We start from the raw sequence: 57671 nt of genomic DNA on the forward strand, positions 1-57671 counted from the left end.
GATACGTTGATCGGAGAAGGGACCACCTTTGAAGGCCGCATTAAATCTGAAGCCAGTATTCGCATTGAAGGCGGCATCACAGGGGACATCGATTGTGCAGGGGACGTCATCATCGGGGAACGCGGCGTGGTGAAATCCAATATTTCCGCCAGAGATGTCATTCTTGCAGGAAATGTCCATGGCAACATCACCACGAAGGGCAAGCTAACCATTACGTCAACAGGCTCGCTGCAGGGCAATATTAGCGCAGCTTCCTTTATCATCGAAGAAGGCGGACTCTTCCAAGGGAACAGCAAAATGGAGACAGCTTCCGTTCCTGCAGCACCTCAACCAAAAGGCGATTTGGACAGCGGCAATCAGCCTGTACCCGCGGCAAACAGTCCATATAAAGGAAATACCATTGCGATGTAAGAATGGCAGCATGAAGACTGCCCTAGGAGATGCGATAGGGGCATGGTATAATAGTTGGAAATTCAATTCATTTCTAACTGATGCAGGAGACATAACCTATGAAAGAACAATCCATCCTATTTGATCTAGATGATACATTAGTGCATTGCAACAAATATTTTGACGTTGTCATTGACCAGTTCGTCGATCTCATGCTCACCTGGTTTGCCGGACATGGGCTTAACGCGCAGGATATTAAACAAAAGCAGCTCCAAATCGATCTCGCCGGGATTCATATTCACGGCTTTATGCCGGACCGTTTTCCCAAGTCGTTCGTTGAAACGTATCAATGGTTCAGCGGGCATTTCAACCGGAAAATGAGCGCCAAAGAAGAATCGTGGCTAATGCAACTAGGCCACACGGTGTATGAGTACACCGTCGAGCCTTATCCGCTAATGAACGAAACGCTGGATCAGCTTCAGCAAGCTGGGCATCGGCTCTTTCTGTACACGGGCGGCGATGCTTCGATTCAAATGAAAAAGGTGAAGGATTTGAGCCTTGACACCTATTTTCATGACCGAATCTTTGTAACGGTGCATAAGACTAGGGAATTCATGGAAACGATTATGCATGAGCAAGGCTTTGATCGCAAACATACCTGGATGATCGGCAATTCGGTCAAAACGGATGTGCTGCCTGCTCTTCATGCGGGCATCCACTCCATTCACATTCCAGTCGAGCAGGACTGGGCGTACAATACAGGAACAATCGATATTGCGCCTCAAGGTGCATTTTATCAACTGGGGTCTTTGCAGGAAGTTCCTTCTACCATTCAGTCCTATATTATGAAATAAATGCGGGCAGACACAAAAAAGACGATTCCAAGGACAACTAACCTTAAGAATCGTCTTTTTTGTATTTGGAGCCTATGCGGCAACGTCGCGTCTGCGGAATATTTCCCAGGAAAGGAGATTGAACAGCAAGAAGTAGATGACGAGCACAGTAATCGAGAAGCCAAGGGTCATTCCTTCTGCAATCGGCTGCCCTTCCAAGTAGGGTGTAAGGTCCGTATTGGCGAACAAGAAATATTTGCCCCAGCTGTATCTCAAAAGCAGCATGGTGATGATCTGCCCCGCAAACATAATGAAGATACTGATACCGATGGCCAAGGAGGAACTGCGGAATACCGTTGAGATCATAAAGGCGAGCGTCACAATCATGACCAGTTCGATCAGCTTCAGTCCATATGTCGCGAACGTATAAACCAGCATGCTCCCTTCATGTACTTGCCCTGCCGCATCCGCGGTCAGGTGCGGCAGGTTGATGCTTTGAAAGCCATACAGGAACCCATTCACAATAATCGACGTGATAAACATCAAGATTAACAAAGTCGCAGCAAACAGGAGCGTTGTGACATATTTGGCAAAAAGAATTTTGGCGCGACTGGCAGGGCGAATCAGCAGCAGCTTAATCGTCCCCCAAGTGAACTCCCCGGCCACCATATCACCGGCAATGATGACGGTAAACAGGGTCACTAGGATAATTAAGCCGGATGCTCGCAGTGCTCCGCCCCAGAGGGTATTCTCGGCAGGCGGGTAATTATGGTCCAGCATATACTGCTGAATCACCATGTCTTCCTTCAGCTTCTGTTTAAATTTATCCGGTAATCCGGGATTTTCCAACTCTTTCTTGTTATGCTCGATCGTGTCGGCTGCCCGAGCCTTCCAGTTATCGTTGGCACCCGTTCCCGGACGTGACACCAGCGCAGCCATGACAACAATAACGATCAACAACAGTGCCATTATCCACGTCCGCAGCCTGCGATAAATTTTCATCTGTTCATTTTGGATTAAATTAAGCAATCGGGTCACTTCCCGTCATCTCTAAGAATTGATCCTCCAGCGACTTGGTGGCCGCCCGTATCCCGTAAACCGCAATCCCAGCCTCTACAAATCGTTTGTTCCATAAGGCGGTTTCTTCCCTGTCCAGCAGCAGGATGAGTTCCTGATTAACGACTTCCGCCCCAATGGAATGAGCTGCCGCCAAAGCCAATGCTTGATCCAGCGACGCCACTTCAAAAGCAACATGGAGCTTGCCGTCTGCCCCGGCATACTCTTTGATCAGCCTGACGTCTACCAGCTTCCCGTTCTGAATAATGGCGACCCGGTCGCACATGAGCTCCATTTCTGAAAGCAAATGGCTGGATACGATGACCGAGATGCCGTCTTCACGCGTCAGCTTGCGCAGATGATCGCGCAGCTCGCGAATGCCGGCCGGATCCAATCCGTTCGTAGGTTCGTCCAGAATGAGCACATCAGGCTTATGCAGCAAAGCTTGGGCAATTCCCAGCCGTTGACGCATGCCCAAAGAGTACGTTTTCACCTTGTCATGAATGCGGTTTTCCATGCCTACAAGCGCAATAACCTCATCGATGCGGGTCTTTCCTATTCCCGGAAACATCCTGGCGTAATGAACCAAATTGTGGTACCCGCTTAGAAATTTATACATTTCCGGATTCTCGACAATGGCCCCGACATGACGAATCGCTTGCTCAAAATGGGTCCGAATCGAGTACCCGCCAATCCGGATATCCCCTTCCGTAATGGACATGAGTCCGACCATCATGCGAATCGTTGTTGTTTTGCCTGCCCCGTTCGGGCCCAGAAAACCAAAAACTTCCCCTCGCGGAACATCGAAGGATAATTGATCAATAATCGTTTTCGCACCGATCCGCTTCGTAATTTTCTCGATTTGAACAATTGGCAATTGTTCTTTCGCTGCTGCCATTCTCTCACTCCTCTTCGTCAGTCATAACAGTCATATCCCGGCCCTCTGACAATATGACTGCGCTCACTATAGTTTTTACCAAATCTTTTGTACAATGTTCTCATACGAACTTGTAAAAGGAGTCCGCCTATGATTCAAAGAAGACCGTGGCATGGCGTGGAGTGGTCCTTATTTATCGTTTTGACCGGCTCTGTACTGCTTGGCCTGCTCTACGCGCTGCTCCATATGAATGAGAAAGAGCATGGCAACATCCTTTTGACTATATTAGCCCTGCTTCTTTCCTATGGTGTTCCGTTCTTATTCTGGAGACCTAACTATATCAATACGACATGCTATCCGATTTCCGTTCTGCTCACAGGCATTCCTCTACAAATCTATCTATCCTGGATGCAGGAGGATGCGTACCTTACTATTAATTGCCCATTAATGGTCATTGGATTCCTCACCGATCGAAAAAATGCTTGGTGGGCCGTTCCCATCTCGTTGGTTGCGATGCCTGTTGCCTACTTCTTAATCCTTCACCTGGGAATGGGCGTTGGCGAGCTGTTTAGCATCATCCTAAATGGCGTACTGTTCTTCGCCATCGGCCTCAGCTTGCAGCGGGTTGTCACTTCCAATGAGAAGACGGAAAAGCTGCTGGCGGAGAATCAACGTCAATACCATTTAATCCATGAGCAAAATAACGCGTTAGAACAGTACGCCAACCAAATCGAACAGTTGACGCTGCTGGAAGAACGCAACCGGATGGCACGTGAGCTGCACGATACCGTGGGGCACACGTTTACTTCCGTCATCATGGGCATGGACGCCGTTTCTTATCTGATTGAATCCGCACCTGACAAAGCCAAAGAAAAGCTAGACGTCCTGCGGGGAGTAACCCGGAACGGACTAGAAGAAGTACGGCGCAGCATTCATCAAATGGTGCCCAATGAAGGCGATATGCTGCTCTCGCAACAATTAACGAGGCTTGCTAACGAATTCGCCCTGCACACCGGTACCCAGATACGGTTCACGACCGTGGGGGAGGATTTTGATATACCGAAGCAAACCAAGCTCTCCCTCATTCGCTGCCTGCAAGAGTCGCTGACGAATGCCAAGCGGCATGGCCGTGCCGCCTCCGTCGATATCACGCTAAGCTACGCCGCTGAGGGGGTAGGCATCCGCATCGAGGATGATGGCATCGGGACCGAACAGCTCAAGGTCGGCTTCGGCATTAATGCGATGCAGGAGCGGATCTTTGCCCTGCAAGGAACCTTGCAGGTAAGCTCAGCCGCCGGTCAAGGGACCGTCGTAGAGTGCTTCATTCCCGCTCGGCAACTGCCAGCGCTCTAAAGCTGCCTTTCGCGCAGTAAGCTGCGAGTGGTACAATGACAATATCGTATACACCATATTAGCAAGCAACGATTAGGAGGAATCCCGCATGAACCCAACTCCGCTGAAACTGCTCCTGGTCGATGATCAGGATTTAATAAGAGAAAGCCTCCATATTGTCCTGGGAATGGACCCCGACATTGAAGTCGTCGGACTGGCCGAAAACGGCCGCATCGCGATTGAGCAGTGCGAAGAGCACCGTCCTGATGTCGTCTTGATGGATATTCACATGCCCGTCATGGACGGGGTCGAAGCGACGCGCAAAATCAAAGCGGCATGGCCGCAAATACGCGTCATCATCCTGACCACCTTCCAGGAAATCACTTATGTCGTTGATGCCTTAGGGGCTGGGGCCGAGGGCTATTTGCTCAAGGCCATCCATCCAAAGGATTTGGCCGCCGGCATCAAATGGGTGCACCAAGGCGGCACCCTCATCCCGCAGGACATCGCGAGAATGCTCGTCCAGCAAGCCAGAGGCGCTGCCGATCCTGCCATTCGCGACTCCGATGCGGCAAAGTCGGCTGGCGAGGAGTCTGCCCGCACCGACGCTTACGGACTGAGCGAGCGCGAAGTGCAGGTGCTGCACTGCATCGCCGACGGATTGAACAACAGGGAAATCGCTGAAAAGCTGTTTCTGTCCGAAGGCACCGTGAAAAATTACATTTCCAGCATTTACTCCAAAATGGACGTCCGGGATCGTGTTCAAGCGTCCAAGAAAGCCCATGAGGAAGGGATGCTTTGAGTAAAGGGCAGTACAAAGCAGCGATACAAGCTATTCTTGTGCCGCTGTTTTTTTGACCCTGTGATCCTCAAACACCCTGCGTGCCGAATCCCCGCCTGCCTGCGCTGCGTTTTGGTCCCTGAAGGAACTACAGGGCGTTATTTTGGAAAAATCGTCCAAATTCGTGTTCCAAGGGGAACTACAGGGCCTTATTTGCCCTCGGATCGCTGTTTCTCAGCCAATATGGTGGAATAGCGGACCATAGTTCCCCCTCATCTGCCAAATGGCTGCGTTCGGGATAAATAGCGGACCGTAGAGTTCCTCTACCGCAAGCCGCGCAGCTTTGGACTAATCGAAAAGCCTCTCGATGAAGCCTTTTTTTCTTTTGCGGATTTTCCGGTAACTGTTCACCCGGGAATACGTGGGCTGCTCCTCCGGCAGTGAGTGTTCGTCCGAAAGCAGTGTCAATGCTGTCGATGAAGGCTCCAAATTGTCCTTCTGCTCGATCCGTTCTTCATCCGCCGAAGGGGTTTGACCTCCCACCATCCGATTGATGATCTGCTCGTAGAGCTTATGTTCCATCTGATGGTTCATTTGCCGGAGCAACTGCTCCTGCTGTTTGTTATGGAGTTCAACATGCTCATGAAGCTGCGATTGAAGCTCCGTCACCTGTCGGGAGAGGAATATGACGGCTTTTTGCAGAGATATCAGATGCTGTGCCCCTATAGGCTCATCCTCGTCTAACTGCGGAGCATCCTCGCCAATCTCGGCTAGCAGTACATTCAGCTCTGCCGGCGTCATGAGATCCTCTTTCTTCATGTGCTCCCTCCATTTCCGGTTCATGTTGCAGCGAGAGTCCCACTGCGTATCCACCTTATTGTACATGAAGATTCGGAAATGTTCACCTTTTTGATTACAAACAACTTGCTCACCTTTTTATTCTAATCCAATGAAGCAAACCAACTAACCGGTTTACTTGTTATCAATCTTCTGTGGCCCTTATAGTCATCATAAATACTCAACTGATATTTACCTGAGAAGCTAACATGTGTTATGAATTCTTCATCGCGTGTCTGCACGGTATATTTCCCATTTCCCAATTTTATCAAATGATTTGAATCCTGAGTTGTTGTTGAATCCATATTTTCCAATTCGATATGATCGGAGAAACTAACGTCTGTTTTTTCATCTTTAATCTCAACATATAAAGAATGACCTTTTGTGCTCGTTTCAATAAATGCATCTTTACTTAACTCTGTATGGAAACTAACGCTGAGATCCCCTGTCAACAAATTTGCACGTGTAGTAAACGCAGACAGGCTCAACTGATAAGGGAATAGATCAATTTTCTTTAAAATATGTTGTGCTTCTCTCTCTGTCTGAGGAACCTCTAAAGCAACGACATCATAGAAAGCATCAGCCTGTTCTCCAATAGAAGCTACTTTGTCCCCCTTTACTGATTGTCCGATTAGCAATTGCAGTCCTTTTTTGCTCATACCTTTCGGGACTGTCGCTTCAACGGATAATAACGCTTTGCCTCCAGGAATGATCCTTTTAGATGGTACTGATATACTTGTGGAAAATATAGTACCGCTTGAATCCCTCAAAAACGCTGTTAAATTAGGTGCATTTACATATCTCTCTTCCTTATTCTCCATTTCTACATTGGAGATAAACAATTCCGATGTTTCACTCGTATACGTGCTCACATCTTTAATAGAATACTCAGCACGTCGCCCTATCTGATCTATGCTCAGAACATACTGTTTTGTAAAATTCGAAATACCAGAAGAGGCTGCTTCACGAGTAAACTCAGCCAAGTCATTAATCGCCTTATCCTCATCCAGCTCTTGCAATACAAATTTTAATTTTGTTATGGACGATTGGTAAGCTACTTTACCTATTGCTTGAAAATGAATGTCAGAGTTTCCGGCAACACTCGACAAATCGTCACTTTGAACAATGACCGTTTCAATCTTCACCTTATCATCAAGCATGAAATAACCTGTCAATTTAGGAATGGGTAGCGACCTTGATCCATTATTACGAATGGACAAGTCAACGGATATTAAATCCTTATCCTCCCACGGAAGCCTTTGAATCGTATGCAAACCTGCAGTATAAATACCGTCACGTGTTGAAAAATCCACAGGTGCACGTTCGGTTTCATCACCCTTAGTCTTTGGTACTAGCCCAAAAGCCGCGATAGGAACGATATTGGCTTCCGATACTTGCTGACCAGTCACGGGAATAGATTGCGCAAAAAACAATTCCCCTCCCGTACTTATATCGTACTCCGCGGGAATCGTTGCGGTTAATTGTATTTCTTTGAATTCACCTGGGTGGATTGGCGCCTGTTTTCCCGATTTACCCAATTCCGCAGGGTATAAAGGCCCCTCTGCAGTGCGTATATAATATCGGAAACTCGGAATATCAAAGGATATACTTCCTTTATTGAACAATTTTGCATATACCGTTACAAGCGTATTTTTGTCATTGTTATTTAAAAGAACTCTACTTACCAATGCCTCGGCTGCGACGCCTGAAATTTGAAACAACTTCTTATCTCCGTAAGGTGCTGCTGCCGAATAACCGGAATCTGCCGCGTGCATATCCCCAAGAACACGCTCGTAGTTCTCCTGACTAAAATCCCATTTAAACACGCGGATAATGAGATTGTTCGCTTTTAACGTGCTGCTGACCTGGCTATAAAAAGTAAAAGTTCGATTCGTTCCTGCTCCTATCCGGGTATTATTCTTGTCCTGAGGAAGCATTTGAACCATATAGGAAGAGCCTGAGTCCGTTAACAAACGCACCCAATATTCGTTAAAATCGATCTCATCCGACCCTCCGTTATGGACCGTCAATGTAAAGCTGACACTGGCATTTGCCGCATTGGAAGGAAAAATGTACATATCCGATGCTCCTACAAAGCTTACTTGATCTAAGTAAATAGTGCCAAAAGCTGTTGTTCCCACCTCGTCCTCAGCAAACACTTTTGATCCGGTATTGCCCCCTCCTGCAGCTGCCACCAACGAAAAAAGAAGCAGCGCCATCAGACACCGCTTTTGCCACACCGCAAATAACACACGCTTCACATCCCTTATTCTTTTAAATCTATTTTTTCAAGCAAATAGTATAGTATTTTTTTGCTGCTTGTAACGACATTCGCTTCAGCCATCATCCCCGGTTTAATGCTGGCGGCCTCTCCTTTGCTGTTAAACAATGGCTTATTTGTAATAGCCGCCTCTATGGAATAGAAACTGCTTCCGTTCTCTGCATTGACGATAGCATCCGCTCCTATAGAACGAATCGTTCCGACTAATTCGCCATATTCCTTATATGGAAGCGCTAGGAAGTGATACTTGATAGGATCTCCAGGCTTAATTTTCGCAATATCTTTATTGGATAATGCAACCTGTACAACATATTCGGTATTATTTTCTGGAACAATTGTAACAAACTCCGTTCCTGCCGCAAGCAGTTCACCCTCTTTTAAATCAATCAAAACATTGACAATCCCATCCGATGGAGATCTAATAACACGATCATCTATATTCAATTTGGATACAGCAAGCTGCTCATTCAGCTTTTTAATTTTATCTTGATCGATTTGAATCAAATTGTTCAACTCTACATAATTTTTGTCAGAATCCAGCTTATTCGTATCAAGCTTTCGCTTCGTCTCCTCAATAGAAGAACGCAAATTTAATTGAAATTTATTGGTGTAGTTATCCAAATCCAACTTGGAATCTTCCAACTGCTTTTGTGCTGCTTTCATATCCTCAATAACCGCTGTTTTTGTAACAATCGTATAGGCATTTTCCTGCTGCCTGACTGTGTTTTCCAGCTTCCTCTTCTCAAGGGTATAGTCCGTATATTTATTTTCGTACTCGGACCCGCTTCCTTGAAATAAGTTCCGCGCTGATCGTATGGATTCCTCAAGAAGTGTCAAATCTGCAAGCGATCGTTCCAGCTGCACAAAACTATTTCTATTCCTGTTCACCTCAAGTATCAGGTTCTGCAAGGAAACTTGATCCGATTTCAAGTCTATTTGTTGATACTCACCGGTCTGATCACGTCTTGGCAACATACTTTCTTTGAATTGGAGCAAGCTGGTTAATTCCTTCTGTATCTTGTCGTAATCCATTTGCAGAGAGCTTGTCTGAACTTCGAGATCGCCGCTTTCTAGAACAAGCAGGATATCCCCTTTTTTTATCTTTTTTCCAGCTGAATAATGTACTTCGCTTATTTTTCCATTTACCTTGCTTTTAATCGAACTTACCTTCTCATTGGGCCTGACGACGCCATTTCCTTTTACGACAATATCTATCTCGCCAAAATAAGACCATATAAGAGCAACCGCAATTAGTGTTACAAGTATGTACAAAAAAATCGAAATAACAGGATGCGCCTTGGCTTCATACAACTCGCGGCTGTCTGTCATGTCTTTCATATTTCTAAGAATTACACTCATAGCGCTTCCACCCATTTGTTCGATTCATTGGCAATTGCAAAGCCCGGCAGTTGATCTTTCCAAAGCTCATAATACTTCGCTCGCCGCTGCATAAGTTCCTGATGAGAACCCGTCTCGATGATCTCGCCTTTATCCATGACAAAGATTCGATCGCAACGCATAATGGTGCTTAGCCTGTGAGCAATGATAATCGTCGTAATTCCCTCAAAATCATTAATCGTGTCGGAGATTGCCTTCTCGGTCGTAGAATCGAGATTACTCGTTGCTTCGTCCATAATCAAAATATCGGGGTTTTTCAGAATCGCTCTCGCGATGGCTAGGCGCTGCTTCTGCCCGCCTGAAAGATTGGATGCATTTTCTTCCAACATTGTGTTATACCGCAGCGGCAATTCATTGATAAAATCATGCGCTTTGGCGATTTTGCATGCCCCTACGATATGCTCTAGTTCGGTTTGATCATCTATGCCCAGACAAAGGTTATCGCGGATGGTTCCGCTGAAGAAGAAATTGTCCTGCGGAAGATAGGCAATTTTGGCCCGTAGATCGCCTATATGAATATCCTTGATGTTGTTGCCGTTAAAAAGAACTTCTCCTTTTTCGGCGGTATAGAAGTTCATAAGCAATTTGATCAACGTTGTTTTGCCCGAACCGCTCTCGCCGACAAAGGCTACTTTTTCACCCGAGGCGATGGAAAGATTCAAATTTTTAAGTGTCAGTTGTCTGGTACCGTAACGGAAATCTACCTGGTTGATGGTAATCTCGCCTTTGAGTGTTGATGGGTGGATCTTTCTGTCTTCATCGACCGATCTCTCGGGGGCAAGGTCCAGAATTTCACCCAATCGATCTGCCGCGACAACCGCTGTTTGCATAACAGGCTGCAAGTTAATGAGATTCTGGATAGGATCTAAAAAATAGGCGAGCAAGGCATTAAACGTGATAAGTTGCCCCATTGTAAGACTCCCCTGCATGACTTCATATGCGCCGATCCACAAAAGAACAATACCTCCGAGTGCTTGAACGATCCCTTTTAGCGAGGATTGTATGTTGTGAGAGAGTCCCAGCTTGAAAATAGTCCTGAGCAGTCCGACAAACTTGCTCTCCGTTTGAAAGCCCGCTTTCTCTTCCGCGTTGTAAGCTTTCACAGTTTCAATACCGTTGATCGACTCGACAATGTAAGAAGTAAGCTGAGCATTCTTCTCCATCTGATCACGATTGATTCGCTCGAATGGTTTATGGAATGCCCACACGATTACCGCATAAATCGGAATCATGATTGCCGTTATTCCAAATAGGAAAGCATTCTGGGAGTACAAGATAATTCCGCCAACCACGACCATCATCGTGTCAATCATCATCGTTAACGTCGCTCCCGAAATCGCATCCCGAACTTTGGAAGCATCCTGAAGACGAGAGATGACTTCCCCCGTTTTTCTAGCTCCGAAAAAATTCATCGGCAATTGCAGCACATGGTGGTAGTAGCCCAGTATGAGCGAAACATCTAATTTCTGACTCAAATAGAGAAGCAGATGGCTGCGAAAAGCGCTAAGAAGAACTTTAAACAATGTCAGTAAAATGAAACCAATTGAGATAATATGGAGCGTCTTTTGCAAATGGTATGGAACAATTTCATCAAGCAAAAAACGGAAGTAAAATGCGCCTAAAATGCCTAACATCGTGTATAAAAGAGAACCTAGAAAAATACTGAAAAGTAGCCTCTTGTGCGGCAGCAAAAGTCCAAAAAAACGTACAAACAATCCTTTCGTGTGATCTCCCTTTTCAAAGGTCGGAGAAGGCACCATCAGGATGAGAATCCCAGTCCAGATTTTGAAGAAGTCTTCGGGTGTATATTTCACAATGCCTTTCGCCGGATCGGCAATGATGATTTCTTTTTTGGTGATACGGTGGATGACCACATAATGGAGTAGGGATTGATCGACTATGACATGTGCGATAGCTGGTAAGGGGAAGGGTTCGAAAAATGCTTCCTGATTGCCTTTTACGCCCTTGGCGGTAAAGCCTAGCTTTTCTGCGGCTTTGATAAGACCGTAGGCGTTAGTTCCCTGCTTGTCGGTTCCGGCGACTTCGCGGATTTTGGAGATGGGATATTTCAAACCGTACTGTTTGGAAATTGTGGCGAGGCAGGCCGCTCCGCAATCTTTGATGTCTTGTTGTTTTATAAAATGATATCTTTTAAGTGACATAAAACTAATCATTATTACACCCTATGTATGTTAGACATTACGATATTTTATAGTCAATCTCGTTTAATTTAATAAAGGCAAGTACTGTTGCTCTCGAATCTTCGTTAATATATCCATCAAGCTTTCTAGTATCATTGAAAGTAAAATGTATGATATAGGAAATAGCTTTATTTTTTGACCCTGTCGTTTGAAGATCAACCTTTTGCACCTTAGTCCAGTCATAAATTCTATTTTTTACAGCCACACCTTCTTCTCCGATTGTGCAAATAATACTTTCATTAGAAATAATAATGATAAGTAAAATAGGATAAACAAAAGATAAATAGCTCTTATCAATTGCATGGTTAAGGTTAAAAAGAAAAAGACACCATAATATAGACATTATCAAAAAATAGATGGATACCACCCAATTTAATATTTTATTTGTTTTTAAAAGCATTTTTCTGCTATACACATGAACTGAACTGCTTATTTTTTTCCTCGTTAATAAATAATTATACTCGTTGATGAAATACCAAAAGATAATTCCTACCGCAATCAAATCTAACAAATTAATCAAGTACATAGATGCCTCCACATGAAAAAGAGTGTAAACCAAGTGATCTAAACACCTCTTGGAAGATTTGCTTTATCAATAAATCAAATCTCCCAAGAGAACTAATTATTACCTACCATTTATCGCGAGGGTTACTCCGCTTATGATAGAAAGCGCGCCAACGTTATAGCCCAATACTGCTGCTCCAGTCCATGCTGCTGCTGCTAGAGTGCCACCTGCTGCAACAGCTGGAGCTGCTACAATAATAGTGGCCGCTGATAACAATGCTGCTCCAGCAATTAAAAATGCCTTAGACGCTGTTAACTGGCCGCCATTAACTTCAAATAATTCCTCTGGACTACAAACTGCAAATTGATTAGACAGGATATGATTCATATTCTCTTCTCCTCGTATTGTTTAATTTTACAACGATGCTACAGAAACTCCGAGAGTAACTGTTCCAGCTAGAGCGATTGCTTTTCCAGTCGTCGCCCCGATTGCAACTGCAACAGGAATTGAAATTGGAGCACTTGCCGCAACTACAATACCTGTCCCTACGATAAGTGCAGCAGCACCAACCACTGCGAATGTTTCAGCCCAACCCCAACCAGCATCAATTAGGAGTGATTCTTCTGCGTTCAATGTTACAAATCTGCTCGAGTATACTAATTCCATCTATTTTCACCTCCTTCCAATTCCCTTAAATATAATCAAATTTCATCTGAAGCTTTTCTTTTATGGTAAGTTAGGATTCATGCCTATATAGATATCCATAATGTGTTCTTTACCTTCGTCTAGTTTTTCCTCTTCTGTGAGGTTAATATTATAGACTGCCGTAATCGGTTGGAAATTGTTTTGAGAAATAAAACTATTTAAGTTATTATATGCGTTCTCAATAAGACGAGGATCTCCTATATACCTTATATAAACGGCATTGACTAAGAGAAATAAAGGCTTAAAACTATAGTCCTTGGTTGAACGAATTTCTTTGTCTATCGCTACTAAAAATTCCATATCTATCACTTGCTCACCATTGATGATTTCTGCCCCAAAAGTGGCTGAAATAAGTGGGCCACATTTATTCGCCCCATTCTCAGTAATATAATTTATTAATTCAGACAAACGATATTGAACCTCTGATATTTTCTTTTTTTTTCTAAGACTCATTACTTTTTCAAAATTAAGGCTCTTATTTGTCTCAATACCCATTGTATTTTTCACATTACAAGTCCTTTCACCAAATTTCTTAATAATAGAATACTAAGAAGATAATGTACGTTAAATATCCCAAACAGGACATTCTCATTTGGTGCAGCAATTCTTGTAGCACCTGTAGTATCCGTAATTATTAATTTGCTGATAGATATTACCAATAATTAATGAAATACAGAAATTTCCCGATAAAAATCCCAAATTTAAAAATGTTAGATACAGTCAGTAATATAAACAATATTGCAATAATATTTCCTAACCATACATTTCTCTCAATGGAGTTTCTCATAAATTGCAGTATAAATATTGTATATTTAGCTAACATTTTTTCACCATCCCATAATTTTCATAAAATAAAACAATACCCAAGGAACACCCTTCAGGTATTGTCTCTATACAAATTAGCATCTATATCAAAAATTTCCGATAATACTGTCCTTTATCTCTAACTTGCGTTTTCGAATAGACTTTTTTTAGCATGTTTCGAACTGTACCTTCTGTAATGCCCATATTACATGCAATTTGCAAAACACTTTGATTACCCAGCCATGCATGAGCTACCTCTTTTTCTCTAGAAGTAAGTTTATATACCTCAAATTGTTTAGTTAATGATTCTTTTTTTACTTCCGGATCAGACAAGTTCAATTTTTCAGATATTGTATCAACTAATCTCTCAACCAAAACAGAAGCAAAACTAACCTCAATACCCTCCCTCATCGTCAAGTCTAAATATCCCACAATTTGATCGTTAACTTTAATCGGATGACAAATACAAGTCCAATCTGAGAACATCTGCAGACTATGATTCGCCCCTTCAACAACCGCAGCACAGCCCAGATGCATGGCTAAAGAAATGCCATTAATTCCAGCTGAATCAAGCGCAAATGAGCACCCAGGTACAATCTGTGACCGCTTTAGTGCATCCAGGATAGGCTCAGCGCCTTCAACGTGGATTACTATGCCATCTGTATTAGCCAATACAAAGAAATGAGTGGTAGGAACAACCCGTGAGAGGAATCCGATCTCCTCAAGAACAAGGGTTATAAAACTATCTTTTTCACTCATACTCCTTACTTTAGGCAATGCAACAATTGATACGTCAATTTCATAGTTTTCTACGAGGTGTCCAAGTTTGCTTTTTTCTATTACGGGCAGATCATTATAATGAATCCAGGTTTTGGGGTGTATGTTCAGCTCAGCAAAGACACTCACGAATCAAGCTCCTCTCCTGATAAAGCTCCTATGCTCCCAGTATATATCTTTCATAAAAATTCCATTAGTACTAAATTTTATAGAACCTGTTCTTTACTTTCTCAACTGCTTCCCTTGAGCTCCGCACATTCAATTTCTTCAGTATCCGGTTCACCTGGTTCTTAATTGTGCTCCCCGATTTAAACAATTTTCTCTCGATTTGCGTTTGCGTAAGTCCCTCCTCAATCAACTCGAATACTTCTTTTTCCGCATTCGTCAGTGACGCAAGCAACTCATTTTTCTTAAGTCTCATGTACTCATTCATTACTGTTTGAACTGGTGTTATTTCACACATTACCGCCCTTATCACACTCGGTAATTTCATGTAATCTGTTTTTGCAACGTAGCTTACAGCTCCAGCAGCCAATGAATGGATGATCAATTCCTTTTCGTTAAACGAAGTGAGCATAATAATCTTTGTTTCCATCATCATGCTTATTTCCAAAACAGCATCTATGCCTTCCAACTTCCCATCAGAGAGTTGGATGTCCATGAGAACAACATCGGGATTTACTTCTCTACATGACTGTAGAGCCTCTTCTTTATTGGTTGCCCTATATACACATTGCAAAACAGGCTCGCGTACCAAGTAGTTAGAGATACATGTTATCCATACCGGATCGTCTTCAACAATAAGTATTTTTAAATTATCCATTTCACCCCCCCCCCTCCAACCATTAAGCTGCGGGCAAACTTATCTTGATCGTAGCTCCATAACCTTGTTCACTAAAAATTTCAATTCTCCCTCCATGTTTCTGAATGACATTAAAGCAGTAAGACAGACCCAGCCCATAATTCTTACTGTTCAATTTCGTTGTATAAAATGGATCGAAAATGTGATCAAGATCATGTTTTGAAATACCTCCCCCGCTATCCTTCACCAAGATACAAACCTGACTTCTTGATTCAAGAGTTTCAATTCGAAGCAATCCACCAGCTTTCATTGCATCAACGGCGTTGACAATTAAATTGTTTATCACTTCTTTTACGTGAATTTGATCGCACTGGATATCTGGAGTCATTGCATAATGTTCCTCAACAGCAATATTAAATTTTTTAAAAAGAGATTCATTCGTAAGAACACATTCATGCAGAATGGCTGACACACTAACTTTATTCTTTATCAACTTAACATCCTGAATCTGGTGTTGAATGCGATCAATCATGCTTAACAAATGAGTGGTAGATGAGAGAATTTGAGATGCGTTACTGTCAATTTCATCGTCCCTTGAACCCATAGTTAGATATTTGATATTCTCAGCAAGAATGTTCACTTTTCCAACTTCATTTTTAATCGCATGGTTTAGAAAACTTGTTCCAGAAGTGACAGCTTTTAATGTACTATCAATTCTTCGTCTCTCAAACTTTAGTTGTACGCCAAAAAAATCGAATTTTATGATGAAAATAATAAACAGTACAAATAAGAAAAACATCATGATCGCATTCAATCTCCATACTTCATTAAATTGAAATAAGCGAAATATGTAATTGGATAGCAGTTGAAATAGTACGGGGGGCAGCGCAATTAAATTTGTAAGCAGTCTCCGTTTCTTTGAGAAAGGATTCGTTTCTTTTATATACGTAAATAACAAAAAACAGCTTCCGGCAATGATGTAGGGGGCCACCCATAGGATTGCAACTTTATAATTATGTGCGATTGCAGGAGTAAGAGGGGTTATAAAGAACATGAGGATGACAGGGCAAAACAAAGTAACTTTCAGCATTAGTTTTAACTTGTTTCCAAACAACTCTGAATAGCAGAGGCAAAATATCAAATAAGAATAAGGCAATCCATACGTGTTAGTGAACGATCCTATACTGTAGATGCGATAAAATGTCGCTTCAATACTCGAGCTCATTAGTCCATGATCGGATAGATAGGGCAAAAAGTTCTCGATCGCAGCTCGTGCGAAACCGCCAGTGCCTCCACAAAATGTAACCAAAGCCACCCAGCGCGTAGACTCATTATGCGGGTTGTTCACAATTAAGATAATTGTAATTAACCATAATACTATAAAGGTAAAGATCATCCTTAGCCGTGCCCCTTTATTTCAAATCTTCGGAGATTAATATAACCTTATGACGCAATTTAGCCATCCACTTCTTTTTATTATTCGAAACAATAAACGGATATTGAACATAATTCAACACGGGCAAGTCGTGCTTTGAGTCAGCAACTGCAATTGTCTTTAAAGGATCATATTCCATTGCGGCATTAATTTTAAAATCTTTCAGCTCATCCAGGTTAACCCTTAGCCCCGTCTCATGACTGTCTGCACGGAGACAAATATAGGGGACGTCAAAGTATTGCCCATACAGCCTTACGATAGGAGTAATGTTAGTTGAAAGTAAAGTCACATTGACGTTGTTCTCTTTAAGATAAAAAATCAAATCGTGCGTATAACGAATAAACCCCTGTTTGTACTTCGACTCGAATAACTCCACAGAGTTAGTCTCTATTTCGCATAACGAATACCGGTGAAACCTGCGGTAAAAGGCTCGTTGGAACCAGTCACGATGAATGAAATCCAGTAATAAATAAACCGGCCCCCAGCATATAGCAAAATAAATAAGCCAGCCTCGCCATAGCAGGATACTTTTGAATTCTTTTCGCTTCATCCACATATAAAGATCCGTTATTTTTGCCTTTGCCAGTGTATTATCAATATCGATTAAAGCTTCCTTAGCTCCATGTTCAATAGCACTCTGCATTGGGCCAAAGTCTGTTATGCTCTGCATAAGTAGGGCACCTCCATAGTTTTAGTCATATTGTAAACAGAAATTATGATTTCTGGTTTACAACAATTATACACATAGAAACTGTTGTTTTTTGTCGAAATTTGGAAAACAAACCAAAATATTAACTAAATTATGCTAAAAAAAGATCAATTCCCCATAAAAGGAACTGACCTTACGATGAAAACTCTAATAGAAGACCAAATGTTGACTGTGAATCATCCGTGCTAATCAATTCTGGTTATTTCTTCTTTACAACTCGCGTACCTGCCATTCGATCATGTAGAGCGCGCTTCTCTGAATCCATACCCGCTATGATATAACCAATTAAGAGAATAATTCCAGAAACGAATTTCCCAACGATTTCTCGAAGCAAAACGGCCCCCCATGAAAGTGGCTTTCCGTCATTGCGAACGACGCGAACACCGAGAATCATTTTCCCTAGCGTTTGGCCAAAATAAACGGTTAAAGTTACGTAGTAGATCAAGGCAATTACATACTCAATAATGCTCAAACTTGCAGGAGGCTTGAGAGGGCTTGTACCAGTCACAAGACTAAGGATGACAAAGACAGTTTGAAGTGCAATCGTATCAATCAACAAAGCGACGAAACGAATCCAAAAGCCCGCATAGCTTCGCTCCACATTTGTTCTCGTTTCTGAATTCGCATGTCCACTACTATCCTGAGTTACTACCCTATTTTGCACCATTCTTTCTCCCTCCTCATGGTTGAAATAAATATAACAAGCGTGGTCCTGTCGTAGAAGCTGCAGGCAACACTTGCTCCATCAGTTGTGCTGCAGGCGACTTTAGCTGTTGATTAAGCCCATTCAAAGCAGAAAACAAAGAAAACTTTGGCGCATACTTAACCACCTCAACATCTTCCAATCCTGTCTTTTGTTTCGCATATTCCGTCGCATCGTCCAACGTGCCAAACTCATCAATGAGCCCCAGTGCTTTAGCTTGCTGGCCTGAATATACACGACCATCTGCCGCCTTCAAAACGTCATCATGGGATAATTTGCGGCCTTTTTCAATAACCGATACGAATCGTTGGTAGCTTTCATCCACCAGAGATTGAAAAATATCCTTCTCCTTTTGTGTTAATTCACGAAGAGGACTTCCAATGTCTTTAAATTCTCCGCTTTTAATCGTATTTTGTTTATAGCCGAGTAATTCAGCAGTCTTCTCATAATTGGGCAACGAAAAGATAACACCTAGACTGCCTGTAAGCGTCGAGCGATTAGCGAAAATATAATCCGCTGGAGCGGATATATAATAACCTCCTGAAGCGGCAACAGCTCCCATGCTGATAACCACTGTTTTACCGGCTTGTTTCACACGCTCGATTTCCAAATGAATTTCATCCGAAGCCACCACTTCGCCTCCAGGACTATTAATTCGTATGACCACTGCCTTTACATTGGGGTCTTGGCTTACTTGCTCTAGTTGAGAAATGAATGCTCCAGAGCTAAAACTGCTTGAAAAACTGGATTTTTCAGCAATGATGCCTTCCACGTTTAATTGAACAATTTTATTTTTTCCATTCCCGGAAACAACTGTCTCATCCCATCTGCTCATTCCGCTTCCAAGTTCTTCATTCCAGGAACTAGCTTTAAACACCAGAATGATGATTAGAATAAAAAGAAGAATGCCCATAATTGTTAAAGCCCAACCTCTCTTGCCGATGAATACCACCTCACTTGCTAAAATAATAGAAAAGGCGCATTGTCTAGAAAAATGCTTGAAAAACACCATTCGATAACTATCATATAAGATGAACGAGTCTGATTCATATATCCCATATAGGATATAAACACTGCAGATAATCGAATTCGCACTTTAGGTATGCTAAGCTATAATCTACTCAATCTATCAAAGGAGACAGACTCTCATGCAAATTGAAGCTCCACTTCCTAAGAAGCCACGCATGCTGGACCAGTTCCTGCTTCCATTTATCAAATCGCGCTCCTTCCCTTATTTATGGCTCAGCCAGCTTATTTCCATGCTCGGAGGCTCTATTACAACCGTTATTTTACCAATGGTCGTTTACTCGCTCACAGGATCAACAACGATGATGGGCCTGGTCATGACTGCTTATATGCTGCCCTACGTCCTCATGCTCCCCCTGTCGGGATGGATTGTCGATCGTTATGATCGCGTAAGGATCATGATGCTTTCCGATATCGTCCGCTTCATCGTCATGCTGGCTATTGCGGTGCTTATTTTCTCGGACACGTTATCCGTCCAAATGTTGTTCGGGCTGGTGGCCATCTACGGCCTCATGGAAGGGCTCTTTCATCCTGCCTATTCCGCCGTACGTGCAACCGTGTTTACACCGGATATTCGCAATGCTGCCAATGCATTGACACAAATGAGCAATCAAGGGGTCAGGATTATCGGCCCCGTTCTGGGGGGACTGATCGTTTCCTCCATGTCCGCCAGTTATGGATTCGGCTTGGATGCGTTAACCTATCTACTCTCTTATCTGTGTCTGCTGTTATTAGTGAAAAAATCATTGTATGCCAAGCAAAATAAACCGGCCCCCTCACAAAGCAATCCATCCTTCTCGTGGAGGCGCGAGTTTCTAGAAGGCATCACGATCCTCAAAGGGCATCCTTGGTTATGGATCACCATCCTGGCCTTCTGTTTCAGTAATATCTGCTTTAGCGGCATTATCGTCATTCTTGTCCCTTGGCTGTTCAAAGTACATCTTGGGCTGGATCCGCTTATGTACGGGATAGGAATCACTTGCTCAGGGGCCGGGGCTATTGCGGCGGCATTTATTTTTGGGTCGAGGACTCAGTGGCAGCACCGTGGCCTATTTGCCTATGGCGCTGTGATTCTGAGTGGGGCCGCCCTGCTGGCGATGCCTTTTACAACGGAACCGATCCTGCTCTGGGCGCTCATGGCCGTCGAAGGGTTCGGACTCATGATCTTCGGTCTCATCTGGGAGACCAGCCTGCAGGAGCTTGTACCTCCGGAAGCGTTCGGACGGGTGGTCAGTTTGGATCTGTTGGGGTCCTTTGCCTTGCTACCGCTGAGCTACTTCCTAGTCGGCTGGATTGCCGATCAAATCGGAGGCGTGATCACCATCACGATATTTGCTTCGATCGGCTTGGCCATTGTCGGTAGTGTGCTGTGCGTTCCGGCCATTCGCCGGTTTCAGTAGAAAAAAGAGGCTTGCTCAGTTATCTGATAACTTTGAGCAGCCTCTTTTTTAGGTTTTCCTAATTAATAAATTGTACATATTGCAAAAATCTTTTTAGCATTACAGCAGCCTGTGCTCTTGTTGCGGGTTCCTTTGGAGAAAATAATGAGTCGCTCAGACCATTGATGTGATTGCTGTTACTGAAGATGAAATCAGTAAGGCTATTGCACTTAATCCGGAAGATCCGCAAGTCTTGCTCCTAAAATGTCAAATTGACTACGCCCGCGGCAACCGTACGGAGGCTTTTCATCAATTATCCGCTATCAAACAGAAATTTCCGTTTCACCGCGGTATTAATGAAGAATTTGATAAATGGTTTACATATAACAAATCAAGTTAAGAGGAATATATTGAAGCAGGAGCCCCTTTGGCTTTATTTTTGCGGGAACTCTGATCCTCTATTTTCCAAAAAAGCCCCTTTTCTGCACGCTGAAGAGAACTACGATCCCCTATTTTATGTAATATGGACAAAATGGTAGTTTCATAGTGCTTTTAAGACCCTGTAGTTCCGCCTACAGCCTAAAAACAGCACATTTAGCTCAAATAGCACCCTATAGTTCCCCTCCACGAACCATATACAATAAAAAGCTGCCCCTCCGTCATCTACGATGACTTCTGGGACAGCTTCTTTTCATAATTCCTATGGTAAATTCGACGATCCCATCAAATACCGGTCAACTTCGCGAGCCACGGCGCGTCCCTCATTGATCGCCCAAACGACAAGGCTTTGCCCGCGACGCATGTCGCCGGCGGCAAAGACGCCGTCCACGCTCGTCGCAAACTTGCCGTACTCCGCTTTCGCGTTCGAGCGCTCGTCTTTGGCGACGCCAAGCTGATCCAGCACCGTATTCTCCGGTCCTGTGAAACCCATCGCGATCAGCACCAGCTGCGCCGGATACACTTTCTCGCTGCCCAGCACTTCCACAGGGACGAATGCGCCTTTCTCATTCTTTTGCCACTCGATCAGCACCGTGTGCAGCTCCTTCAAGTTGCCGTGCTCATCCCCCACGAATTTCTTCGTGTTGATTAAATACTGACGGGGATCCTCGCCTTGAACGGCCGCTGCCTCTTGCTGGCCATAGTCTACTTTGAGGACCTTCGGCCACTCCGGCCATGGATTGTTAGCAGGCCGCGTTTCCGGTGACTTCGGCATGATCTCGAATTGCGTCACGCTTTTGCACTTGTGGCGCAAAGACGTGCCCACGCAGTCCGTCCCCGTATCGCCGCCTCCGATCACGATAACATCTTTGCCTTCGGCGGAGATAAACTCGCCGTCGGCATGCTCTGTATCCAGCAAGCTCTTCGTGTTCTTGCTGAGAAATTCCATCGCCAAGTGAATGCCGCCCAGCTCGCGACCTTCAATCGGAAGGTCACGGCCCTTGGTGGCTCCTCCGCACAGCACGATGGCATCAAACTCCTCTTGAAGCTTCTCAATCGGATAGTTCACGCCGACGTGAGCGCCGGTAATGAACGTGACGCCTTCCGCTTCAAGCAGATCTACACGGCGCTGGACGTACTTTTTGTCCAGCTTCATGTTCGGGATGCCGTACATAAGCAGTCCGCCCACGCGGTCCGCGCGCTCGAACACGGTAACCCAATGTCCGGCCTTGTTCAGCTGCGCTGCGGCCGCGATTCCGGACGGACCCGAGCCTACAACGGCAACTTTCTTCCCGGTGCGCGCTTCCGGCGGCTCCGGCTTAATCCAGCCTTCGGCAAAGCCTTTATCAATAATGGCTTTCTCAATGCTTTTGATCGTGACCGGCGTATCCTTGAGCCCCACTGTGCAGGAGCCTTCGCATGGCGCCGGGCAAACACGGCCCGTAAATTCGGGGAAATTGTTCGTTTTGTGCAGACGATCCAGCGCTTCCCGCCATTGTCCGCGATACACCAGATCATTCCATTCCGGAATGAGGTTATTGACCGGGCAGCCGGCGGCCATCCCGCTGATCAATGCCCCCGTGTGGCAAAACGGAATGCCGCAATCCATACATCTTGAGCCTTGCGTCTGCAATTTGTCATCCGACAGCGGCGTCGCAAACTCGTTCCAATGGCCAATTCGAACCAGCGGAGCGGCTTCGGCGGCCACTTCACGGCGATGCTCTATAAAACCGGTTGGTTTCCCCATGAACGTTTAGTCCCTCCTAAGAGTTTTGCTTCAGCAAAACTTACGTCGTAAGCCTCTGCTCTGATTCGTTAGTTTCCACCGACACGGGAAATGTCCCGCATGTTCGCCTCGAAAGCGACCATAATGGCTTCCTGCTGGCCCAATCCGGAGCGTTTCACCTTCTCGATGGCATCAAACATCCGTTTGTAGTCCTTCGGTATGACCTTCACGAACTTCCAAACGTATTCTTCCCAGTGCTGTATGACGCGGTGGGCAACGCTGCTATCCGTAAATGTGGCATGATGTTGAATCATCGTTTTCAGTTCGTTCATTTCAAATACTTCTTCAACATGCTCGAGATGAATCATCTCTTTGTTCACCTTATCGGCAAAGTCGCCTTTCTCATCGAGCACATAGGCAATCCCGCCTGACATCCCTGCGGCAAAGTTGCGGCCGGTCGATCCCAGAACAACGACACGACCGCCCGTCATATATTCACAACCATGGTCGCCTACGCCTTCGACAACGGCACGCACGCCGCTGTTTCTTACGCAGAAGCGTTCACCCGCAATGCCTCGAATGTAGGCATCTCCGTCGGTTGCGCCATAGAAAGCCGTATTTCCGATGATCACATTCTCTTCCGGGACAAAATAGGACCGGGTCGGCGGGAAAACGACCAACTTGCCGCCGGATAAGCCTTTACCCACGTAATCGTTGGCATCTCCTTCCAAAGAAAGCGTAATCCCCTTCGGCACGAAGGCGCCGAAGCTTTGACCGGCCGAGCCGTTAAAGTGAAGGCGAATCGTATCGTGAGGCAAGCCCTCCAAGCCATGACGGCGCGTAACCTCACTGCCGACAATCGTGCCGACAACACGGTTCGTGTTGGAGATCTCCAAAATCGCATGCACATGCTCCTTGCGTTCAATCGCAGGCTCACAAATGTCGAGCAGCCTCGTAACGTCCAGAGAGCGATCCAAACCGTGATCCTGCGCCATTTGGCAGAAGCGGCCAACGTCTTCGCCAACATTCGGCTGGTGCAGAAGCGGCGCCAAATCAACGCCTTTGGCTTTCCAATGGGCCACGGCTTGCTTGGATTCGAGCACATCCGTGCGGCCGACCATTTCCTCGATGGTGCGGAAGCCAAGCTCTGCCATCAGCTCGCGAACATCCTGCGCGATGAACGTCATGAAATTCACGACATGCTGCGGATCTCCGGCAAATTTCTTGCGAAGCTCCGGATTTTGCGTAGCAACTCCAACCGGACAAGTATCCAGATGGCACACGCGCATCATCACGCAGCCGATCGTAATAAGCGGAGTTGTCGCGAAGCCGAACTCCTCGGCGCCGAGCAGCGCAGCCACGACAACGTCGCGCCCTGTCATCAGCTTGCCGTCCGTTTCGACGGTGATACGGCTGCGCAGGTTGTTGAGCACGAGCGTCTGATGCGTCTCCGCCAGACCGAGCTCCCAAGGCAGTCCCGCGTGACGAATACTCGTCTGCGGCGACGCGCCCGTTCCTCCGTCGTAGCCGGAGATCAGGACAACATCCGCCTTCCCTTTGGCTACGCCGGCTGCGATGGTGCCAACGCCGACCTCCGACACCAGCTTAACGCTGATGCGTGCACGCGGGTTGGCATTCTTGAGATCGTGGATCAGCTCGGCGAGATCCTCGATCGAATAAATATCGTGATGCGGCGGCGGCGAAATCAAGCCTACGCCCGGCGTAACGCCACGAACCTCGGCAACCCAAGGGTACACCTTGGTGCCCGGGAGCTGGCCGCCCTCGCCGGGCTTCGCGCCCTGCGCCATCTTGATCTGAATCTCGTCGGCATTGACGAGATAATGGCTCGTGACGCCGAAGCGGCCCGACGCCACCTGCTTGATTGCGCTGCGGCGCAGGTCGCCGTTCGCATCCGGCGTGAAGCGCTCCGGATGCTCGCCGCCCTCGCCGGTGTTGCTCTTGCCGCCGATGCGGTTCATCGCAATCGCGATCGTCTCATGCGCTTCTTTGGAGATGGAACCGTAGGACATGGCTCCCGTCTTGAAGCGCCTGAAGATCGACTCGATCGGCTCCACCTCTTCGATCGGTACCCGCTGACGGTCTTCCTTGAACGTCAGCAGCCCGCGCAGCGCCATATATTTCTCATCTTCCCGCAGGATGAGCTTGGAGAAGTTCTTGTACATGGCGTAGTTATTCGTACGAACCGCCGATTGCAGGGCATGCACCGTTTCCGGTGTATACAGATGGTCTTCCCCATCCCGGCGCCACTGCAAGTCACCGCCGGTATCGAGCACCCTATCGCGCCCCTCCCGCTCGGAGAAAGCACGGTTGTGGCGAAGCAGCGCTTCCTTGGCCACAACATCGATGCCTATGCCGCCAACAGGCGTGTAGGTCCATGTAAAATACGTATCGACCAGCTCTTGACTGAGGCCGATCGCTTCGAAAATTTGCGCCCCGCGATAGCTTTGAATCGTGGAAATGCCCATTTTCGCCAGAACTTTTACGACGCCTTTCGTCACAGCCTTGATATAGTGATAAGTAGCTTTAACATGATCAACGCCGACAAGCTGGTTGCGTCGGATCATATCATCTAGCGTTTCCAAAGCCAGATACGGATTGATCGCGCCTGCGCCATAGCCAAGCAGTAAAGCAAAATGATGCACTTCACGCGGTTCGCCGGACTCGACAAGCAAGCTCACTTTGGTTCGTGTGCCTTGTCGAATCAGATGGTGGTGCAGCCCCGACGTCGCGAGCAGCGCTGGAATCGGCGCATGGCGGCTGTCCACGCCACGGTCTGAGAGTATGATCAGTGAAGCGCCATCTTGAATCGCTTGATCAGCCGCTGCGTACAGGGCTTGCATCGCACTTTCCAGTCCCGCCGTACCTAGCGCCGCTTCGAACAGCATAGGCAGCGTTACCGTTACAAAGCCTTCGCGCTGAATATGGCGCAGCTTCGCCAGCTCTTCATTCGTGATAAACGGCGTTTTCAAACGAATTTGGCGGCAGCTTGCCGGCTCAGGGCTAATGAGGTTACGCTCCGGTCCGATCGTTGTACCTTGCGCCGTAATAATTTCTTCGAAGTTCGCATCAATCGGGGGGTTGGTCACCTGCGCGAACAACTGCTTGAAGTAGTTATACAGTAGTTGAGGACGGTCTGACAGCACCGCCAGCGGTGCATCCGTCCCCATAGAGCCGATAGGATCTACCCCCGTTTTGGCCATAGGCTCAAGAATTTTTCGCAGCTGCTCGAATGTATAGCCGAACGCTTGCTGACGCTGCAAAACCGTATCATGATCGGAACCGAGCACGATCGGCGCGTCAGCTAAATCCTCCAATGAAACCAGATGCTCATTCAACCAATCGCGATAAGGCTGTTCGCCGGCGATGCCGTTCTTTATCTCTTCATCGGCTACAATGCGGCCTGCTACGGTATCCACAAGCAGCATACGCCCAGGTCTGAGGCGGTCTTTGTATAAAATGCGCTCAGGCTCGATATCCAGAACGCCGACTTCAGAAGCCAGTACGATCAAATCGTCCGTAGTTACATAGTAACGTGATGGGCGCAGGCCGTTGCGGTCAAGTATGGCGCCGATTTGACTGCCGTCCGTGAACGCAATCGCAGCCGGTCCGTCCCATGGCTCCATGAGTGTGCTGTGGTACTCGTAGAACGCTTTTTTGGCGTCATCCATCGTCTCATGCTTGGACCATGGTTCCGGTACCATCATCATCGCCGCATGCGGCAGCGAGCGTCCGGAAAGCATCAGGAATTCAAGGGTGTTGTCAAACATTTGCGAATCGGAGCCGTCGGTATCAATAATAGGAAGAATGCGTTTGAAGTCTTCGCCAAATAATTCAGAATCGCACATCGCCTGGCGCGCATACATCCAATTCACATTTCCGCGCAGCGTGTTGATCTCGCCGTTATGAATAAGATAGCGGTAGGGATGCGCACGCTCCCAGCTTGGGAATGTATTCGTACTGAAGCGGGAGTGCACCAGCGCGAGCGCAGACTCCACCTTATCGTCCTGCAATTCAACGTAATAGGCGTCGACCTGCTCAGGCGTCAACATGCCCTTATAAACGATCGTTCTGCTAGACAAGCTAGAATAGTAAAATTGCACACCACGAAGGGTCGATTTGATAGCGTTCTCAGATAATTTGCGTATGACATACAGCTTTCGTTCAAAATCGAGATTGCTCGCCAACCCCGCACTTTCTCCAATAAATACTTGACGTACGAAAGGTTCTGCCGATTTCGCGGTTTCTCCGAGTGAACGATTATCTGTTGGAACCGTTCGCCAACCTAAGAATTGTTGCCCCTCCTCGCCAACAATGCGTTCAATGATTTTCTCGCACGCTTGGCGCGCATCCAAATCCTGAGGCAAATAGACCATACCCACACCATAGTGCCCTGCTGCAGGAAGCTTGATATTCTCCTCCACACAAGCGGCTTGGAGATATGCATCCGGAATTTGCATCAAAATGCCCGCTCCGTCGCCTGTGTTCCGCTCACTGCCTTGACCACCGCGATGATCTAAATTGCAAAGTACACGAAGCGCTTGCTTGACGATTTCATGCGATTTCACACCTTTAATATTCGCTACAAAGCCAATACCGCAGGCATCACGCTCGAACTGAGGATCGTACAATCCTTGTTTGGGAGGTAACCCGTTTTTGATCATGTTGTGCAACCTTTCTTTTCTGGTTTTTGGACTCACTTTGTCCAATGTACGCTTTAAAGTATGAAATTGCCGAAACATAGCGACTCGTATTTCATCAAATATATTGAATAGTCCAAATTGATGAAATAGTCTCAATATTTTTTATATTATATTAACATCAGAAATAGTATAGTTCAATGAAAATGTAAAGGTTTTCATTTTAATATTTTTATAAGATAGCCCTAAAAAAAGGAAATGGCGAACGGCGGCCTTCCATTTCCCATCACGCCTAGTCTGGACGATGTGTCTGCGGTTTGTCGTGCATGTTTTACGCTTCTTTTTCATACGCTCATGATAGCGAACTTTCTATGTTTCATGCTATGATAGCTAATACGCTGCAATGAAACATACATCCAGATTTCACAGCCTAGGAGGAACGCTGCTTTGAGTCTACAGCATACTTTTTCGACTGGGATGATTTGGGAGCCCTTATACAAGTGGCACATACCAGCCCACCCGGTTGAAGTCCAGCTTTTCCGATCGCAGCCGGTTCGACGCTTGAAGTTCCTGCATCACTTCGGAGCTTCTGCGCTTTTTTCGCCAATGACCCATTCACGGTTCGAGCATACGGTCGGTGTATGGTCTTTGATGGCCCATTTTTGCCCGGACGAACCCTTGCTTCGCATCGCTGCACTTTTACATGATATCGGTCATCTCCCTTTCTCCCACGCGGTGGAAAGAACACTCGGCTATGACCACCATCAGCATACAGAACGATTGATTCTTAGCGGAACGATTGCCGACATTTTGACTGCGCATGGCATCTCTCCGGCAGCGATCGTGTCCATTTTGAATCAGGACAGCCCTTTGACGAATAAAACGTCTCTGATGGGTCTCGATCATCTGGACAGCTTCTTGCGAGATACCTACTATGCAGGTCAGCAGTTGATGCCGCCATCCGAGCTTGTCCGAAAGCTTCACCTGCGCGGGAATTACATAGAAACAGATGAAGAAACAGCGGCTGCTCTCCTACATGCGGTCGTGGAAGACCATCGAATTTTCCTTAGCCCTTCGTTTCTCGCCATGGATGCGCTGCTGGCCAAAGCGGCTGCTCATCACTGCGAATCGAACCCGGGCATGAAGGAACGTCTTCCTTCTTTGTTGGATCATGAGCTCATTCAAGAGCTGCTGCAAAGCACGAATGGGGTAGCCAGAGACACCATGAATGTCTTGATGTACGAACCCCATCGCATTCGGATTACGGAAGAGCCCGTGAAGGGCAGTATTGAAGTCAACATTCGTAAAATATACAAAAAACAACCGTTGATCGGAGATAAACCCGCTTCTGAAACGAGCTTCCAAGCTGCAGTGAAATTAGAAGAGCTTAATTCCCTTACAGCTACTTATTTTTTTAACATATAGTTATACCATATTCGATCTTAAATCTTCAGAGGGGACTGGCCCAGATTGGCAAAATTATATTTCCGTTATGGCACGATGAACAGCGGCAAATCCATTGAAGTATTGCGCGTAGCGCATAATTATGAAGAACAAGGCAAAAAAGTTCTCCTTTTAACCTCTGTTGTTGATGACCGTTTTGGCGTCGGCAAAGTCGTATCCCGAATCGGCATGCAAAAGAATGCCATCGTTGTAGACGACAAATTGGACATGGTGGAACTGGCTAAGAACGAGCTCCCGAACTGCATTCTTGTAGACGAGGCGCAATTTTTGAACAAGCAGCAGGTTGCGCAGTTGATCGAGATTGTTGACGATTTGAACATTCCGGTTATCGCATATGGGTTGCGGGCGGATTTCATGGGGCAGCTATTTGAAGGAAGCACGGCACTGATCGCCGCGGCCGACACGATTGAGGAAATCAAAACGGTCTGCTGGTACTGCGACAAGAAAGCGATCATGAATATGCGCTGCAAGGACGGAGAACCTATTTTCCATGGAGAGCAAATTCAGATCGGCGGGAACGAGAGTTATGTTCCGGTCTGCCGCAAATGCTACGCATCCAAACGCAAAGCAAGCTTAAGTTCGTAACTTGCAGGGGTATCCCCTCAAATTACGTCTAAACTCTTGATAGGATTGATATGGTCGTCAAAGAAAGGTGAGTTCCTTGCGAAAAAAACGGATTTTGCTTTTATCCGAGGGCTTTGGGAAAGGTCATACACAAGCTGCACACGCACTTTCGGTTGAGCTCCGCCAAAACTCGTCGGAAATCATTACGCGAGTGATCGAGCTTGGCGCTTTTTTGCACCCTACCCTTGCACCTTGGATCTTCTCGGCATACCGCCGCACGGTTACTTCACAACCCAAACTCTATGGTATGCTTTACCGCAATCAATATGAAAAGTCGCTTAACCGCGTGGCAGGACTATTTCTGCACCGCATGTTTTATTCCCAAACCAAGGCGATTATCAAGCAGCTCAAGCCGGATATTATCGTGTGTACCCACCCTTTTCCAAGCATTATCGTGTCTCGCTTAAAGCGTGCCGGATTGCCTGTGCCCCTCTTTACGGTCATCACCGATTACGATGTGCATGGCACTTGGATTGACTCTGCCGTGGATAAGTACCTCGTATCGACTTCGAAGGTGCAAGAGCGCCTCATCGCCCGCGGTGTGCCGGAGACGCACATTGAAGTCACAGGCATTCCCGTGCATCCGAATTTCCACCTCGAACACAGCAAAGTGCAGACCCGCAAGCAGTTCGGTCTCAGCGCCATGCCGACGGTGATGGTGATGGGCGGCGGTTGGGGCGTCTTTAAAAAAGAAGAAAAAGAAGAGCTGTTAACCTATTTGGCCAGTTGGAGCAAAGATATTCAGCTTCTCATCTGCCTGGGTACGAACGAGAAAGCGCGGCAGCAGCTGTTGGAGGAAGAGATTTTCCGGCAGCCGAATATTCATCTGATTGGATACACCAACGAGATTAACAAACTGATGGACATTTCGGATTTATTGATTACCAAACCGGGTGGCATGACGTGCACGGAAGCCATGGCCAAAGGCATTCCCATGTTGTTCTACAGCCCCATTCCGGGACAGGAAGAAATGAATTGCCGGTATTTCCAGGATCAAGGCTACGGCCAAATGATTACTTCACTTGAAATGGTCGATCACTGGTTTAAGCTGCTGCTTGAGCAGTATCCCGAACTGTCCGAACGCCGCGACTCGATCCGCAAGCATCAGAAATTCGGCGCGCAGGATTGCTCCAGAGCGATCATTCAGTATTTAAAGTTATCCGACCAACGTCCTTACCTGCAGGCATCAACAACAACACCGCTCATACAATGGTATTAACCATGTATAGGGCGGTGATTTTTTTTGAACCTCTTTCAACGTTTCTTAAAACAGATCATCTTCGTATATTTGCTCGCATGGTTCATCGGCAGTCTCTGGATGATGGCCGTATTTGGTAGCGGGACCGTTCAAGGCAAGCTGCTCGGCATTAATGTTAGCCAGTTTCATGATTATGCCTGCTTCGGCTTTGCGGGTGCTTTGGGCGGAGCGCTATACGGTCTCAGGATGTTCCACGAGCATTATCATGAGCTTACCCCGCAGTGGACGTACTGGTATTTCATGAGGCCTGTCCTCTGTTTCGGCTCAGCTATTATCACGATCATCCTGTTCGCAAGCGGTATTCTGCTGCTCCAAGTCGATAATTCGATGTCCGCCCGCATTTCCATCGCGTTTTTGACCGGATATGGCTATGGCAAGTTCATGGAGAAATTAAAGGCGCTAACGACAACCTTCTTCAATGGCACCGGGAATGGGAACGGGAACGGGAACGGAAATGGAAATGGAGGAGATACGCCGAAATCTTGAATTCCTTTTTTGGTAATTGGAAACGCTACTTATACCAAATCAAATAAGGAGACATCATGAGAATCATTGCAGCTTTGTGTATTTGCTTGTTTTTGATGCAGCCTGTCGCCGCCAGCGCCGCCCCTAAGAAAGATCGAGCTTATTATGAAACACGCGGAGAAATTGTGTGGGAAGTGAATACGGATGAGAAGGTGATCGCGTTAACGTTCGATGACGGCCCTCATCCCAAGTATACGGATCAAATTTTGGAGCTGCTCAAACAGTACGAGGCAAAAGCGACTTTTTTCGTAGTCGGCAATAAAATCCAGCTTTACCCCGATGTTCTGGAGAGAACGGCTCGGGAAGGCCACGAGATTGCCAATCATACTTACAACCATGCCTACATAGGGAAAAAAACCAATATCAAGAAGGAGCTGAACACGACCGAAGAGCTGATTATTGCGAAAACAGGACAGCGGTCTCAATTGTTTCGTCCTCCCGGAGGCTTCTACAATGACCGCCTCGTGTCCGTCGTCAAGGATGAGGGGTATAAAATGATCATGTGGAGCTGGCAGCTGGATACGAAAGATTGGGATACGCCAGGCGTCAACCGCATTGTGAACAGTGTGCTGAAAAATGCGAAAAACGGGAATATCGTCCTGTTTCATGACTATATTGAAGGGCCGACGCAAACCATCCAAGCCTTGAAAATTATTTTGCCAGAATTAAAAAACAGAGGATACAAGTTAATCACGGTATCGGAGCTCCTGAGCTATAACAAGGCGATCCCGGCCAAAATTCATTAAGACAGAACGCGCTTAGCCTTAACAAAGCGGTCTTTCCATGCGCCGTCCAGCTCCGACACCGTAACACCAATGCCCGGCCGGAAAGTATGCAGCATTAATCCGTTGCCTATATAGACCGCCACATGGCCGATCCGTTCGATTCCATCTTTGTTCTTTCTTTTGGGCGTGGTAAAGAAAACGAGATCGCCCTCGCGCAGCTCGTCCATGGATACCTCGGCCCCCCGTTGACTTTGCTGCCTGGAATCGCGCGGCAAGGCCACTTTTTGCGAATCGAATACGTATTGCAGGAAAGAGGAGCAATCGAACGAGTCGGTTTGACCTCCCTTCGCCCCGAATACGTAAGGGGTCCCAAGGAAGCTCATCCCTTTCAAGATGAGTTGGTTCGCCTTGCGCTTCCACGTCGGTTCATCGGTATCTGAGCTGGCAAGCTGTTCGTATTGTTCCTTAATTTTCACGATTTCGGCTGAAGCTAAATTAACCTTCTTTACATTCGGAACGGGGTCGTCCCCCTCCCGAATCTGTTCCGTTTTATTCACGGAAGGCGAGCTGCTGGGCAGAGGTGTTGCGTTCTCTTCTGCTGCCGCAGGGACCGGAGATGCCGTAGGAATTACGCTCTCGCTTGGCGCAACGACAGAAGGGGAAACAACGGGAGCTGAAGCTTTTGGCTTCGCCGAAGGTGTTGCTGCAAGCGTTGCTGAAGGCGTTACGGCCCGCTTCGCTGTCATCGCCGGAGATGCCGTGGCAGGCACCGGGACAGGCGCTGCCTCCACCTTTTCAGGTGCTTCCGAAGGCGCTCTTGCAGGAGTGGCCGATTCCGCTGGTTCTGCTGCTTGCGGCGGATCAGCTGTTATCGTATTTTCGCGCGTATTTGAGTATGCTGCGTTCAATGTCATATTTTCCGGATTTTGCAAGGTAAAACCAATCAGTACGGCAAGTGCGATGACTAGTGTGGACATCGTATGTTTGGGGGCTAGCATGTCTGACCTCCTGTGCAAAATAACAACGTATACCCATACCATTCTCAGTCCGCCCCCAAAGAAAGGGGGTCACGCCAAATGGAATATGATGGATATGAAAAAGCCTCACCGTTAGCTCTCTGCTTCCGGTGAGGCTTTGCTGTTATTTGGGTGCATCGAAGGTATGCACCTTGGTCCAGTTGACACCGCCTGAGCCGGTGGTGTACATGACGCTCGGCTGCGTATTGTCATTCGTAATCAGCCAGCCCTGATTCGAGTCCGCCATAGCCAGCAGCAGCTCGCCGTAGCCGGTGAACGTCTCTTTCCCGTTCACCCAGGTTTTTCCGCCGTCCTTCGTCCATCCGACTGAGTTCGGCTTGTCGCAGCTCGGGCATTGCCCGCCCATAAACGCTACGTCGGGACTAACGACATAAAGCGGTCCGGGCTTCGTGCCCGTGTTCTTCGGCCCTGTGGTATCGCCCGCAGGGATACCTGGAGCCGGTCCGCCTCCGGCGGTGCTATTCGCCAGCACCGTCTGCCAGGTTTTCCCGCCATCCTTCGTGTGGAACAAGGAATACGAGGTTTGGGTCATCCCCGAATCGCCGATAAGGAGGATCCAAGCATCGTTCGCTCCCACGGAGCGGATCACTGCGCCCGTGAGCGAAGCTTCATTTTTGCGGGACATCGCGCTCTTCCAAGTTTTGCCCCCGTCCTGGGTTCGTAGAACCTCCACGGTGTCCTTCACCTGCTTAACCGCCCAGCCGTTATTGGCATCATGGAAATAGGCATCTCCCGTAATCCCTTCAGGCACTGACATTTGCGTCCACTTTACGCCGCCATCCACGGTATGGGCACTCCCGCTGAAGGCCTCCCCTTTCGATATAAAATGAAAGAACGCGGCATTCGGCATTTTACCGACAGTTGTCCAATGCTGGCCTCCATCCTTGGTGCTCAGCAAGCTGCCTTCATTCCCGGTACTCGCCCAAGCCTCTTTGCCGTTCAGCGCAAATAATTGTTTGACTTCACCGCTGCCTTCATATTGAATCTGCCATTTCGCACCGCTGTCTTCCGTGTGGGCAATCCACCCTTTGCCGCCGATCCAGCCGGATTTGGCATCCGCCAAGCGGACAGCCGTCACCCCGGTCATTGCCACTTTCGACGGTTTATCGCTGGTTCCTGTGACTGGCTTAGCGGAGGGAGTCGCCGCCGGCTGCACGGTTGCTTGTGCCGTTGCTTGCGCTGTTGCTGCTGCTGTCGGCTGCGGCGAATCGGAAACATTCGCAGCACCGTTCGTCGTTCCGGACGATTCGCATCCTGCAAGCGTCAAGACGGCAAGTGCCAGAACAGGCATATATTTTTTCAACATCATCTTCACTCCTTCTGTTCTTAACTGCATCTTTCATCCCTATAGACGCAGCTTTGCGTTGAAAAGTTGAGCCGCCAGACAAGTAGCCCCTTCCCAAATTTAGTATGTCCTATTGAAGGGAGATTGTTTTACGGACTTCCGGCCAAATAATAAATTAGGCATGACTCATCTTCTTCATGAATACAATCCAATCAAGGAGGGGGACTTTGTTACGGAAAGGAAGAGGATCGGTTGAGATTCATGTGGGGTAAAAAAGAATTCACCTTAATGATCATTCCGGGCGCCAACCGCCGAACCGTAAGATTCAAGCTTCCGCACAGTAGTTTGTATATTGTGCCCAGCGTGATCCTGCTCGTGCTGATTGGTTTTTTTGTCACGATTTACTTAATGAATACCTACTCCCATCAAACGAAAGATGACATGCAGCGTACGTTCGATGGACAAGAACGCCAACTGGTTAATCAAATTACACTTAAAGATAATGAACTGGAAGAGCTTCAAGCTAATTTGATTGACTTGTCCCAGCAAGCAGATGAGTTCAAGCTCAAGCTCGAAGAAATTAAGAAAATCGATCATGTCATACAATTGATGACCCAATCGGAAGAACCGAACAGGACAAGCAAAAAACTGTCCGCCTTCAACGAGACCGGACACAGCTCGGATGTCGGCGGCAACGAGGTCCCGGTCACATCGCAAGATGTCACTCAGCTTGTTAGCTCTACCAAGCAAGGACTCTCTACTTTAGTCGGAGATATCAACGCGCTGCTCGTTAATCTCAGCAAGTCGGAAGCACGCTTGCAGGAAGCCGAGTACTTGCGCAGCATCACGCCGACACTTTGGCCCGTCATGACGCACAGCCTCACCTCCGGTTTCGGTATTCGGAAAGACCCGTTTACGGGTAAGCCGTCTATGCATACGGGACTTGATCTCGACGGCGAACTCAATGATGCCGTCTATGCGACGGCGTCCGGCAAAGTGATTGAAGCCAGCTTCGACAACGATTACGGCAATCGTATCATTATCAATCATTCGCGCGGGATTCAAACCGGGTATATGCATCTGAATAAAATGCTCGTAAAACGCGGAGACTCCGTAACGAAAGGCCAAAAGATCGGCCTGCTCGGTTCCACAGGCCGCAGCACGGGCTCCCATTTGCATTACGAGGTGCAGAAGAACCGCGTCCCGATTGACCCAACCCCTTATCTTATAACCGATAGAAAGGATGAACGCTAATGCTTGGAAGCTCAAAATCGAAACGCATCGACGCGAAAACAACGGACACGTTGATCGGGGGAAGCACCATTTGCGAAGGTAAAATCATGTCCGAGGCCAGCCTCCGCATCGAAGGCCAGCTGCATGGCGACATTGAATGCGCAGGCGACATTACGATTGGCGAAAACGCCGTCGTGCAATCCAACATCCAGGCGCGCGACGTCATCATTGCCGGCAAAGTAAAAGGCAACATTCAGACCAAAGGCAAGCTTATTGTCACCAGCTCCGGCGTGCTGGTCGGCAATATCGATGTCCGCTCCTTCATCGTTCAGGAGGGCGGCGTTTTCCAAGGCAGCAGCGCGATGCAAATCGCAGCGGTGAGCGATAAAGGCGGCAGCGGCGGCAAAGTCATCGACGCCAAGGCGCATAAGCACCAGAAGAGCGAGCAGCAGGCCGTTTCGGGCGGGAATTAGGGAGTACCGGTTGCGTCAAGGGAGGCACGCTCAATAAAAAGACCAAACAAACCCGTGAGGGTCGTTTGGTCTTTTTATTTTTGCTGTACGCTTACTTGCCGCTTACTTGCCGGCCTTCACCTCGGCCAGCATAGAGAGATCGACGAACTTGCTAAGATCGAGCTGCTCTGCCTTGATGCCCTTTATATACCTGGCGGCGATTGAGACCTTCGCCATTTCCTCCATCACCTTGACGTCGACGTCGGTGGTAAGCTTCAGACGGCTGAGCGAGGCTTTGATCAAGCTCTTGTCCATTCCTTTGCCGCTGTACTGCTTCAGCTGGTTATTGATGAGCTCGTAGGCTTGCTCAGGGTTGTTCTGAATGAACGCGATGCCGTCCATATTGGCTCGGATCGCCCCCTTCACGATATCCCTGTGGCGATGAATGAACTTGTCGCTCGCCACCATAATCACCGTCGGATAATCGCCGTGATTCGGCGGGACCGCCTGCCAGTCGACCACGACCTTGCCGAGTCCGGCCTTTTCGATCTGTGTCCCCCATGGCTCGGGAACGAGCGTCGCGTCAATTTCCTTCTGACGAAAGGAAATGAGCGCATCTGATGGAGAACGCACAATGAGATGCGCGCTGCCCGTGCTGCGGCCAAGCGAGATGCCCTCCTGCTGCAGCAGCAGGCGAAGGGAAATCTCATTCGTATTCCCTTTGGACGGAATCGCGATCGTTTTATCGACTAAATCTTTAACGCTATTTATTCCTGCGCCGTTCCGTGCAACAAGCACCGCACCGCCGTTGTTGGAGCCGGAGACAACGCGATAGTTGCCGCTTTTCAAAAAGAACGTTGTGGCAGGTCCGGGACCTACGAAGCCGACATCGATATCCCCCGTGGCCATCGCAATCGACAAGTCGGAGCCGTTATCGAAAGCCGTGACTTCAATCTTCACGTCATTGCCCCACTCCCGGGCGAAATACCCTTGCTCCAGCGCGATATAAGCTGCGGCATGCGTGACATTTTTAAAAACACCAACCCTGACCGTCTGAGGTTTGCCGGAAGCCGTAAGCTTTTCTTCACAGGCGCTCAGCGTTGTAACGACGAACAGAAGCAGCAGCAGCATCCATGCTTTTTTTCTCATGCGACCCGCTCCCTGCTTAAGATTTGGAGCCGGCGAGGCCATAGCGCTCCAGCACTTTATCTTCCAGTTTCTTAAAGCAGAAGTGGTCGGAGACCGTACCCAGCACAGCAATAATAATGACGATGCACAGCATGAGCGAAGTGTCGCCCAAATTGCGCCCGTCCTGCAGCAGCTGGCCGAGTCCCGCCCCTTTGGCGATCAGCTCACCGGCAACGAGCGCGCGCCAAGCGAAAGCCCAGGCGGTACGGACACCGTTGATGAGATGCGGGAAAGCCGCAGGAATCATGATTTGCACAAACAGCCTAAACCCGTTGCCCGTCCCCATCGTTTGCGCAGCGCGCAAGTAAATCGGCGGGATGTTCTTGATCCCGGTGCGGCTCGCAAGAGCCATCGTCCAGGTTGCGCCCAGCGTCGTAATGAAAATAACCGAAGATTCGTTAAGACCGAACCAAATAATAGCAAAAGGCAGCCAAGCAATGCTCGGAATCGTTTGCAGCGATACAACCAAAAAGCCGAGCGTATCATCAATCAGACGGTAACGGGCGAACAAGAAGCCTAACGTCGTTCCGATCGCCAAAGAGATCGCGAAGGAAACGAGCAAGCGAATCATACTGGCTATGGTAGCTTCCAACAGCTCGCCATGCACCAATCCGTCATAGAAAGCTTGCAGCGTCTGAGTCGGCGAAGGGAACTTCCAGCCCCAGCCAAACAGTCTAAATCCCGCCTCCCAAGCTATCAGAAGCAGTACCAGAAAAATCGTTCTTCTTAATGCGGTACTCATCGCCCGTCTCCTCTCTTACCACCTTCTCAAGCTCATCCGCCAGCGCGTCCATCGCCGCATTCTCCACATGATGCAGCAAAGGATCTGCGATATCCCGAGGTCTTGCGGCCTGTACAGTAAACTCCTTCTTAATTGTGCCGGGACGAGTGGACATAACCACGACGCGATCCGATAAGATCACCGCTTCGCGGATGTTATGGGTAATGAAGAGAATGGTTTTACGCGTCCGCATCCAGATTTCTTCCAATTCCTTGTGCAAAATAAGGCGAGTCTGCTCATCCAGCGCCGCAAACGGCTCATCCATGAGCAAAATCTCAGGGTCCATCGCAAGCGCTCTGGCAATCGCTGCCCGCTGCTTCATACCGCCGGAAAGCTCATGCGGATACCGGTCCGCGAAGCGGCTGAGATGCACGGCTTTGATCTGCTCCATCGCGAGCTCGTGGCGCTCTTTTTTGGGGATCCCCTTCTGTTTGAGGCCGAAAGCCACATTGTCCAGCACCGTTAACCACGGGAAAAGGCCGTGCTCCTGAAACACGACCACGCGGTCGGCCCCAGCGCCGGTCACCTTTTTGCCATTCACCTCAATCGTGCCTTCGCTTTGCGTATCGAAACCTGCGACCAGGTTCAGCACCGTCGACTTTCCGCAGCCGGATGGCCCTAGTACGGAGACGAATTCCCCTTTTTTTATCGTTAATGTGATATCGTCCAGCGCCTTGTAATTGCCGCCGATTCGCTGCACGAACGTCTTGCTGACTCCTTTAATCTCGATCAAAGCGCATCCCTCCACCTCGGGCATGTCCCGTAAGTCGCTCACTTTTAAAACAGCATTTTTATCCCGGCCAAGCCAAGTCCGATGATGAATCCGCAGATCGCCCCGTTGACACGAATCCACTGCAAATCCTTTCCGATCTTATCTTCCATAAGCTCCGTCAGCTTCTCATTGTCGAATTTATCCAGATTTTCTTTGACAAGTTGGCCGATTTTGCTGTGATTTTTCTCCAAATAAGCGGCAATCTGCTCCTGCACCCAGATCTCGCCGCGCTGCACCAAAGCTTCATTTGACTTCACAGACGCAAGCACGTTCCGAATCACTGGCACCACATACACAGGTACAAAATCAGGCTGTTCCACAAAGTCCACAGCTTTAGCCTTCAGCCGCACAATCAATCCCGACAGCTTAGCGTCTAGATCGAACATGTCTGGTAGCTTGGTTTTTAACGCTTCAAGTTCTGCCAAAAGCTTAGGGTTTCTCTCCAGCTTGTTCAGCTCGCTGCGGATGAAGGAAAGTACGGCCTCCCTGCGCGGATGCTGCTTCATACGCATTTGCTCAATGTAGGAAAGCAAGAAGTTCTGGATGATGCCACCGATCTTCTCCTCATTGACCATGCCGATGAACGCGTTCACGGCAAACGCCATGAAGCCATTGGACTGCAGGCCCTCGAAAGCTTTGAGCGCCATCGCTCCGAGCTGATCGCGCGTCTCCGCTTTGAACGCCCAGGCTTCCACTTTATCAAGAACAAAATCTAACGTTTTGCCTTCATAGCCGCCTTCCATAACGGTATCGACAAGCGCGCGCACAAGACGGCTCGTATCCAGGTCCTGGAGCGCTTTGTGGATTTCTTCCGCCAGCAGCGGCGTTAATTTTTCAAGATCAATCGCGTTTAACGCTTGTTTGGCAAGCATGCCCAGGCCTTTGTGAAGCGCCTCGCTGTCCAGATGGCTTTCCGCCAACTCGAACCCTTGCTCCAGAAAACGAATTTGCTGCAAGCGGGCACGGATCGTTTCTTTGGAAAGCAGCTCATTCTGAACCGTGGAGACAAGCGCTTTCGTAATTTTCTCGCGATTCTTCGGCAGCAGCGCCGTATGCGGAATTGGAATGCCCATCGGGTGACGGAACAGGGCGCTAACCGCAAACCAGTCGGCCAATCCGCCTACAACGCCGGCTTCAAAGCCGCCTTGCAGAAATCCTCCCCACACCGTGGAGGCTACGGGAAGTGTAGCTACAAAACCTGCTCCCATCACGCCTAAGGAGACTGTCGCTATATACTTTGCTTCTTTTTTCATCGTCATAACATCTCTTTCTGCTCGAATTTCAACATCTATTCGTTCTATTTTACCACAAAATCCGACGAATGCTGATTTCGAAACTGAATCTGTTCAATCCACTTTGGTATGCGTAGAATCGGCAGGGTTTGAGACAAATTTAAGAGGCTAGGGAGGAACTTTTCATGAGCCTAAAAGCGACTATGACCCTTGGCAGGAACTTGCGAATGAGGAGGTGCGATGGAATGTCGTCGGAGCTGTCTTTTGAGTGAGTGTGGGGCCGTAGTGAGCGGCGTTAACGCAGAAAAACCGTCAGGCCCTCGCCTTGACGGTTTTTCTTTCCCGCGAATCCCGGGCGCCGCATGACGGCCCTAATATCGCACTACTGATATGTGCCTAATGAAATTAGCAGGAAAAAATCAGGCTAATTTCTGCAATTGCCCATACCCAGATCCAATTAACTGTAGATGCTCCCGTTAATTTCATCTCATTCACCTAATTCGCGGGATTCCACTGAATTAGATGGAGAAATTCCAGCTAACCTGCTCAGATGCTCTCTCCGCGTGAATTTAGCGGGAGAATTTCCCGTTAACAGCCTCAGAACCGGAATCGCACAGTTCCGAACCTGCGGCAGCAGCAAAAATTACCGCTCGCCTTCCCACTCCGCGTAAAACTGCCCGAGGTACTGCTCCATGAAGCGGTGCCGCTCATCCGCAAGCTGGCGCGCGTAGGCTGTATTCATCAGCTCCTTCAGCTTGAGGAGCTTCTCATAGAAGTGATTAATCGCGGTGTCGTTCCCCGCGCGATACTCCGCTTCCGTCATGTGCTCGCGCGCCGTGACGGAAGGATCATGAATCGGGCGGCCCTTCCAGCCCGAGTAGGCGAAGACGCGCGAGATGCCCACCGCGCCAATCGCATCCAGCCGGTCGGCATCCTGCACGACCTTGCCCTCCAGCGTGCGCATCGGCGGACGCGCGCCGCCCTTGAACGACATCGTGCTGATGATCTCCAGCACGTGATCTACCGCGGCCGCCGGCGTACCGCTGGCGGCCAGCCAAGCATCCAGCTCGCGCTGCGCGGCAGCTGGATCGGCGTTCAGCTTCTCATCGACGACGTCGTGAAGCAGCGCCGCAAGCTCGCAGACGAAAGTATCGGCGCCCTCCTGGGCGGCGATGCGCTTTGTCGTCTGCACGACGCGATAGATGTGCCACCAGTCGTGGCCGCTGCTATCGCGCTCCAGCTTTTCCTTCACGAGCGCCTCCGCCGCGAGCAGGATGTGTTCTTGCTGTTCTCTCGTTAAGTCTTCTCCGTCACGCTGCGTCATTTCTTCTTCTTCCTCTTTCCTTCACCGGATTTGCTTTCATTCGACTTTTCGCTTTCACTTTCCAGTATCTTACCCTCACCGCTTTTACCTTCTAGAGACTTACTCTCACTTAGCTTGCCCTCCAACAACTTTCCGGCATCGCCCGGCTGATTATCCTTCTCTTTTCCCTCGGTATACTTCTGGATAATCTTCTTAAAATTTTTCCCGTATTTATCTTCCAGCTTCGCGCCCATATCTTGCTGCAGCTCGTGGATCACCACATCGCGCCAAAAACTGTTCAACAGCAGCTCCACCATCGCTGGATGCTCAGTCAGCATGGCAAGTGTCGGTTCATCGCCGCCGCGCGTGCCGACAATAGCCAGTTTACGGTCGATGAGTAGCGTAAACTTCCGCCCTTTGCGGTCGCTCCATGCCGCATCGCGCTTATGCGGGAATTGATGCACACCGCTCGGCAGCGCCGCATCCCCGATCGTCGAAACAAGCAGACGCACGCCTTGTGCCGGCACCTGCCGCAGCTCATCCTTCAGCAGCTGCACTTCCTGCGCCCACAGGTCACAGAGCGCCTCCTCCTTCGCCTTTCTCAGCTCCGTACGGATGCGATCTAGAACCTTGGCGTCGCCTTCCAAGCTGAAATACTCCGCACGATGCGCTCCCTGCTTCGGCATGTGCTCTTTCACGTAGCGGATCGATGCCTGAAGCTCCGCCTCCACACGCTCGCCGATCTCCTCGATCGGCACGCTTTGGTAGTGCGTCGGCTCACCGTGGCTGGTGAGCACCGCGCCCTTCTCCGCAAGCTTCTGCAGCGCGGAGTATACATTTGAACGCGACACGCCGAGCTGCTTCGCGATTTCATAGCCCGTTTGCGTACCGCATTCGGCAAGCACATGCAGGCACTTGGCTTCCAGATCGGTGAAGCCCAGATTTTTCAAATGCAGATGAATATCCTCCATGCCAGTTCCCCTTTTCCGTAGCCGCGTTAAGTTCATGTTTCGATATTGTATCATGATTTCTTCCTCAAAGTCGTATAGTCCTTCCCTCCTGCGCATCTGAACGAAAACTTTTTATTCTCACTGCATTCTCAATTATATATTGACAATGATAATCATTATCACTTAATATGAAATTGATTAGAAGCACCACGACGTTAACAAGATGACAACATACCTATAAAACCATTCTGTGGAGGGAACATCATGCCAAAAATCATTATTGTATATGCCAGCATGTCAGGAAATACGGAGGAAATTGCTGAAGAAATCGCGACGGGAATCCGTGAGGCGGGCATTGAGCCGGTTGTAAAATCCGTTGTCGATGCAAGCGGCGTAGAGCTTGAAAACTACGATGGCATTCTGCTTGGAGCCTATACATGGGGCGATGGCGATCTGCCGGACGAATTCGAGGACTTCTATGATGAATTGGAGGATTTGGATCTTAAAGGCCGTAAGTCCGGAGCATTCGGTTCAGCCGACTCCTCCTATACGCACTTCGGCGCTGCCGTGGATACCATTGAGGCTAAGCTTGCTGAGCTCGGTACGGAGAAAGTGTTTGATGGTTTGAAAATTGAATTTAATCCCACCAGCGAGCAAAAGAAATTATGCCGTGAGCTGGGTGCAAAATTCGCTGCTGCCGTCGCTATTACAGCCTAAAACATGCTGGCGGGCTTTGGCGCTTCGCTGAGCTCGCTTCTTGTTGCTGCAACTGTTGTATGCTGCTCTCTGCTTCGTACTCACAACATTGCTGCAGCTAGCCATACAAAACACGCTCGTTCCTTCTATGTTGCACTTTATACAATCATATTGCTCAAATTAAGCACATTCATGACCTCTAGTTGTACATTGTGCAACCATTTTAGCGGAAATCACCTTTTTGCCGGCCATTTGGTTGATAACGTTGTATTTTGTACAACGAACTGCTCTGCATACAGCAAAAATCCACTCTCACATTGCACAAAATGCAACGAAGCTCCGCCCATAGCCCATTCAAGCCCCAAACAAAAAGGATCAGAACGCAGCACTAGGCCGATGCTCCAATCCTTATCTTCTACAGCGTCTCCACTTCGGCGAATTCAATATGCGCCATGCTTTTTAACTCAGCGTATACTTCCGAAGCATACTTCCGGTCAATGAACACGATGAAATTGAGCTCTTGCAGCTCGTGATTCAGCTCTTTAATGTGTACACTTTTCATTTTGTACCCTCTGGCAATGATGTCTTTGATGATGTTCGTTAAATCGCCTTCATGCGATACGACGAGCCTGACGCGCAAATCCTTCATCAACAGCGGTCTTGGCCCTCTTTTTTTAATATAATAAGGTAAAACTACGACACTCACCATAATCAGCAGCAACCCAAAAAACGCTTCAACATAAAACCCAGCCCCAACCGCAATCCCCAGTCCTGCCGCTCCCCAAATCATCGCCGCTGTCGTTAATCCGATAATGACATCATTATGCTTCCGGAGAATAGCCCCTGCCCCAAGAAATCCGATCCCGCTGACCACCTGAGCAGCAAGCCGCATAGGGTCCATTACGTGAAGACCAGGTACCGCATATTTATTTGCAGATTCAATAGACACAATCGTCAGCAAGCAACTGCTGAGACAAATAATTAAAGAAGTTTTGAGTCCGAGAGGTTTATTTCTGATTTCCCGTTCCAGACCAATAATTAAACCGAAAATAGCAGCGATTCCTAACTTCATTAAATCATGCATATCTACAGCCAGCGTCATCGTTGTTGTCTCCTCTATGTTAGATAGCTTTTACATTATATTAACAATTAGTAGTTGTAAATGAACAGGAGTGGATGATTTGCTTTTTTATGCCCAAAAACGAAAAAGCCGGGCCAGAGTTAGCGCTCTGTCCAAGCTTTTTATTAAATTCAGAATCAGTTATTGCAACCAGCTCTACTCATATCTGAGAGCTTCATTTGGATCGCACTTTTTTTCACCCTATAATTAGTTTTTATTACTTTTTTTCCACCAATTTATTTTTTTGGCCATGTCAACTATACTTTGAGAAAAGCCTACATCAATGACTCCGCTATCATAATTATGTTGTAAAGAAAAAAAGTCTCTGGGTGAGACATAATTTTCTTTTTTATCTATTTCAACTAACGAACCAAATGAAAAACCCACATTAGATAATTCTTCTTCATCATATTCAGCTAGACACAAAAATAGCTTATTTTTCCTTCCATCTATATATAAAAATTCTCTTTGAGCATTGAATGCAGAGAAATAACTGTAACCCAAGTAATTGCTATTGGATTTTTTCGGTAAAAAATTCAATAGTAAGAGCCTAATGGCTTCTATATTGTTGATTGCTTCCCCCTCAATTACTCTATCAATATTTATAAAATTAGATTGCAACAAGGGTAAGGAATATTCTCTTAAAAACATTTTTTTTTCACTTACTGTAAGAGAAAAGACATAATTTATATGATCTGGAGCGAGAAATCTACTTAAAATTAGCCGGGAATCAACAAAAAAGTATAAGTTTTTAATATAATGATTATCCTGAAATAATTTTCCATATGTTACTTCATCTTCTTGAATCTCTTGGCAGAGATTCTTTTCTAAATGAACGAAGAATTCTCTATTGGTATTATTAAGCTCCCCAAATAAAGAGAAGTAGTTATTATCATATGACTTTAAATTATAAGAAAAATCTGTTGCATTAAAATTAATAGAATTTAATCCAGGATGAACGATTCTAAAGCAATTTGCTTTGTTGAGAATTTCATTATAACTAGGATCTAACTTAAATCCTTTACGTTCAAAATTCAAACAAAAATTATGTATTTCATCGTATTTTACTTTGTTAATATTTTTGCTAAACATTCTAAACAAACGATGCTCATCTTCTCCATACTGTGGCTTTGGAATATGTATATTAAATCTTTGGGTTCTTGACAAAATGAACTCACATAAATCTTTAATACTTTTATCATTCAATTCTTGAGATTCATAGTAAGTATACATTAGTCATACCTCCAAAATTCAAAAGAAGAATATAATGCTTGTACAATAGTACTTAAAAGCCAGGGGCATTAAATAATGCTCCTGACTTTTAAACCTAATTAATCATACTGCTATTAGTGCAGGGTTTCTAGTAAGTATACCAATTATTGCTTTAATGATCCATGCAATAGCAGCTCCAATTGTTGCTAAAGATACCCAATCTAACGCACTTTTAATTGTCTCTCCAAAACTTTCTAGTGCACTTTTTAAATTATCGACCCCACATGCTCTTAATTCTTTATTAGTTTTGCTTTCGAATAACATATAACAATTTCCATCCTTCCAAACATGAATATTAAGAACATTTGCACCTGCTACGTATAAATTAATATTTTGATGATACTGAGACCCGTATTTCGGACCTAAATATCCATAGTGAACATTTGATACTGTCATTCGATATAAGCCACCAAATTCAGTTTTTTCATAGATTTGTTGATAACCACTTTGTCCATCATGTGCAAATGCAGGAATTGATACAAGAGAAGTTAAAACAAAAACTAACAAAATTGCAATTGACGTTTTAGATTTTTTTAAGAATGATAACATTTTATTAACCTCCATTTAGTTTGAAATAAAATAATAACTATATGAAAGCTGGCCAGCGTTTCAACGAGCAAAAATGTACCAATACTTATACGACTTTTATGTAGCACTACTTCATTCTTGTGATATATCCCTAAACACATTTGTTATGTATTTACTTTCTGAAATCCAAATCGAATTACTATCGATATTTTTCAAAGTTATTTCATATATTTACAATTTTACCCTTATTATCCCTTAAATTAAATACCATAAATAGGGTATTTAATTTATAAATTTCTTAATAAATTCCCCCCTATACCTGTCATAATTCACTGCATTCCACAATTCAAATTTCTCGCCTTCAACCGAGAATATAACACTCCCTATTTTGAAATAATTACCTTTCATCTAACTACCAAAACAAAAAGGCCGGCCAGAGTTAGCGCTCTATCCAAGCCTTATAGTCTTCTCTAACATTTTGCACCTGCTTCTTTACTTCACTTAGAACAGTAATTATTAAAACAGTTCCTACTAGTAAGATAATAAGCTGTGTGCATGAAAATATGAATGAGCTAACTAAACTACTTTCTTTTCAAATATACAAATGCAACCATACTTCGTACGATTGCTGGAATAAAAATAACAGACATCGTGAACCAACTCCACTCAAAAGTACCTCGCATGAGCATGGATACAATATTAACTACAGCGAAAAAAATAGCAAACTTCAAGAAACGAAATTGCTGTTTTCTTATCAAACAAGAGTGACCCCTTTCAGTAAAATATTGAACGAATATGGCGTATAAAGATCCCTGTACAGTTAATAACGCAGAGGAATCTTACCTAAAATATTCATTTGGATCCCCACACACGGCGGAAAACGCGGCGTCGGGCGCTCGCAACCAGTTCTATTCATATCGCAGAGATTCATTGGGATCGCATTTCGCGGCCTTATTAGCTGGCAGCATGCCAAACAGTATCCCAATAGACATAGAGAATAATACACCGCCAATAATCACAGGTACTGATACTAGCGGCGGCCAATGAGTTAACATCGATACTAAATAGGCTCCCCCTGTTCCAATGAGTATACCTATACTACCTCCTAATGTTGTTAACGTCATGGATTCAATTAAGAACTACAGCAATATACTTCCCCGCGTGGCACCTAGCGCTTTGCGTATACCAATTTCTCTAGTTCTCTAGGTAACTGAAACGAGCATAATGTTCATTACTCCAATACCACCCACAACCAGTGAAATTCCCGCAATCCCACTGATAATAGCTGTCATGGTCTTCGTAATCATCGAGAGGGATTCATCTCTAGGCGTTATAACTCCTGAAGCAATCAAAGTATCTGACATTTGCTGCATATTTACTTCGATGACCTGTACGTTTGCCACTTTGGAGTGAGAGTTTTGTGATTTTGCTATTAAATATACATTTACTCCCACTATACTTAAAATGCCGATGCCAATAATGGTTACTAACCACTTTTTCTTCATAGACTCCGCCTTTATCTTCGGATCTTTATGGAAAATTCCATTAACTTCAAAAAAAGAAAGCCAGTTTTCTTATCCAAGTCTAGGGACTCCTTATTTTCTATTGAATACATTCATAATTGCAGAAGCCATAAAAGCACCTGATAGCATTAAAACTAGTTGTGCCGCTCTAAAATTCAGTAATGGAGTTGTCCCAACTATGCTATCGCAATGACTACAGAAGCATTAATAATAAAAATGATTAGCCAAACAGTGAAAGCAGTTAAAAGTCCTTTTTTTAAAGAACTGCTTGCTACTGTTGCTATTCCAAGACCAATTAGCGAATAAGTCCATATTTCCATCAAATCAACTCCAGATAACACTTTAATGAGTGTTTGATTTTGGGAAAATTGGCTCGCTAGTAGTCCTAAGCTTGTGATTGATTGACTAGATGCAATTTCGGTAGTGCTAGACTGATGATATGTATAGAATAATTTGGATATTTTACCGATTAATACGGGCCCTTGAGAGATTAGAACAATTGCAAAAAGCATCTTTTTTTGAATCGTTGTTTTGAAGACTTGTGAAACCACGTACAATGCTAAATGTGAGACTAGTACGGTGATAAAATAGATGCCAGTTGAGAAAAAAGTAATTACAATTTTGAGTCTCTGTGTAGCTAAAGTTGGTATTACGATTTCCCCTTGATGCAGCAATGTCTGAATTTCATTCGTTGAAATCAACCGATTGGAAACAAAGTAATAAAATGAAGCATGGATAATAAATAAACATAAGATGACCCATCGGATTCGATAGTTTGCATCTATTTTTTTGAATGTAAGAGTTGGCGAATAAATAATGGCCACAAGATCAAGTAAACTTTGGCTATATGTAGTCTTTATATTTGATGTAGGTTCGATTGCGCTCATTAGTTCTACTCCAATCATTAAAGTTTAGCCGTAATAAAGCCCTCCACAAGAGCACCTACAAACAAGAAACAGATGACGTAAATGAGGTACTTTAGATGAATGGCCCACTGCTTATCAGAATTATAATAAAAATAAATACCTTTTAAACCTATCGCCCCAGCAAGCAATAAAGCCGGGATTTCAAACATGCCGTGTGGTAGAATCTTTATTCCAATCTCGAATAATGAAGCTCCATCGATTAGCTTGCTAGCAATTACTGCACCAATCCAAAGCCCGTTTATGAATAAAATAGCAATGGTAGGCAAAGCAAAAAAAAACAAGCCTAGTACAAGTATAAGCGCTACGCAACTATTCCTTATAAATATGTGTATGGCTGCCTGCGAACCAGATTCTTGATTTACTAATATATTTTTTGATTCAATAACGGCTGCGCCTGACGTTGCCAAGATGAACAATGCTCCAGTTACCACTCCAATGCATAACAGCAGAGTTGAGTTAAAATAGAGGTAACTTAACTTGGATTTTCACGAGGATGATTGCCTCCTTGGTTTGACCTTACGCGGTGGATTTGATGAATAAAATAATCTTCAAGGGACTTATTTGACGCTAATATATCTTTACGAGAAGTTGTATCTACGATGCAGCCTTTTTCAATAAAGATAAATTCGTCACAAAATTTTTCGGCAACCTCTAATTGATGAGTGGACAACAGGACCGAGCCTTGGTTTGCTGCATAATCCTTTAGAATGGAACGAATGTTTAGTGAAGTTATGGGATCCAACCCAGAAATATATTCATCCAAGAGCAGCAATTTGGGTTGTCTCAGCAAACAGGCAAGCAGCGCTAACTTCTTTTTATTTCCTAGTGAATAATGTTTGATGTATTTATCGAGTTCATTCGTCAACTGGAACTGTTCGGATTTCTCTGAAATGTTGTGCTTGGCTAGGTGCAGCCCAAATAAATCGCAATGAAACCTCAAAAACTCTTTCCCTGTTAATTCTTCGTATAACAAAGGGTGCTCAGCAATGAAAGCAACCCTTGCTTTCGCTTCTTTCCACTGTGATTGCATATCAATTCCGTCTATCAACACACGACCTGAGGTCGGACGATTTAAACCAGCAGCAATTAGCAAAGTCGTAGTTTTACCAGCTCCATTAGGTCCCAAGAAACCCACAATACGTTTAACAGGTACTTTGAAAGTTAGATCTGTTAAGATGCTCGCAGAACCAATGGTTTTACTAACATCCAAAATGTTCAGACTTGCGTGATCCTGTCCATGAATCTCATTCATTGGCGTTTTCCTCTTTGCTTATAGGTTTAATTCTTCGATCGTAAACAAGCGGTTAGTTTTGCGTTTGATCAACCAAGCTCCTAACCAAACGGTCGCAATCGTAAATATAGGAACACAAATTAATTGTAAAAAAACGAAGGAGTCCTCATCTACATAGTTAGCCATATAAAAAGCAAGCGGCAGTAGCATAATAGGTATTAGGAACCCCAAGAGTGTTGTTCTTAAGATGGCCTTAATCATCCCTTTATCTGTATAATCATCCAATTGTTCGATATGCATAAAGTCGAAATGTGGGCGCGTTATGCTTGGAATATAATTTACAAAGGCAAAGGCAATATAATTAATGATAGTTACTATCAGAATTAAAATAATTATCTTCCAACTAACAAGAGTTAGGCTGCTTACAATAACGAGCTGAGTTAGTATAAACATGGGCACAGAAGCAATTAAAAATATTCGGATTTTTTGTGTAAAAACGTACCATAATGGAAACCCTGCAAAAATAAATAAGGATAGTTGCCTGCCATCACTGTCAAAAGAAAACTGGCTGGACAAGTCATCAAATAATAACGTAGAGAGAAAGTAAGTCAACATGTATATACATAGGGTCAAAACTAAATAAAATACTTTTACAGAGTCTGTATGACTAAGCAGAGCTGCACATACCCCAACAACGCTCCAATTTATGGCTCCTCCCAATAAAACTGCAGGACGTTGCAGCAATTGTTGAGATCTGCACATTAGTTTAATTCTAGTAGCAATCAAAGAATCAGAAATCCCCGAATATTTACCAATAGCAAGAAAAAATTTCTCGAAAACCGGGTTATCTTTCATTTGACGTTCTTTGTTTGTCTTTGCGTTGCACATTGCCAGTAATGAGGTCAGAACTGTTACAATGAAAATGTAAAAAATACATCCAAGCGAATGAGCTGAGTCAACAGCAGTTCTGGCTAATAGCGTATGCGGCCAATAGTCATGCAGGAAGAACTGAAAAAATCCAGACACTTGTTGCAAGAAAAGTTGTTGTCCATCTAGTTGCCAATTCTCAAAGGCTTGTAAATCTACTTGTTTGCCTATTAGCGGAAAGGCATTGACCCATGGAATAAATGTTGTCCCAAACAGATAGCCCAAACCAGCCAGAAACAGCTTAAAGACAAAAGATTGGAAAATAATAAATTTGGTATATTCACTTTTTCTCATTTTTATGAAGGTAATCAAATTATGTAAGTTAGAAACAAATTGAGACTGGACGAAATACGTTAAGAAAATGATAAATAGTAAGACAAAAAAATGACTAAAACTGGATGAAACGAGAAAGAGCAGTGCTAGTAAGATTGGCATGAATCCAGCAATCAGTTGTTTGAAGCGCCAGACGATTTGTTCGGTGTATAAAAGTAATTTTCTTTGCCTTTCGCTGCACGCCAGATTATGCAGGATCAGGTCGTCCTTGTGGCTCATTTCCCACTTAGAAGCTTCCACGCCTGAAATAATGGACATGATCGTTAGTTGTATGAACAATAAGGTCCAAATATAGGCTAACTTGGTATCTGCCTCAAGATACAGTGCTTGTTGCAGTAGTTCCTTAGCCATTCCCCCTGCATAGTCATTAAGCATTTTAGATGCCTCTTCTGGCGGGTAAATGAGAATATCCAGAATGAACAGAGATAAAGAAAAAAAGACCATCATCTTCAATACATCAACTAAAAATATGAACATGTAAGTCGGTGTTAACTTCTTCCATTCGTTTTTCCAGCGAATATAAATTTTCCATTTGATCCAATGAACAAACATCGCAGAATTTCATCCCCTAGAATTAAACTCAAGCAAAGCTGTAAAAGCCACGAGAGCTGCTACGATCGTCAGGTATACCATTCATACTATTAATATATATATTAACTTCAATTAAATTGTAATTAAATACCACAAACAGGGTACTTCATATTATAAATCTCTTAATAAATCCCCCTCTATCATGACACTTCGTCTTGCTATAAACCTTCTTAAGCGTGTGCCTCACCGTGGCCTCTGAGATCCTTAGTGCTATATCGCTTATCAACGAGGAACACATACAAATGCTCTGAACTCTCTTTCCCCCTAAAAATATTCACTTTGATCCCTCTCACCAAACAGAACAATATCCCATTAGATTGAGCTGTAAAAAGAAGTAGAGACAATACAACTAAAACCGACACAAGAATCTGAGTGATTTTATAACAACTGTTCATTTGCAACTCCGTTCAGACATTAATATTGATATCCATAACGCTGGTTAAATGCATGATCTAGGGGTTCAAACAACTCATTAATATCTTCAATACTATATATATCAAAATTTATTAATGTATGAAAAAACTTTTTAGCTCCCGCTAACAGTTTGGATACCAGTTCAAATTCTGGCAGCACTTTCGAAGTATAAATCTCATTTTCTTCGTTGGATATTTGGAATCGAATTTGGTTATCTACATCAGCAGATAGAGTAAGTAGTAATCTATTTTGATAAAGGTTCTCTATTCCATATTTATTTTTTAAAAATTGATCAAGTACACTCAGCATTTCAAACCACAGATTCAAATGATAATGATCAAAATTCAATATGCTCTGCCCATTGTATTCAATTATAATTGCTGTGCTTATATAAACCATTCCTGTTTTGCCACGAGAAGGTTTCTTAATTCGCCACATTTCCTCTAGCGCTCTCACATCATCGATATTTACGAAACAGTCCGACGTGTGTTGAAGATAGAAAGCATTGTCGTAAGCCACATCTAGATGATTGAATTGCTCTTTAACTATACTAAACTTCTTTGCGATATAAGTGTTTACTGTTATCACTAGATTTCACATCCTTCCCTTTATGAAGAAGGTTTGAACTTTTCAGGAGATGCGCCTAAGAAAGTTCAAACTTTAGATTAATTTACCTTAAATATGTTTGTTAAAAATACCACAAATAGGGTACTTCATATCATAAATCTCTTAATAAATCCCCCTCTATCATGACATTTCGTCTTGCTATAAACCCTCTTAAGTGTATGCCTCACCGTAGCCTCTGAAATGCCTAGTGCAAGTGAAATCTGCAAAGCACTTTGATTTTGCAACCAGCCAAAGCCAATTTCCTTTTCGCGTTTTGTTAGAGAAAAAAGATCAAAATGCTCATAGATTAGTACCTGTCTACTCATTGGGTCAGCCAACATCATTCGAGATTCGATATCGCTTATCATCCGTTTTAATAGCGAGGCAACAAAACTTAGATTCTCAGTCAGGGAAACGGAAATATTCAGGTAACCTCCTATTTCATTTCCATGCTTAATCGGAGAACACATACAACTCCATTTCGAAAAAAACGTCAAGCTGTGCTCTAATCCCTGTACCGCTACCAACGCATTCAATTGCATAGAAAGAGAAATAGCGTTGATGCCGGCATGCTCTAATGCAAAGGAGGTCCCCATACCAACATTCATAGACTCCAATGTATTTACTATATTTTCTGGTCCAGTAAAGACTAGTGCTACTCCGTTCTGATTTGTAAAAATGATTAAGTGCGGATTCGATATCGCTTTTGAGAGAGAAGCTATCTCTTCTTTTGCAGCTGAAATAAGAGATAATTCTTTATTAATTTGTTCTTCACTCTGTATCTCTGCTAAGCGAAACGGCAAAGTTGGAATATCTCGGTCTATTCCTGTTTCGGTGAATGTCGCATTCCACAGTGCTATTTTCTTGGCTTCTATTTCCGATAGACGGATCCACAAGTGCTCCGAGTCCATTTCCCCGCTAAAAATATTCATTTGGCCGCCCTCTCACAACAGAAATAATAATCCTTATTATGAAAAAATTTCCTTTTAAGTAGATTTTACAGTAAGCACAACGAAATTGGCAAGTATTTACATTTAGAGCAATTTTCTTCACCAAAATCAAAAAAGCCCGGACAGAGTTATACACTCTGTCCAGGCTTTTAATTAAATCCGGAAGCGATACCCCGCGCCCCAGATCGTTTCAATATATTGCGGATTCGACGGGTCCTGCTCGATCTTCTCGCGCAGCTTCCGAATATGTACAGTGACTGTCGCGATTTCGCCCATGGCATCCATCCCCCAGAGGAGATCGAACAGTTGCTCTTTGCTGTACACCCGATTCGGATTCATCGCCAGATGCGTGAGCAGATCGAATTCTTTGGTCGTGAAAATAACCTCCCGGTCATTCACAAAGACGCGGCGCGCCGTTTTATCGATCATCAAACCGCGAATGCGCACCTCGTCGTTCTTCGCTTCGCGCCGTCCCATCAGTCTTTCGTACCGGGCAAGATGCGCCTTAACCCTGGCCACCAGCTCGCTGGGGCTGAAGGGCTTGATCATATAATCGTCGGCGCCGAGGCCGAGGCCGCGGATTTTATCGATGTCTTCCTTTTTGGCGGAAACCATCAGAATGGGAATGTCCTTCTCACTGCGAATGCGCCGGCAAATTTCGAAACCATCGATCTTCGGCAGCATTAAATCGAGAATAATGAGATCATACGCTGTGGAAAGCGCGAGCTGGAGACCTTTATCTCCGCTATTTTCGATATCGACTTCATAGCCGCTGATCTCCAGGTAATCCCGCTCCAGTTCTGCAATGCTTTGTTCATCCTCAACGATTAAAATCCGACTCATCCTTGACTCTCCTCCTGCTTGTTAAGCGGTAATGCCATGTAGACGGTCGTCCCCTGCCCGATCATGCTCGTGGCGCCGATGCGTCCGCCGTGCTCTTCCATAATTTGTTTGGCTATCGCAAGGCCCAGCCCGCTGCCTCCGGTCGCGGTGTTTCGCGAAGGGTCGGCTCGATAAAACCGGTCGAAAATATGAGGCAGCGCTTCCTCCGATATACCTTGGCCCCGGTCTTTTATTTGTATGACGGCATGGCCGTCGATCTCTCTGAGTGTTAGTGTAATGCGGCAATTGCCTTCATCACTGTATTTGATGGCGTTCTCGATAATGTTCAGCAGTACACGCCTTAGCTTATCACGGTCTGCCGTTACTATCAAAGGATCTTTCGGCAGCTCGGTGAGCGCGAAATGAACGCCTTTTTTCTCCATATCGAACTGTAATTCCTGCGCGCAATCCTGCACATATTGGCTAAGATCCACCGTTTCAAATTGAAAGGGAACTTTACCCAAATCCAGCTTAGAGAATAAAAACAACTCATCAATGAGCCGATCCATATCCTCCGCTTTCGTATAAATGGTGCGAATGTATTTCTCGAGCTTATCCGGAGAATTCGTGACGCCGTCCATAATGCCGTGGGCGTATCCTTTAATGGCCGTAACCGGCGTTTTCAAATCATGCGAAATGTTAGTCATCAGCTCTTTGCGGTTCTCTTCATATTGAAGTTGAACTTCAACAGATTTCTTCAGCTTGCGCCGCATTTCCTCAAAAGCTCTACTGAGCTCCCCGATTTCATCATCGGACTGAGGCACCACTTCAAAGTTGAGATTGCCTTCTTTTATTTCCTCCGCGGCTCGTTTGAGCGCTCTCAGAGGTTTAATAATGCTGCGTGAAACGAAGAATGTCAGCACGCCGTTCGTACCGACGAGAATGAGCACAAAGGTTAAAATCACCGATTTTGAAAACTGGTGCAAATATTTTTGAAAAGGACCTCCATCCAAAAAAACAAAGACGGACCCTTTGCTGTTATCGGAAAACAGAAAATCCTGCTGTCGAGTTATCCACAGAGAACCTTGATTGCGCTGAAATTTGCCTGATGAGGTGCCAAAGGTAGGAAGCTTGGAGCTGTTCTGCGCCTCCCCCTCTTTCAGATAGGGAGAACTATACGTGATTTCTTTATCTTTGCGGATAATAATGCCCATATTGATTTTGTGGAATCGGTCCTCCAAGTCCTTTACAAATACGGGATCAAGAAAAGCGTCCGGCTCGGTTTCTGTTTTGGCTTTCATGTAAGCGACATTTTCGAGTTCTTGTTCAACGACGCGTTTGATCGGGTTGCCCTGCGAGAAATCGACCTGAAAGCCGGACTTCAGACTACCGAACGTTGCGATGGAGATTAGGATCACGGCCATCCCTGAGAGGACAAGAGGTACAAGCAGCATGGCGATATATGAAAGTACCAGCCGTAAGCGAATCGACATCGTGGTCAGATCTCCTTTTTATCGAACAAATAAAATCCTGCTGTAAAAAACAATATACTACACGCTATCAAAAACATAAAGATACTGCCCACCTTGCCGACCGCCAATCCGCTACCAATCCAAAGCATATGCCAATCCGTGTAGGCCGTAGGCGAGTACGTTGCAATCTGCGGAATAAAGAAAGCTGCCACCTTAAACGCCAAATAAAGAAGTATGCTCACCGTCAATGCGGAGGAAGCGTTGGAGAAGAACTGCGCCAGACAGACAGCAGCAATGCTAAGCACAAGCAGCGGTAGAAAAGCCGCGCCATACGCGAGGAACCAGTTTACGACGGTCCCGACTCCCCCGAAGTGCTGGAAAAACAACGCCGAAATAGCGGAAGCCAACAGACCCGCAGCTAAGTACAGCGCAATAAAAACGCCGAGCGCAATTTGCTTGGAGGCGAACACCTTGAAGCGTGTGATGGGCCGCGTCAGCGTGTTCTTCATCGTGCGGTCTCCCATTTCACCGGAGAATACGTCCGCAGCTCCCATGAAAACAAAAAGCGGCAGGAAAATGCTCGTGAGCAGACCCAGCATAATAATGGGGAAATCTTGCGAGGCAATCGCTCCGATACCAATGCCGCTTTGGAATTGGGACAAAAGCAGTCCTGCAATGACCGGAAGCAGCAGGGTGACTGCAAGGAAGAAGATCGTCTTCTTCTTGGATGTGATTTTGATGGTTTCGTTCCAAACGTTGGCCGTTAAGCTATGCATGAGCCGTAAGCCTCCTCACTTCTTGAATTTCGCGCAGGTATGCTTCTTCCAATGTCGCGCTGCCGTTGGCAATTTCCGATACAAGCCCTTCGCGGACAAGCCGTCCTTGATGAATGATGCCCATGCGGTTGCACATCAGCTCCATCTCATGGATGAGATGGCTGGAGATCAGGAAGGTTATGCGCTCTTCGCGGGCCAGATGCATAATGATCTCGCGGATATGAACCATCCCCTCGATATCCAGACCGTTCGTCGGCTCATCGAGTATGAGCAGCTCCGGCTTTGACAGCATCGCCGCCGCTAGTCCTAGACGCTGCTTCATGCCGAGCGAATAGCCCGCTACCTTTTCCTGCTGAAAAGGGGTGAGCCCGACGATTTCCAATACTTCGTCTACGCGCTTCTTATCGGTGCCGGGATAGAATCTCGCCGCGAGCTCCAAGTTCCGCCTTCCGCTCATATAGGTGTACGCTTCGGCTGTTTCGATCAGCACGCCAACCTTCGCCATCGCCTGCTCATAGTGCGTAGACACATCATGGTCAAACAGCTTAACTTCCCCCTGCTGCGCTCTGATGAGTCCGGTCATGATTTTCATGACGGTCGTTTTTCCCGCGCCGTTGGGGCCGAAGAACCCATAAATATCGCCTTGCTGCACCGTCATATTCACCCCGTGAATACCGCGCAAGTTATTGTAAATTTTCGTAAGACTTTTGATTTCTACGACTGGCCTCATGGATTATCCGCCTTTCAAGAGAATATGGAGGTCAGCGGTTGCCTCCGCCCCCTCCATTTTTTACTATTGCTTGTCGCCCCAGTTTTTGTGGGACTTCTCAGGGTCAAACTTCACGGTTTCCAGCTGCTTTCCTGTCAAATCTACCTTATCCGGGGTTGTAGAGTTCAGGCTGGACAACGTCATATCCACGCTCAGCACGACATCATGCGCTTGACCTTGCGCATCTTTACCGGAGATGTGAATTTGGGCGTTCTGGTTGGTAATGTGATTAT

Annotated in this window: 54 protein-coding genes and 1 pseudogene (2 of these 55 cut by a window edge); 14 read left to right on the forward strand and 41 right to left on the reverse strand. The window is 45.9% G+C overall.

The window, feature by feature from the left end; genetic code table 11:
• Together GC097_RS10005 and GC097_RS10010 are read left to right on the forward strand one after the other, a co-directional pair.
• A protein-coding gene (locus GC097_RS10005) for a bactofilin family protein (protein ID WP_171683172.1) crosses the window boundary here: on the forward strand, positions 1 to 411 show its 3' portion. Its footprint begins 42 nt before the window's first position; the window shows 411 of its 453 coding nt (coding positions 43-453); its start codon lies off the left edge, out of view; it ends in the stop codon at positions 409 to 411.
• A 98-nt stretch (positions 412 to 509) separates the two neighbouring features.
• On the forward strand, positions 510 to 1244 hold the full coding sequence (locus tag GC097_RS10010; RefSeq protein ID WP_171683173.1) for an HAD family hydrolase: 735 nt from the start codon (positions 510 to 512) through the stop codon (positions 1242 to 1244).
• 72 nt (positions 1245 to 1316) lie between these two features.
• On the opposite strand, the gene GC097_RS10015 is transcribed toward GC097_RS10010, so the two are convergent.
• Positions 1317 to 2252, reverse strand: a complete 936-nt coding sequence (locus tag GC097_RS10015) for an ABC transporter permease (protein WP_171683174.1) — start codon at positions 2250 to 2252, stop codon at positions 1317 to 1319.
• Positions 2245 to 3177 (reverse strand): ABC transporter ATP-binding protein, encoded by a 933-nt coding sequence (locus tag GC097_RS10020; protein WP_171683175.1) that lies wholly within the window; start codon positions 3175 to 3177, stop codon positions 2245 to 2247. Before GC097_RS10020 ends, GC097_RS10015 begins: the two co-directional genes overlap by 8 nt.
• Positions 3178 to 3306: 129 nt before the next feature.
• Here GC097_RS10020 and GC097_RS10025 point away from each other — a divergent pair, with 129 nt between their 5' ends.
• Complete coding sequence (locus GC097_RS10025; RefSeq protein ID WP_171683176.1) at positions 3307 to 4509, forward strand: sensor histidine kinase; 1203 nt, start codon at positions 3307 to 3309, stop codon at positions 4507 to 4509.
• A gap of 88 nt (positions 4510 to 4597) precedes the next feature.
• A complete protein-coding gene (locus GC097_RS10030; RefSeq protein ID WP_171683177.1) occupies positions 4598 to 5290 on the forward strand; it encodes a response regulator in 693 nt (230 codons plus the stop codon).
• 327 nt (positions 5291 to 5617) lie between these two features.
• Here the strand turns inward: GC097_RS10030 and GC097_RS10035 are convergent, their stop codons facing one another.
• The 14 genes from GC097_RS10035 to sppA form a co-directional block, all read right to left on the reverse strand.
• Complete coding sequence (locus GC097_RS10035; protein WP_171683178.1) at positions 5618 to 6088, reverse strand: hypothetical protein; 471 nt, start codon at positions 6086 to 6088, stop codon at positions 5618 to 5620.
• 122 nt (positions 6089 to 6210) lie between these two features.
• Positions 6211 to 8367: a hypothetical protein gene (locus GC097_RS10040; protein WP_171683179.1), complete on the reverse strand. Its 2157-nt coding sequence runs from the start codon at positions 8365 to 8367 to the stop codon at positions 6211 to 6213.
• 5 nt (positions 8368 to 8372) lie between these two features.
• Positions 8373 to 9746, reverse strand: a complete 1374-nt coding sequence (locus tag GC097_RS10045) for a beta-barrel domain-containing protein (RefSeq protein ID WP_171683180.1) — start codon at positions 9744 to 9746, stop codon at positions 8373 to 8375.
• Complete coding sequence (locus GC097_RS10050; protein ID WP_246294096.1) at positions 9743 to 11947, reverse strand: peptidase domain-containing ABC transporter; 2205 nt, start codon at positions 11945 to 11947, stop codon at positions 9743 to 9745. Before GC097_RS10050 ends, GC097_RS10045 begins: the two co-directional genes overlap by 4 nt.
• 37 nt (positions 11948 to 11984) lie before the next feature.
• Positions 11985 to 12506: a hypothetical protein gene (locus tag GC097_RS10055; RefSeq protein ID WP_171683182.1), complete on the reverse strand. Its 522-nt coding sequence runs from the start codon at positions 12504 to 12506 to the stop codon at positions 11985 to 11987.
• A 105-nt stretch (positions 12507 to 12611) separates the two neighbouring features.
• Positions 12612 to 12878: a hypothetical protein gene (locus GC097_RS10060; RefSeq protein WP_171683183.1), complete on the reverse strand. Its 267-nt coding sequence runs from the start codon at positions 12876 to 12878 to the stop codon at positions 12612 to 12614.
• A 27-nt stretch (positions 12879 to 12905) separates the two neighbouring features.
• Positions 12906 to 13157, reverse strand: coding sequence for a hypothetical protein (locus GC097_RS10065; protein WP_171683184.1), 252 nt, complete (start codon positions 13155 to 13157; stop codon positions 12906 to 12908).
• 60 nt (positions 13158 to 13217) lie between these two features.
• Complete coding sequence (locus GC097_RS10070) at positions 13218 to 13703, reverse strand: GyrI-like domain-containing protein (RefSeq protein WP_171683185.1); 486 nt, start codon at positions 13701 to 13703, stop codon at positions 13218 to 13220.
• Positions 13704 to 14102: 399 nt separating this feature from the next.
• Positions 14103 to 14906, reverse strand: coding sequence for a helix-turn-helix transcriptional regulator (locus GC097_RS34940; RefSeq protein WP_171683186.1), 804 nt, complete (start codon positions 14904 to 14906; stop codon positions 14103 to 14105).
• A gap of 70 nt (positions 14907 to 14976) precedes the next feature.
• Positions 14977 to 15600 (reverse strand): response regulator transcription factor, encoded by a 624-nt coding sequence (locus GC097_RS10080; RefSeq protein ID WP_171683187.1) that lies wholly within the window; start codon positions 15598 to 15600, stop codon positions 14977 to 14979.
• Positions 15601 to 15622: 22 nt separating this feature from the next.
• Positions 15623 to 16669 (reverse strand): sensor histidine kinase, encoded by a 1047-nt coding sequence (locus tag GC097_RS10085; protein ID WP_171683188.1) that lies wholly within the window; start codon positions 16667 to 16669, stop codon positions 15623 to 15625.
• Positions 16670 to 16991: 322 nt separating this feature from the next.
• Positions 16992 to 17684, reverse strand: coding sequence for an HAD family hydrolase (locus GC097_RS10090; RefSeq protein ID WP_171683189.1), 693 nt, complete (start codon positions 17682 to 17684; stop codon positions 16992 to 16994).
• 238 nt (positions 17685 to 17922) lie between these two features.
• On the reverse strand, positions 17923 to 18390 hold the full coding sequence (locus GC097_RS10095; RefSeq protein WP_171683190.1) for an RDD family protein: 468 nt from the start codon (positions 18388 to 18390) through the stop codon (positions 17923 to 17925).
• A 13-nt stretch (positions 18391 to 18403) separates the two neighbouring features.
• Positions 18404 to 19438: a signal peptide peptidase SppA gene (gene sppA, locus GC097_RS10100; protein WP_171683191.1), complete on the reverse strand. Its 1035-nt coding sequence runs from the start codon at positions 19436 to 19438 to the stop codon at positions 18404 to 18406.
• Between the two features lie 136 nt (positions 19439 to 19574).
• Here sppA and GC097_RS10105 point away from each other — a divergent pair, with 136 nt between their 5' ends.
• Both GC097_RS10105 and GC097_RS10110 read left to right on the forward strand, forming a co-directional pair.
• A complete protein-coding gene (locus GC097_RS10105) occupies positions 19575 to 20852 on the forward strand; it encodes an MFS transporter (RefSeq protein ID WP_171683192.1) in 1278 nt (425 codons plus the stop codon).
• Between the two features lie 166 nt (positions 20853 to 21018).
• Positions 21019 to 21231 (forward strand): hypothetical protein, encoded by a 213-nt coding sequence (locus tag GC097_RS10110; RefSeq protein WP_171683193.1) that lies wholly within the window; start codon positions 21019 to 21021, stop codon positions 21229 to 21231.
• Between the two features lie 300 nt (positions 21232 to 21531).
• Here GC097_RS10110 and GC097_RS10115 read toward each other — a convergent pair whose 3' ends face one another.
• Together GC097_RS10115 and gltB are read right to left on the reverse strand one after the other, a co-directional pair.
• Complete coding sequence (locus GC097_RS10115; RefSeq protein WP_171683194.1) at positions 21532 to 23016, reverse strand: glutamate synthase subunit beta; 1485 nt, start codon at positions 23014 to 23016, stop codon at positions 21532 to 21534.
• Positions 23017 to 23084: 68 nt separating this feature from the next.
• Positions 23085 to 27677, reverse strand: a complete 4593-nt coding sequence (gltB, locus tag GC097_RS10120; RefSeq protein ID WP_171683195.1) for a glutamate synthase large subunit — start codon at positions 27675 to 27677, stop codon at positions 23085 to 23087.
• A 423-nt stretch (positions 27678 to 28100) separates the two neighbouring features.
• Between gltB and GC097_RS10125 the strand changes: the two genes are divergently transcribed.
• From GC097_RS10125 to GC097_RS10145, 5 genes are all read left to right on the forward strand, one after another.
• Positions 28101 to 29078, forward strand: coding sequence for an HD domain-containing protein (locus GC097_RS10125; protein WP_171683196.1), 978 nt, complete (start codon positions 28101 to 28103; stop codon positions 29076 to 29078).
• 45 nt (positions 29079 to 29123) lie between these two features.
• Positions 29124 to 29702, forward strand: a complete 579-nt coding sequence (locus tag GC097_RS10130) for a thymidine kinase (RefSeq protein ID WP_171683197.1) — start codon at positions 29124 to 29126, stop codon at positions 29700 to 29702.
• A gap of 76 nt (positions 29703 to 29778) precedes the next feature.
• Complete coding sequence (locus GC097_RS10135) at positions 29779 to 30960, forward strand: MGDG synthase family glycosyltransferase (RefSeq protein ID WP_171683275.1); 1182 nt, start codon at positions 29779 to 29781, stop codon at positions 30958 to 30960.
• Positions 30961 to 30984: 24 nt separating this feature from the next.
• On the forward strand, positions 30985 to 31485 hold the full coding sequence (locus GC097_RS10140) for a hypothetical protein (protein WP_171683198.1): 501 nt from the start codon (positions 30985 to 30987) through the stop codon (positions 31483 to 31485).
• Positions 31486 to 31541: 56 nt separating this feature from the next.
• Positions 31542 to 32270, forward strand: coding sequence for a polysaccharide deacetylase family protein (locus tag GC097_RS10145; RefSeq protein ID WP_246294097.1), 729 nt, complete (start codon positions 31542 to 31544; stop codon positions 32268 to 32270).
• Here the strand turns inward: GC097_RS10145 and GC097_RS10150 are convergent.
• Complete coding sequence (locus GC097_RS10150) at positions 32267 to 33247, reverse strand: C40 family peptidase (protein WP_171683199.1); 981 nt, start codon at positions 33245 to 33247, stop codon at positions 32267 to 32269. The two genes, GC097_RS10145 and GC097_RS10150, sit on opposite strands and share 4 nt — an antisense overlap.
• A gap of 142 nt (positions 33248 to 33389) precedes the next feature.
• Entirely contained in the window at positions 33390 to 34592 is a 1203-nt protein-coding gene (locus GC097_RS10155; RefSeq protein ID WP_246294099.1) for a WD40/YVTN/BNR-like repeat-containing protein, read from the reverse strand.
• A 240-nt stretch (positions 34593 to 34832) separates the two neighbouring features.
• Here GC097_RS10155 and GC097_RS34700 point away from each other — a divergent pair, with 240 nt between their 5' ends.
• Positions 34833 to 35825 (forward strand): M23 family metallopeptidase, encoded by a 993-nt coding sequence (locus GC097_RS34700; protein ID WP_171683277.1) that lies wholly within the window; start codon positions 34833 to 34835, stop codon positions 35823 to 35825.
• Entirely contained in the window at positions 35825 to 36277 is a 453-nt protein-coding gene (locus tag GC097_RS10165; RefSeq protein WP_171683201.1) for a bactofilin family protein, read from the forward strand. The genes GC097_RS34700 and GC097_RS10165 overlap by 1 nt, the downstream gene beginning before the upstream one ends.
• A gap of 102 nt (positions 36278 to 36379) precedes the next feature.
• Here GC097_RS10165 and GC097_RS10170 read toward each other — a convergent pair whose 3' ends face one another.
• The 6 genes from GC097_RS10170 to GC097_RS10195 all read right to left on the reverse strand — a co-directional run bounded on the left by GC097_RS10170 (position 36380) and on the right by GC097_RS10195 (position 42503).
• Entirely contained in the window at positions 36380 to 37405 is a 1026-nt protein-coding gene (locus GC097_RS10170) for an ABC transporter substrate-binding protein (protein ID WP_171683202.1), read from the reverse strand.
• A 16-nt stretch (positions 37406 to 37421) separates the two neighbouring features.
• Positions 37422 to 38186 (reverse strand): ABC transporter permease, encoded by a 765-nt coding sequence (locus tag GC097_RS10175; protein WP_171683203.1) that lies wholly within the window; start codon positions 38184 to 38186, stop codon positions 37422 to 37424.
• Positions 38119 to 38958 (reverse strand): ABC transporter ATP-binding protein, encoded by an 840-nt coding sequence (locus GC097_RS10180; protein WP_171683204.1) that lies wholly within the window; start codon positions 38956 to 38958, stop codon positions 38119 to 38121. Before GC097_RS10180 ends, GC097_RS10175 begins: the two co-directional genes overlap by 68 nt.
• A 44-nt stretch (positions 38959 to 39002) precedes the next feature.
• Complete coding sequence (locus GC097_RS10185) at positions 39003 to 40250, reverse strand: DUF445 domain-containing protein (protein WP_171683205.1); 1248 nt, start codon at positions 40248 to 40250, stop codon at positions 39003 to 39005.
• Between the two features lie 622 nt (positions 40251 to 40872).
• Positions 40873 to 41553, reverse strand: a complete 681-nt coding sequence (locus GC097_RS10190; protein ID WP_171683206.1) for an HD domain-containing protein — start codon at positions 41551 to 41553, stop codon at positions 40873 to 40875.
• The gene (locus GC097_RS10195) at positions 41550 to 42503 is read right to left on the reverse strand and encodes a TrmB family transcriptional regulator (protein WP_171683207.1); all 954 of its coding nucleotides are present in this window, start codon (positions 42501 to 42503) and stop codon (positions 41550 to 41552) included. Before GC097_RS10195 ends, GC097_RS10190 begins: the two co-directional genes overlap by 4 nt.
• 243 nt (positions 42504 to 42746) lie before the next feature.
• On the opposite strand from GC097_RS10195, the gene GC097_RS10200 reads away from it, so the two are divergent.
• A complete protein-coding gene (locus tag GC097_RS10200) occupies positions 42747 to 43199 on the forward strand; it encodes a flavodoxin (RefSeq protein ID WP_171683208.1) in 453 nt (150 codons plus the stop codon).
• Positions 43200 to 43593: 394 nt separating this feature from the next.
• Here the strand turns inward: GC097_RS10200 and GC097_RS10205 are convergent, their stop codons facing one another.
• The 15 genes and pseudogenes from GC097_RS10205 to GC097_RS10275 form a co-directional block, all read right to left on the reverse strand.
• Entirely contained in the window at positions 43594 to 44280 is a 687-nt protein-coding gene (locus tag GC097_RS10205) for an MgtC/SapB family protein (protein WP_171683209.1), read from the reverse strand.
• 225 nt (positions 44281 to 44505) lie between these two features.
• Positions 44506 to 45531 carry a hypothetical protein gene (locus GC097_RS10210; protein WP_171683210.1) on the reverse strand — a complete coding sequence of 342 codons (1026 nt, stop codon included), beginning with the start codon at positions 45529 to 45531 and terminating at the stop codon, positions 44506 to 44508.
• A 102-nt stretch (positions 45532 to 45633) separates the two neighbouring features.
• Entirely contained in the window at positions 45634 to 46119 is a 486-nt protein-coding gene (locus tag GC097_RS10215; RefSeq protein ID WP_171683211.1) for a hypothetical protein, read from the reverse strand.
• A gap of 887 nt (positions 46120 to 47006) precedes the next feature.
• Positions 47007 to 47399, reverse strand: a pseudogene (locus tag GC097_RS10220) (ABC transporter permease); the annotation flags it as partial.
• A gap of 398 nt (positions 47400 to 47797) precedes the next feature.
• Positions 47798 to 48508, reverse strand: coding sequence for a YIP1 family protein (locus GC097_RS10225; protein WP_171683212.1), 711 nt, complete (start codon positions 48506 to 48508; stop codon positions 47798 to 47800).
• Positions 48509 to 48525: 17 nt separating this feature from the next.
• Positions 48526 to 48996: a stage II sporulation protein M gene (locus tag GC097_RS10230; protein WP_312875645.1), complete on the reverse strand. Its 471-nt coding sequence runs from the start codon at positions 48994 to 48996 to the stop codon at positions 48526 to 48528.
• A 23-nt stretch (positions 48997 to 49019) separates the two neighbouring features.
• Positions 49020 to 49799: an ABC transporter ATP-binding protein gene (locus GC097_RS10235; protein ID WP_171683214.1), complete on the reverse strand. Its 780-nt coding sequence runs from the start codon at positions 49797 to 49799 to the stop codon at positions 49020 to 49022.
• 18 nt (positions 49800 to 49817) lie between these two features.
• On the reverse strand, positions 49818 to 51590 hold the full coding sequence (locus GC097_RS10240) for a hypothetical protein (protein ID WP_171683215.1): 1773 nt from the start codon (positions 51588 to 51590) through the stop codon (positions 49818 to 49820).
• A 453-nt stretch (positions 51591 to 52043) separates the two neighbouring features.
• A complete protein-coding gene (locus tag GC097_RS10245; RefSeq protein ID WP_171683216.1) occupies positions 52044 to 52631 on the reverse strand; it encodes a hypothetical protein in 588 nt (195 codons plus the stop codon).
• 125 nt (positions 52632 to 52756) lie between these two features.
• Entirely contained in the window at positions 52757 to 53581 is an 825-nt protein-coding gene (locus GC097_RS10250) for a helix-turn-helix domain-containing protein (RefSeq protein WP_171683217.1), read from the reverse strand.
• Positions 53582 to 53752: 171 nt separating this feature from the next.
• Entirely contained in the window at positions 53753 to 54442 is a 690-nt protein-coding gene (locus GC097_RS10255) for a response regulator transcription factor (protein ID WP_171683218.1), read from the reverse strand.
• A complete protein-coding gene (locus GC097_RS10260; RefSeq protein WP_171683219.1) occupies positions 54439 to 55914 on the reverse strand; it encodes a sensor histidine kinase in 1476 nt (491 codons plus the stop codon). Before GC097_RS10260 ends, GC097_RS10255 begins: the two co-directional genes overlap by 4 nt.
• 5 nt (positions 55915 to 55919) lie before the next feature.
• Complete coding sequence (locus tag GC097_RS10265; RefSeq protein ID WP_171683220.1) at positions 55920 to 56669, reverse strand: DUF2705 family protein; 750 nt, start codon at positions 56667 to 56669, stop codon at positions 55920 to 55922.
• Entirely contained in the window at positions 56662 to 57399 is a 738-nt protein-coding gene (locus GC097_RS10270; RefSeq protein WP_171683221.1) for an ABC transporter ATP-binding protein, read from the reverse strand. The genes GC097_RS10265 and GC097_RS10270 overlap by 8 nt, the downstream gene beginning before the upstream one ends.
• Before the next feature lie 63 nt (positions 57400 to 57462).
• On the reverse strand, positions 57463 to 57671 hold the 3' end of the coding sequence (locus GC097_RS10275) for a hypothetical protein (RefSeq protein ID WP_171683222.1). Its footprint extends 727 nt past the window's final position; only the last 209 of its 936 coding nucleotides appear in the window; its start codon lies off the right edge, out of view; the stop codon is at positions 57463 to 57465.

This window comes from Paenibacillus planticolens (assembly GCF_013141725.1).
GTDB classification, from domain to species: domain Bacteria; phylum Bacillota; class Bacilli; order Paenibacillales; family NBRC-103111; genus Paenibacillus_E; species Paenibacillus_E planticolens.

What these genes read in the sequence shown, in the direction of transcription:
- GC097_RS10010 (WP_171683173.1), top strand. Translation starts at nt 510, where the DNA reads ATGAAAGAACAATCCATCCTATTTGATCTAGATGATACATTAGTGCAT.
- GC097_RS10020 (WP_171683175.1), bottom strand. Translation starts at nt 3,177, where the DNA reads ATGGCAGCAGCGAAAGAACAATTGCCAATTGTTCAAATCGAGAAAATT.
- GC097_RS10115 (WP_171683194.1), bottom strand. Translation starts at nt 23,016, where the DNA reads ATGGGGAAACCAACCGGTTTTATAGAGCATCGCCGTGAAGTGGCCGCC.
- GC097_RS10065 (WP_171683184.1), bottom strand. Translation starts at nt 13,157, where the DNA reads ATGGAATTAGTATACTCGAGCAGATTTGTAACATTGAACGCAGAAGAA.
- GC097_RS10175 (WP_171683203.1), bottom strand. Translation starts at nt 38,186, where the DNA reads ATGAGTACCGCATTAAGAAGAACGATTTTTCTGGTACTGCTTCTGATA.
- GC097_RS10165 (WP_171683201.1), top strand. Translation starts at nt 35,825, where the DNA reads ATGCTTGGAAGCTCAAAATCGAAACGCATCGACGCGAAAACAACGGAC.
- GC097_RS10235 (WP_171683214.1), bottom strand. Translation starts at nt 49,799, where the DNA reads ATGAATGAGATTCATGGACAGGATCACGCAAGTCTGAACATTTTGGAT.
- GC097_RS10145 (WP_246294097.1), top strand. Translation starts at nt 31,542, where the DNA reads ATGAGAATCATTGCAGCTTTGTGTATTTGCTTGTTTTTGATGCAGCCT.
- GC097_RS10215 (WP_171683211.1), bottom strand. Translation starts at nt 46,119, where the DNA reads ATGTTATCATTCTTAAAAAAATCTAAAACGTCAATTGCAATTTTGTTA.
- GC097_RS10025 (WP_171683176.1), top strand. Translation starts at nt 3,307, where the DNA reads ATGATTCAAAGAAGACCGTGGCATGGCGTGGAGTGGTCCTTATTTATC.
- GC097_RS10195 (WP_171683207.1), bottom strand. Translation starts at nt 42,503, where the DNA reads ATGGAGGATATTCATCTGCATTTGAAAAATCTGGGCTTCACCGATCTG.
- GC097_RS10035 (WP_171683178.1), bottom strand. Translation starts at nt 6,088, where the DNA reads ATGAAGAAAGAGGATCTCATGACGCCGGCAGAGCTGAATGTACTGCTA.
- GC097_RS10045 (WP_171683180.1), bottom strand. Translation starts at nt 9,746, where the DNA reads ATGAGTGTAATTCTTAGAAATATGAAAGACATGACAGACAGCCGCGAG.
- GC097_RS10085 (WP_171683188.1), bottom strand. Translation starts at nt 16,669, where the DNA reads ATGCTGAAAGTTACTTTGTTTTGCCCTGTCATCCTCATGTTCTTTATA.
- GC097_RS10205 (WP_171683209.1), bottom strand. Translation starts at nt 44,280, where the DNA reads ATGACGCTGGCTGTAGATATGCATGATTTAATGAAGTTAGGAATCGCT.
- GC097_RS10060 (WP_171683183.1), bottom strand. Translation starts at nt 12,878, where the DNA reads ATGAATCATATCCTGTCTAATCAATTTGCAGTTTGTAGTCCAGAGGAA.
- GC097_RS10150 (WP_171683199.1), bottom strand. Translation starts at nt 33,247, where the DNA reads ATGCTAGCCCCCAAACATACGATGTCCACACTAGTCATCGCACTTGCC.
- GC097_RS10155 (WP_246294099.1), bottom strand. Translation starts at nt 34,592, where the DNA reads ATGTTGAAAAAATATATGCCTGTTCTGGCACTTGCCGTCTTGACGCTT.
- gltB (WP_171683195.1), bottom strand. Translation starts at nt 27,677, where the DNA reads ATGATCAAAAACGGGTTACCTCCCAAACAAGGATTGTACGATCCTCAG.
- GC097_RS10190 (WP_171683206.1), bottom strand. Translation starts at nt 41,553, where the DNA reads ATGACGCAGCGTGACGGAGAAGACTTAACGAGAGAACAGCAAGAACAC.
- GC097_RS10270 (WP_171683221.1), bottom strand. Translation starts at nt 57,399, where the DNA reads ATGAGGCCAGTCGTAGAAATCAAAAGTCTTACGAAAATTTACAATAAC.
- GC097_RS10255 (WP_171683218.1), bottom strand. Translation starts at nt 54,442, where the DNA reads ATGAGTCGGATTTTAATCGTTGAGGATGAACAAAGCATTGCAGAACTG.
- GC097_RS34700 (WP_171683277.1), top strand. Translation starts at nt 34,833, where the DNA reads ATGTGGGGTAAAAAAGAATTCACCTTAATGATCATTCCGGGCGCCAAC.
- GC097_RS10095 (WP_171683190.1), bottom strand. Translation starts at nt 18,390, where the DNA reads ATGGTGCAAAATAGGGTAGTAACTCAGGATAGTAGTGGACATGCGAAT.
- GC097_RS10225 (WP_171683212.1), bottom strand. Translation starts at nt 48,508, where the DNA reads ATGAGCGCAATCGAACCTACATCAAATATAAAGACTACATATAGCCAA.
- GC097_RS10240 (WP_171683215.1), bottom strand. Translation starts at nt 51,590, where the DNA reads ATGTTTGTTCATTGGATCAAATGGAAAATTTATATTCGCTGGAAAAAC.
- GC097_RS10090 (WP_171683189.1), bottom strand. Translation starts at nt 17,684, where the DNA reads ATGCAGAGCATAACAGACTTTGGCCCAATGCAGAGTGCTATTGAACAT.
- GC097_RS10265 (WP_171683220.1), bottom strand. Translation starts at nt 56,669, where the DNA reads ATGCATAGCTTAACGGCCAACGTTTGGAACGAAACCATCAAAATCACA.
- GC097_RS10170 (WP_171683202.1), bottom strand. Translation starts at nt 37,405, where the DNA reads ATGAGAAAAAAAGCATGGATGCTGCTGCTGCTTCTGTTCGTCGTTACA.
- GC097_RS10030 (WP_171683177.1), top strand. Translation starts at nt 4,598, where the DNA reads ATGAACCCAACTCCGCTGAAACTGCTCCTGGTCGATGATCAGGATTTA.
- GC097_RS10200 (WP_171683208.1), top strand. Translation starts at nt 42,747, where the DNA reads ATGCCAAAAATCATTATTGTATATGCCAGCATGTCAGGAAATACGGAG.
- GC097_RS10210 (WP_171683210.1), bottom strand. Translation starts at nt 45,531, where the DNA reads ATGTATACTTACTATGAATCTCAAGAATTGAATGATAAAAGTATTAAA.
- GC097_RS10260 (WP_171683219.1), bottom strand. Translation starts at nt 55,914, where the DNA reads ATGTCGATTCGCTTACGGCTGGTACTTTCATATATCGCCATGCTGCTT.
- GC097_RS10185 (WP_171683205.1), bottom strand. Translation starts at nt 40,250, where the DNA reads ATGAAAAAAGAAGCAAAGTATATAGCGACAGTCTCCTTAGGCGTGATG.
- GC097_RS10080 (WP_171683187.1), bottom strand. Translation starts at nt 15,600, where the DNA reads ATGGATAATTTAAAAATACTTATTGTTGAAGACGATCCGGTATGGATA.
- GC097_RS10105 (WP_171683192.1), top strand. Translation starts at nt 19,575, where the DNA reads ATGCAAATTGAAGCTCCACTTCCTAAGAAGCCACGCATGCTGGACCAG.
- GC097_RS10250 (WP_171683217.1), bottom strand. Translation starts at nt 53,581, where the DNA reads ATGAATATTTTTAGCGGGGAAATGGACTCGGAGCACTTGTGGATCCGT.
- GC097_RS10050 (WP_246294096.1), bottom strand. Translation starts at nt 11,947, where the DNA reads ATGTCACTTAAAAGATATCATTTTATAAAACAACAAGACATCAAAGAT.
- sppA (WP_171683191.1), bottom strand. Translation starts at nt 19,438, where the DNA reads ATGGTGTTTTTCAAGCATTTTTCTAGACAATGCGCCTTTTCTATTATT.